Below are 52907 nucleotides of genomic sequence, written 5' to 3'. Positions count from 1 at the left end.
TAATTTTCCTAACATAATTCGCAGGGTTTTATTCTGTAAAGATACAAATTCCTGCAAATATATGCAACTGTTTTCAATATTATTTTGTTGAATCACAAAATATTAAGCAAATATTAAGGAGCGACTATATAATATTTTTGAACAAAAAAGTATTGATATCGATTTGCTCTGTATAATTTCCGAAGTCCTTGATTACAACTTTTTGGAAGAAATCTATGTAAAAAAGAAAACACTTTTGCCCGAGCATATATTTATCTATGGATACGGTATCCCCATTGATCCCCGGTATATTCCGGAAGAAATACGGAAAAAATTTCTTCAATATGAAGAATTCAGGATAAAAAGTAAGGAATAAACGGTAATACTATATTCAAGATAACGATTGGCTATCAAAAACTATTCTTCCCATACAACATATGCTGAAATCAGCCAGTGATTAAGTTTTTCGCCATGTGATGCTTGTGCCTGTGGAATACTGAATCGTATAATATGGGTTCCGCTGTCCATGTTTAGAGGAATCTCTATCGGTGAAACCAGGCTGCCCGGACACCAGTTCGAGCGCGACAAATCAGATGAAGCTAATGACTCTTCTATTTCTTTTTCTTCATATCCTTTTTCCCCAATATATGAGGCCATACGCTTAACCAACCATACACCGGCAGATGGATTATAGCGACGAAACGAAGCGCAATCGTTTCGCCATGGGATAAACCGAAAAACCTCTGAATTGTCGACATAAATACTATGTTCCGTCGGTTTAAATTCATCTCCCCCCGAATGTCCTCCATGCCCCGTTGCGATATATTTGATCCGTACGTTTTTGGCCTTCGGAGGGATATGGAAACTCGCTTCAAGGTCCTTGCGACAAAAGATATCCGGATATGATTGTCCCATATAGTAAACCGTGTTGATAATGGGATTTACCGATATTTCTTTTGTTTTTTTACCAAAGACTTCTATATCAATATCGAGATTGACCAGAAACCCTTCTTTCGTCCAAGTGTCAATATAAATCCCTACGTATACACTGTCTTTAAATATTGAGTAAAGATGAGTGATATCCTCACTCCATTCCACGTTTTCCGCCCAACGGTCGATATAAACGGGCTTTCGTTTACTCTCCGAAGAGTCATTCTTACTGTAATAACCGACTCCAAACGGCGTCATGAAACGCATCAATTCAATCACCGGTTGATATTTTTCACTTGCGACGATACCTTTCAGATTCTCGTATTTCATACTGTCGACAAGTGGATATTGCTTCTCTCCTTTGGCAATGTTAATCATATGAATTTCAGAATTATGTGGAATAATAAAACACGAGCCGGTCTTATCCCATGGGTCTCCATCAGAAGAAAGAGTGATGTGAGCTGTCAGCTTCATCTGCAAATTCTGTTCATGGAAAGGTAAGGCGATCTTTTTTAATATGATACGTCCATTTGTGAGGTGAATGATCTTATTGGAATCGGTATAGATGTAATTTTTTTGATATAAATTCGGGTCAAAACAAATTCGTTCATTATCGAAAACTCGAACAGTCTGCCCCGAAACCAACAGGCAACCGGAAGTCCATAGCAGAATACACCAATAGAATGTTTTCATGATCTTCGTTATTTTATTTTTTTAAAGAGACAAATGTAGACACAAAAATAAAACGCACAAACTAACGTGCAAATAAAAAACATTATCGTGCATTTTTTTATACAATCTAAAAAAGTAATTCCTGCTTAGTTGAAATATTTTTGCAAAAAAAATCAATGAAGGCATGTTCACCAATTTTTGGTATGAAATATATGAATCCTTAAAAAGAAAGCCCACAAGAGCGATTCTGACGGGTATCGGCATTGCTTGGGGCATTTTTATTCTAATTTTATTAGTGGGAATTGGTTCGGCGTTTGAAAGAGGTGTATTCAAGATATTCAGTGGTTTCTCAAAAAGTATGACTTATGTTTATGCATCCGAAACGTCCTTGGGATATAAAGAAAGCCAAGCAGGTAGACGGGTCGCATTTACGGAAGAAGACTTACGGATGTTGAAAGCAGGAATACCGGAAATAACTCATATCTCTCCTGAATCCAGTCGATGGAGTACGGTTTATGCTGATGAAAAAAACGGAAGGTTTGAAATTAAAGGTGTCTATCCGGATTACTTCGAGATAAAACGACTAGAAACAGATAGCGGACGCATATTGAATATATTGGATATGCAGGAGGGCCGTAAGGTTGTTTTAATCGGGGCAAATGTCGCGGAGGTGCTGTTCAAAGATAAACACGCAACAGGGCGATATATACGTATCAATCACGAAATATACCGGATTTCAGGCACAATTAAAAACACGATATTGAGTGCTTATGAAGCTCGAACGATTTATATGCCCTATTCTACATATATACAGTCTTATGCTGATGCCAGAAACTCTCCGACGATGGTATATGCCTTGAAAGACAAGGCTGATGTGGCACAAACTAAGCATCGCGTGCGAAACTTGATGGCACGTAAATACCGATTTGATCCGAGAGATGACAATGTGTTTTATTTCAATAGTATGGAAGAGCAAGTTAAAGCATTCACAAGTTTATTCTCTATGCTGAAAAAATTTTTGTGGTTCATGGGAATAAGCACATTAGTAAGCGGGGTGATTGGGGTCGGAAACATCATGTATGCAGCAGCCAAAGAACGTACTCGTGAAGTCGGAATACGAAAGTCAGTCGGCGCAAGTGCTGGTATGATAAAGGCCATGTTTTTATGGGAAGCTGTAGCATTAACCTCTATTGCTGGTTATATCGGGATTGCAGCCGGATGGGGAGGATTGAAGATTATCGGATTGTTTATTTCGGAAGATACCGTAATGATGGAAAAGCCCGGTGTGGACCTGCCGACAACAATTGCAGCCGTATTTATTTTGATGATTTCCGGAATTCTGGCCGGATTGAAACCTGCGATATATGCCGCAGAATTAAATCCCGTCGAAGCTCTTAAAGAAGAAATTTGAATCATGAAAATAGTTAAAGCAGTAATTATCATCATGCTCTTGGGATGTCTCGGTTTTGTTCTTTACCGTGCATTGGGCAACAATAGTCAAACACAGAATTCTGACATTGTCTCAGCCGGATACCGCAATATTGAATCTAGATTGAGAATCTCCGGTATTATTCTACCGCATAAAGAAATCGAAATAAAATCTACCATATCAGGGGTCTTGGAAAAATTGTTGATACATATAGGTGATGAGGTAGATTTGGGACAGCCTATCGCACGAGTACAATATGTAAAAGACCCGATGGAACATAAGCAGCTACAAAGTCAATTAGAAGTAGCGAAAGAAAAGCTTGATCATGCGGAGGCTATTTTCAGGCGTACAGAAGATTTGTATCGAAAAGGTGTTATTACACTGGAAGAGTATGAAAATGAAAAAAGCAATTTAAGCATTCTTCATTCGAACTATCAGTCGGTTTTGACGGAAATAGGCATGCTAAAAGGTATATATGGGGAAGGGAGTATCTCCAATATTATCACAGCAACAAACAGTGGAACAATCTTAGAATTACCGATTAAAGAAGGGGGCTCTGTGATGGCTAGAGGTACATTGAGCGAGGGGACGACCATTGCAAAGATAGCAGATCTGAAGTTGTTGATTTTCAGAGGAAGTGTTCTCGAATCCGATATGGTGAACCTGCATGTCGGAATGCCGGCGACCTTTACCCTGATGGCGGCAAAAGGCATTAATCTCTATGGGACATTGAACATGATTGCACCGAAAGGGACCATTCAGGAAGGCGTTTCACGTTTTGAAGTAACTGCTAATATAGAGATTCCCGATTCATGTCGCTCATACATCAAAGCCGGATGTACGGTCAATGCCGAAATCGTTATCGACAGAAAGAAACATGTATTGGCATTAGAAGAAAAATATTTTCAGTTCAGTTATGATTCGGTCTATGTGGAAATACAAAAAGAAAACGGCGATTATGAAAAGCGTTTCTTGAAAACCGGCATATCCGACGGTACATATACGGAAATCGTTTCGGGACTGGACAGTTTGGATAGGATAAAAGTAACTGAAAACAAATAAAAAATGAGAGGAATAAATAGACTTTTATTGTTGACAATCGGTGCCTTATGTATGTATCAGTTGTATGGGAAAATTTCCATCCCTATAGCTCGACAATCGTGCAAATATTCGATCGATATCCCTGACGGTTGGGATACGATTCCCCAAAATGTCTTTCTGCAAAAATTGGGAAAATTTCCTTTGGATATCGGATTATATCCTGTCTGCCAAAAGGACTATTTTGACGGAAATTATATTTTTATAAGCTTTTTGCCAACGATGAAAACATTAAATGGTTTTAAATTCGACGCGATAGTTGAAGAAGTGCTTGCAATGAACAGGAAAAATATGCCTGCTAATGACTCATTAAAAATATTGAATAGTAAATCTGAAATCGTAAACGGTAAATATTGTATTCAAACGGAATTTTCTGCATTAAAAGACAGTATTTCAATAGCATGTTTTCAGAGTTTGTATCTTACCAAATTCGGATATATATCCGTGACGGGTTACAAAAAGCCGAATGGTACATATCAGATAAAAGACGTTTCGAAATCAGTACTTAATGGAATAAATGTAGAGAGTGATTATCAATATCAAGAGCCACAAGGGGGGGCTCGTTTTTCGGTGAAGCAGATTCTAATGGCTATAGGTATAGGTTTCGTTGTATATCTTATGTTGGCATATGTGCCGGGATTGCTAAAAAAGAAATGAAATCGTTGCTTTACATATTTCTGTTTTTGTTGCTTATTTCGTTGCATTTGAATATAGGTGGATGGTTTGTTGAATCGCAAGGTTTGTTTTATATTGCGTCATTAGGCGTACTGTTGTTGTCGGCAATTTTGATGCGTAAAGGATTTTGTATCGGCAAAGGAGAATGTCTTATTTCAATTTTGTGTACATACATACTGATTCAAATGGTAGTCAGAGGCCATGAATACGGTTCATATTGGATTTTCTCCGTGGCAATTTTATGGCTGTTGTTTTTTGCTTTCAAAAACTTGTTTCACCAAAACAGGCTTTTTGTAAAATATACTTTTTGGTTTGTTGTGGCAGGTGCCGGCTTGGAAATTCTGTACGGATTTGGTCAACTGTTCGGTTTTATTGGCAACGGAGAGAGTCATTTTATATTGGGTGGTTCATTAAATAATCCGGGTGCTTATGCCGGTTATTTAAGTGCTGTTTTTCCTCTGATACTTTCTGTTTGGCTCATATATGATAAACGCCATAAAAAGGCTGAAAATATTTCTTATGTTTTGGCTTCTTGTCTGATTTTGATGTTTTATCTCATCATTATTTCTCAATCGCGAGGTGCTTGGATTGCATGTTCGGTTGGGAGTCTTGTGGTTTTAAACAATAAGTTTCTGTTCTATAATAAAATCGTTATTTTTTTGAATACAGCGGCAAGAAAATTCGTAGCCGTTGTTTGTTCTGTTTTGCTAATAGCCATTGCCGCATACGCTTTATACCAGTATAAGGCAGATTCTGCATTCGGAAGGCTATTGGTGTGGAAAGTAGCATTGCAAAAGCCTTATCAAAATTTGATTGTGGGAGATGGAATCGGCGCTTTCGAGGCGAATTATGGGCATTGGCAATCTGATTATTTTGCAAGGGGGAGCAGTTCTGATGCTGAAAAAAAAGTGGCGGATTATGTAACTTGTGCTTATAATGAACCGTTGCAAATTTTTATTGAGCAGGGTTTATTAGGAGTGTTTTTGTGGGCAGGCATTTTTGTCGCGGCATTTCGCAGAAAAAAATCTCCATATTCGCCGTTTATTCTCGGTGCAAAAGCCTCGCTTTGTGCCATAGCAGTGTTGTCATTCGTTTCTTATCCGTTTCAGACAGCATTGATATATTTACATTTTATCATCTGCTTGGCAATAATCTTCCATAAAAAGCATACTTCGGATTTTGCCGTATTTCCTAAACTTCAATGGATATGTACGGTTGCAGGAACGATTACCCTTGCCTTAGGGTTTATCAATCTGCATGGATATAAGTTGCAGCGAGAAGGGCTAAAATCCGTATTCGAGGGACGGATAGATGCCGGTATTGAAAAATATAAAGAGGCTTACCCTATCTTGAAAGACAACGGAATATTTTTGTTCTACTATGGATCAGCGCTTGCCTTAAAAGAACAATATGATGAAAGTTCTGAACTATTGGAGCAATCTATTCGTAAAACATCAAATCCGAATGGGTATATTTTGCTTGGCAACAATTACCGGAAGCAAGGAAAATACAACGAAGCGGAAAGTGCATATAAAAATGTAATTTATCAAATTCCGTCTAAACTGTATTCCAAATATCGATTGGTACAATTGCTGTTGGAACAAGGGCGTGAATCGGAAGCTCGCCGATGGGCGAACGAAATTCTTGCAACCAAAGAGAAAGTGCCTACTACAGCAGCTAAAGAAATAAAAGAAGAAATGAGAAAATTGTTGCAATATGAATCTGTTGATAAATAATTGAATGACAGTAATTCGTGAGAGATGTAAAAGCAAAGTGCAAACAGGAGTACATAAATGTGCGAATTTCTGCATATGATAAGTAAATCAATTCAATTTTTACTTCTTATTTTTGCAATCAATATAAAACATGGATCTTCCTGATATGGATTTGAAGTGATGATTATGTAGAACTTAAAAAAAAGAATGTGCCTATGGGGACGGTATGACAAAAAAGAGATTTTATTCGGTGTATAACCGGAGCAAAGATGATGCGCCTGACAAATTTTATAAAGTGTTTTTACACAGTCGAATTTGTCAAAACTCAGAAAGCTTATTTTGAGTAAATCTTAGTGTTTGTCGAATTTTCGACGAATGTATTTAGTAAGTAATTGATTAAAAAAAACAATTTAAATTTAAGACGTGATGAAAACAAATAAAAAAGCGATTTTTGGAATGCTGGTGGCTATGGTTATGTCACTGGGAATGATGGGTGGTATTAATAGCAAAACCAATGATGTTTCTACGCAGCAATGGGCTGCTATTAGCTACTATTGCGGAAATAATTCAGAAGGTACTGCCGGTCAAGTGGTCGGAAAAGCTTTGGGAGGGTGCTTTAGTGGCGCTGCAGCAGGTATTGTAATGGCTGGTATTGCTACTGGTGGTGTTGGTTTAGTTGCTGGTTTAGCTTGGGGAGGTGTTGTTGCATCTTAACTGCAATTATAAAATTATAGATATGAATAATATGAAGAAGATAATATTGTTATTCAGTATAATTCTTGCAATAGCTGGAGGAAGTGCACTGAAAAATAAACAGATTCAAGATGTCTCAGTAAATCAAATAGGAGCCGCTGCCATATATCATGGAGTCACTAGTGAATCTGGAACATGGAGTGATATTGGAGGAGCCATTTGTAGTGCCGGAGGTGGAGCATTAGTTAATGCTGGTGGTTTGGCTACTGGAGCTGCTTGGGCAATAGGTTCAAATCCTGTCGGCTGGGCTATTGGGGGAGCCGCATTGGTTTTGTAAACTATACAATTGCATAAAGTTGCATATAAAAATGCAACTTTATGTGTTTTTCAAAGATTAAAATTACACTATGGACAAAATAGTCTTAATCTATGATATAATATATATATTCGAAGATCGGTATGAATTTAAAGGTATGAGAAGAAAGCCCATTCTAAAGATATTGTATGATTGTTTTTTTTCATCTATGAGTTGGGCATTCTTATTTGTACCTTTATATACTTTACTTTTATTTTTGATAAAAGTGCCTGTTACTTTAGGTATGATTTTAAGCATCGTATCTATATTATGTCTTTTTATGTCAGGTATATATTATGAGCGTCATCGTAATGTTTTTATTGCCAAAGACAGCATAACAAGATCTTATCTTAATAATAAGAAGCGTACTTTAATAATAGAGTATTCTGATGGGAAACGTTATAGAGTTAAAATTTGTGATTTCCCTTCTTGCGAAACTGACAAAAACAGACTTATTTGGAAACTGAAAGAAAAGGGCATACTTGAACAAAAGGATAATATATTACTCCCATTTGACAGTTCGAAAAAAAATCATAAAATGAGTCTCTGTTTTAGTGGTATAGGATTTATTCTCTCTCTCCTTGCCTTAATGACAGTAAGAGTATTTCCACACAACTATATTATTATCATAGTAGGTGTTGTGGGATTATTACTATGTGCTATGATTGGCTTCTATAGCTTTTATAAAATATTTAGGAGATAAGCTGTATGTTTCCATGTAGTTAGTGTTAGAAAACGTACTAACTGTTGAATGATACATCCTTTTAAAATGCATAAAATATTTATGAAGGAAAATAAACATTTTATTATCAGTGTTGTCATAGCAATAACCGTATCGCTTATTACATCATTGTTTTTCTATTTAGGGAAGCTCTTCGATTTTATTCCATACGGAACACATAAAGGTGGTCTCATTTCTGCTGCTGGTGTCGGAATAATAGCACTTGTTTGTTTCACGGTTATATATTGTTGGTATAGATACCAAAAGAAGAAGACCAATTAAACATCTTTTATTGGAGATATGAAAGGCAAATCTTTTTTTATAGCTATAATGATATCTTTTCTAATATGGCTGCTTCCTTTCATAGGCAGGATTTTCTTTATAGAAATGCCGATAATAGAATCTTCGGATACCGCTCAATATGATTCGGTCATATCTGAAATAACGGAGTCATTGGATAAGGACAATCATTTTGAAGCATTTCTTTTGATTTTTAAAAACAATATTTTGGGGTGTGCTATAAACATTGCCGGTGGTGTTTTTTTAGGTCTTGGAACAATCATAAATTTATTTATAAACGGATTTGCTTCTGCAGATATATTTAAAAATGTATACGATTCAGGTTTCGGACTGCATAATATTTTAAAAACAACACTGCCCCACAGTTTTGAGCTAATAGGCTTTTGGCTATCCGGTGCTATTGGTTTAAGTATTGCTTGGGAGTTGATTTTGTTTATGAGAAATCAAGATATTTTTAGTGTGAAATTTTGTAAATGGTTGGTTTTGTGGTTAACTGTTGTATTCATAATTATTCTGATTGCTGCTTTTGTAGAAGCTTATATTTCCGTAACGATGCTCTGATGGACCATTTTTTTGAAAGACTTATCCAAATTCCTAAATTATACGGAACTATTGTAGTTCTGGTATATAGTATTCTTGTGTCGGAATATATATCTTCGATCAATAAGTTGTTTATGACACGTGGTATAGAGATTACAAGCATATTAAAAACATTTATGCAATTGAATTTTGTTATGACAATTCTTTCCGGTATTGTTGTTTGGATTGTCTTATGCTTGTTATTTCATTTGACAGCTTTGCTTTTTAATGGAAAAGCGATTTTCGGAAGATTCCTTATCGCGGCATCTTATCCTTATGTTATTCCGGCAATAGTTGTATTTATCGCTATCTTGATGTTGGAAAATGTGGAAGTTCCAGATACGGATGATATTGTCCAAATACTTAAACAAAATAACAGGTTTCAATTTATCGTCAATATGGTAAACTATTCATTTATTCCGTATTACTTAATTGTTTCTTGGATAATCCATCATTTATACAGACTGAAATATCCATATGCGATGCTATCCGTAGCCGTTCCGATATGTACAATATGGGGAGTAACAGAACTTTTCAAACTGATATAGAAAGATACATGAAATATCTTGTCATTTTCATTCCCATAATTTTTTTATCTTCTTGCTACCATATTTCTGATGATATTCCAGACGATACGGCAAAAGTTTTACGTATGGCAGGCAATAACCGTTCTGAGTTGGAACGTGTATTGGAATATTACAGAGGCGACTCGTTGAAATTCAGAGCCGCATGTTTTCTGATAGCAAATATGGCCGATGAATATGCCATTGTTCCCACTGATACTTCGGATATCTATATTCGTTCTTTTCCCGAACTTAAAATGATACATGAAGAACAAGCTTGGGAGCCATCTATATCTAAAATCGGCGCGTATTTAGATTCGATAAGGTCGATAAAAAAGCCTCAAATGACAATCATTCGGGATATCAACGTCATAACTGCGGATTTTCTGATTGAAAATATCGACTTGGCATTTACTGCCTGGGAAAAATTTAATGGATCGGATGCTTATGCTTTTGAGGCGTTTTGTGAATATGTGCTCCCTTATCGTCTTGAGCACGAACCATTGAATCATTGGCGTAAAACAGCTTATGAACGTTTTGGACATTTATTGGATTCCGTAACAGGGGGTTATGATATAGCCAAAAGAGTGGTAAAAAGTAATATGATATGGTATAATGCAGGAATGTCCAAATTTCCTTATCCGCTAACACTCGATTCTCTTTTAAATCTTCACTGGGGAGATTGTGATCAGATGGCATATTGCCTGACTGCTGTATTGCGTGCCATTGGGATACCGTCGGCAATCGACTTCACACCTGTTTGGGCTAATCGTAGTGGAGGACATAAATGGAATATCGTCATAGATCGTAAAGGTCATACGGTCGATATGGGTTTCGGCCATGATGCCTCTAACGAATTTGCATATAAAATTTCCAAAATCTATCGCTTATCTTTTGCCGATCAACAATATATAAATGTAGGAAAAAACAATACAGCGTTTTCGTTTTTTTATCATCCGGATTGGAAAGACGTCACTTCGGAGTATAAAGACATGGCAATTTCAGATATACGTATAAAAACAAACAAGAAAGAAAGCGAAGGATACCTCTGCACATTCGACAATTCTATGTGGATACCCGTAGCAAAAAGTTATTTATCAGGAGATGTTTTGATTTTTAACACTGTCGGTAGAGGTGATTTCAGAAAAGAACAGATGCGTTCATACAGAAATTCGGGAGATGGCATTGTATATCTTCCGGTGGGTATACAAAACAATCGGATAACACCGTTAGCACCTCCATTGATCTTGCGGGAGAACGGATTGCAGACAATTTTGAAAGCAGAACTGAAAAAAAAACAAACGATTCATATCAATCGAAAGTATCCTAAATATGGACATATTATTCAATATGAGCGTATGATGTTAGGAGGACGATTTGAGGCATCGAACCGTTCCGATTTTTACTCGAAAATACTATTATGCGATATTAAATATATACCCGATCAACCAGTTAAGGATACATGTATTAACATGCCAAGGTCTTATCGCTATGTTCGTTATGTTGCTCCGGAACATTCGTGGGCAAATGTTGGAGATATAGCTTTTTATTCGGATACAAGAAAATTACATGGCATTCCTTTCTCTTCATCGACACATGGTGGTGGGCAAGATGTGAATCGTGCTTTCGATGGAAACATAGACACGTATTTTCATACGAATAATGAGAATGGAGCTTTCGTCGGATTGGATTTTGGGCATCCCGAACGAATTACTCGTATTCTATATTCTCCCCGTACGGATAATAATGACGTTATTCCCGGAGACGAATATGAACTGTTTTATTGGGGCAATGAATGGTGTTCCCTAGGTAAATGTATCGCGAACGGTTTTGAATTAGTATACGATAATGCACCATCAAATGCACTCTTTCTCCTTCATAACCATACGCGAGGCAAAGAAGAACGCCCCTTTACTTATGAACATGGTAAACAGATTTGGTGGTAATGAAGGTTGAAATTTTTCAAAACAAAAGAGGCGGATATATGCAATAGTGTCCTAAAAGTTTTTCCTCAGGGTAGACGAGTCCGTAGTCTGGAAGCAGATCGGCTCCTATACGAGCTTTTTTTGATTTTAGGGGTATCCCCCCCTCCTGTTGAAAGAGCTGATTTTCGGTTTCCGGCGGAGGGGTAAACGGTTCATTGATTCATTGTATCAGATCATTAGTGTCCCGTAAAAATTGGGACGGTTAACTATTAATCAAATAGCCCCGGAATAAGGGGGTCAATCTGTTCTTTGACATCATTGGAATCAGTCTTGCTGAAGAGGCCTTGGAGAGGGGGCTTGTCCGTCAATGAGATGCTGAGGATCTGCAACACCTCGTAGGTTGAGCGTTCTAACTTCATGTCATGCTGTACAATCGCCACCAAACAGTAAGTTATGATGGCCACGTTTATCTGGATGCGAGCCGCATTCTCTGTCGTACCCCAGAACTTCCTGATTTTGAGATGCTGCTTCATCCACTTGTGGAAGAGTTCGATCTGCCATTTGTTTTTGTACAAGCCAAGGCGACCTCAAGAGCTGTCAGGTGGAAGACGTTGGTAAGGAAGGCGAAGTCGCGGTCCTACTCGTCATCATGGTATCTGACAAGCCTGAGTTCTTCGGGGTACTTCTCAAAGGAAGTCTCCTCCGTCAGGATAATCTCTGAATCAGTGAGCACGTTTTCCGGAAGTCGCCGCCATCTGACGCACTTGTACCGGAGGTTTTTCTTGGCCCTCACGATGAAGAAGGAATCCCTCTTGTGAATCTTGAAGAGTTCCTTGAAGGCGTTGTAGCCACGGTCGAACACATAATACGAACCTGACTCGTAGGGAATCTCGCACATCACCTTGGAATCGTGAACCGAGGCCTTCGTGATGTGGAAGAACGCCGGCACGAAAGTTTCCAAATCGTAAAGGAAATGAACCTTCACGCCCGCCTTTCCTTTTTCGGAACTTAGCCCACCAGAAGACCGCCAGGCACAGCGGTATCGTTGTAAAGTCGAACGCATAGACGTTCCCGTTCAGATTGAAGATATCCACCACACATTTGCTCCGGGCCTGGGCCATCATGTAGAAGGCGAAGTCTTCGAAAATCCGATAGTCCCTGTCTTGATTGACCCTTGCCAGTGTCGTCTTGGTGACAGGCTTGTAGCCCGTGCTCATGTGGTAGCACTTCGGTTGATGGGCTTCCAGTGCGACAATCAGGTCGCGCAGGCTTTCACGGTTACTGAGTTGGCCAAATATCATGACAAGCAGCTGGTTCCAGCAGGTGAAGTGCTTGACATAATGGCCCCCCTTGTACTTGCGAACAAAGTCGTTGAACAGGCTTCTGTTCAGAAAAGAAGTGAGTTGAGAGAAAACATACTTTGAAACGTACATGCGTCATCCAAATCTTACAGATGGTAAATTTGCGAAATCAAATCCGTTTCACTTTAAAATCACTCGTAAAAAAACTAATTTCCAATCATTTCAAAGAACGTTTGACCCGTTTTAACGGGACAGCAATGAAGAGAACCATATAAAATAGCCGCATGAAGCAAAGGTAAAGAGATATAAAAAGAAGAAGAGGATGTACCATAAAGAATGATTTTTGATACACCCTCTTTTCATGAAAATGCAGATTTTCTCACTCAGAAAGAGTAAACCCTTCGGGGATCGTAAATTTCTCGGCCGGAATCTCTGTATTTTCCTGAATGTCAATCGCTTCCTCGATTACGGTCATTCCGCCGACCTGCGCCTCCGTCTTTAACGGAATGCCTTTCCAGAGCCACAACGTACTCAGAAATGTCTGCCCCATCTCTGTCAGTTCCAATGAAATTTTTTTGCATGGACGATCCAAGAAGTCTTCTTCACCCAACTCCTGATATTTATATTTTTCTTTTTGCTCGTCCGTCAGAGTCAAAAAGTTATTCAGTTTGTCAGGCTTCTCTATCCGTTGAACGGTCTTTGCGTCCAAATCGATACTGGCAATCGAATTACCCTCATCAAGCGTACGCATATGCTTCTCCGTACCGGCGGCGTTAACGGTCGTTTCCACCGCTTCCATCTTCCCATAGTCATCGAAATACAATGTACTTTCGACTTTCTGCCCCATCACAGTCGACACTTTTTTAACGATGCCCGACTTGATTTCATACTTGGCTTCCTGCGCCATTCCCATTCCCGCTGTCATCATCAGCAGCATCACAAACCATGTTTTCTTCATGTTCTTTCGGTTTTTAGTGTTAATAACTCATTTTGTTTTTCACATCCTCCGCTGCACGTGCCCAACGGATTCCGTGTTTTCTATGAAACAATCCGAGTGATGAGATAGTTTTGAAAAAAGTTTTTTGGGACTGCAAATCCCCGTATGTTACAAGAAAAGTCGACGATTTAATATGTTCAATTTTTTGTCTACTTTTAATCCGCCGGATTAAGTTGCTTTTGTCTTTACCGGAATGGGTTCAGAAGTTTAAAGAGCCAAGAACAGACATCAAGAGAGTTGGCGGTCACTTTTACAAGTACCCAATGGAATACTGCTATAACAAGCAGAAGAAGCGGACAGATAACATTAATCTGAGCATCTCTGTTATCCTTTTGCAAATATTTGGGCCCATTGCAAATCGACGGGCGTAGTGATTTTGATGTTTCTGCGGTTACCATCGACTAAATAAATGGGATATCCTGCAGTCTCGACGAGTGACGCGTCGTCGGTAAATTGCGGTTGGTAAGGTTGTTCGTAGGCATGGCGCAACCAGTCGGCTCGAAAGACTTGTGGTGTCTGCACGATGCGCAATCGTTCCCGGTCGAACGGACGGTTTTTCGTCCCGTCGACTTCGCGCACGGAGTCGATCATGGGAAGGACGGGGACAGCAGCTCCAAACTGTTCGGCTACGGTGAAGCACGCATTGATCACGGCTTGTGAAACGAAAGGACGTACGCCGTCGTGCACGGCAATCAGCCTGTCACCATCGGTACTTTGCAACCCGTTACGCACCGAGTGGAAACGTGTCTCTCCTCCATGCACTACACGGTGCGGTATCGTGCAATTTAATTCACGGCAGAGCATCTGCCAATAAGCTTGATGTTCTTCGGGCAGGACGAGGATCTGTTCGGCCTTTGCATCCCAACGAAAAAAAACTTCCATGGTGTGCATCAGAACCGGGCGACCGTGCAGTGGAATGAACTGTTTCGGCAGTTCGCCGCCCATACGCAAGCCTTTGCCGCCTGCCACAAGAATGACCGTGCGTCTCATGTATTATATATTATACCTGATCCAACGTATCGAGAATCTTCTTCACCTCTTCGTCGGCTTTGAAGAGTTTTTCTCTGCACAGCTTAATCAGCCGGCTGGCTTCTTTCACCTTTTCCGAAAGCACGTCTACATCCAGTTCACCGCTTTCGATATCGTGAATGATGCCCCGAAGTTTCTCAATCGCCTTATTGTATGACTCCTTTTTTTCTGCCATGGTTGTTCTATCTGTTTATGTTAAAATTTTTCCTTTTCGTTCGCCGTCGGTAAACCGGACGGATATTTCGTCGCCTGCTGATAAGTCGGCCGCATGTTTGACAATTTTTCCATTCTTAAGCGTCAACGTATAGCCTCGCTTCAGGATATGATCCGGCGATGCCAGCTTGATATGCTGTTCGCTGAGTGCAAGCTCATAGGTGTGGCGGGTCAGCATGGCATCGGCTGCCTTTCGGATATGCACGGGGACGAGTTCGAGCTGTTCCGTATGCTTCTCAAGGAGTTGTGGCACGGACGACAGACGGGCTGTCAGCGTGTGTAAGTCTGCCCGATGACGCTCAAGATGTCCGGTGACGAACACCGGAAAACGTGTGGCCAATATCTGCCATGTCGTTTTCTTTACTGTCAGCTGGTTGCGTGTCGCTTCGCAGACGGTTCTCCGCAGCTCGTCGAGCAGGGCAAGCTGCTCTGCCATGCGACCGATGAGAAACGTGGCCACGGCCGTCGGCGTTTTCATACGCGTATGCGCTACGTTATCGACGACCGAATCGTCGCGTTCGTGCCCGATACCGGTAATGATCGGCAAGGGGAATTGCGCACAGTTGGCGGCCAGCGTATATGAGTCGAAGCTGCTTAAATCGGCTGCCGAGCCTCCGCCGCGAATCAGTACGACAACATCGAACAGTTCGCGATGAGCGTAAATCCGGTCTAATGCGGCGATTACGCTTTCCTCCGTTTTCTCACCCTGCATCAGTGCCGGGAAAAGTTTGACGTAGAATGGAAAGCCGTAGTCGTTATGGATTAGCTGATTGACGAAGTCTTCGTAGCCGGCTGCCGTCGGTGAGGAGATAACTGCGATGCGTTGGGGCAGTATGGCTAATGTAAGTTCCTTATTCAGGTCGAATACGCCTTCTTCCTGTAAACGGCGGATCACCTCCATACGCTTCCGGGCCATGTCGCCAAGCGTATAGGACGGATCGATATCGTGAACGGTCAGCGAGAGCCCGTACAGTTCGTGATATCCGACGGATACATTAACCAGTACTTTCAGGCCGGAGATGAAGGTTTGCTTCGTTTCCTGCTCGAAATACGTTCTCAATACCGCGAAATTACGCGCCCAGATCGTGCCGCGCGACTTGGCGACGAGTTGTCCTGTTGTCTCGTCTTTTTCCACAAATTCGAGATAGCAGTGTCCGGAGGTTGCATTGACACGCACCTCACTCGTTTCGGCACGTACCCAATACGTACCGGGTAGTGCCTCGTCGAGAGCAGTTTTCACCAACCGGTTCAGCTGCGTCAGCGACAGGGCGTCCGGCCGTTCGCTTCGGATGTCGTTAAAGGAGTTCATTCATCTCCTTTCTGTATGCTTTATACATGTCCGGCACGCCATATCCCAGTTCCGCGTCCGGATGTTTCGATCGGGAAGCCGTTTGCCGGATCAAGTCAATCAGTTCTTTATTTTTCAGCCACGAGAGCGACTGCCAGAGGCATGCGCAAAGCCCTGCCAGTGTGGGGGTGGAAAAAGACGTGCCGTCGACCCATTGAAGCCGGCCGGCCGCGTTGATCACGCAGACGTTCGTACCCAGTGCAACCACATCGGGTTTCACCCGATAGTCGGCCGTCAATCCGGTAGAGCTGAAAGCGCTCTTCGTTTTTTCGGTGGTTACGGCGCCTACGGTGAGTATGTTGGGCGCATCGGCCGGGAAGGTGATCTTCTGCCATTCGTTTTTCCCCTCGTTCCCTGCGCTGCAAATAATCAGCATGCCTTTTCCTGCCGCTTCTTCGGCTACGCGTGTGATAAACGCTGTCTTTCCGTCCAAATCAGCATGAGTATAAACCGGTTCCGTATCGAACTGGAAATAGCCCAGCGAGCAGGTGACGAGATCAACCCCGACACTGTCGGCATATTCCAGCGCCGCTGCATAGAAATCTTCTTCGATCGGATACTCGCCTCTTGTATCTTCGCTTTTGATGAGCAGATAAGACGCGTCGGGCGCTGTGCCGACCATCACGCCGGGCAGGTTGGCTGCCATACACGATAAGACTTTCGTTCCGTGATCATCTTCGCAAAAGACGCTGTTCCCGGGAAAAGACATGTTGCGTGTTCCGATAATATCGGTCGAAGTAAACGCTGCAATCTTGTCTACGTGCAGGAAGCCGGCATCGATAACGGCAATGCGCATCCCCTTCCCTTGTCGACCGGCCTCGTGCAGCCGCACTCCGTTCAGTATCTCGATCTGTGTCGTGGCATGTCCGTAATATGCCTGTGATACCGTGTCGTACGATTCGAATACGCCTGTATCGTCCGGACAATCGACTTGCTGCAACCGGTTCCAGCCGTGCCATACGCACCGGACGGAATCGACGATCGGCAAGGCTTTCAGCCGGTCGGCAATCAGGCTGTCGGTATGTTCGATCACGACGGTGTTCATCCATTTACTTTGCGTAATTATTTGTCCGCCCGTAGCGCCGACCGTGCGAATATACCCGGGTGAAATCGGGATGTCGGAAACCGACAGCTCAACCCCACGCTTTGTTCGCCTTTCGACCGACTCGGCCGAAAGGTAAAGCCTCGCATCCGTCCGGCCCGGAGCTTTTACTCCCTTATCTTTCAAATACACCCGAAAGCAGTAGCTTTTGCCGTCTGCGGCCGAGAGACTTTCCGGCATGCACGTGCACAAATACAGTCCTGTCAGCATGCCGAGATATTTCCATCGTTTGCTTGTCTTCACCTCGTTTTGTATTTTCGCACAAAAGTAATATAAAACGGTATGCACTCCCATTTGATCCTTCTTGCCTTTTGTTATTTTAACATTGATGTCGGAGTAGGGGAGTATCTTTTCAAAAAAACGTACTTTTGGCTTGCCGTATTTCCGGAAGGAATACTACTTTTGTCGGGCGTTAGCGTTTTTTGATCGTTGTTACACGGGGATGAGAACGACATAAAGTCTCCCGGATAAGAAATTACAAAACAAAGCAATAGTAAGATGAAACTGTACATTCCGGCCGATTATCGGCCGACTTTGGCTTCGGAGGATATGGAAGAGGCTATCAAAATGTTGAAACGGGTTTTTCAGGAAGAACTGGCGGCCACATTGAAACTGCGGCGGGTAACCGCTCCGCTCTTCGTTTTTTCAGGCACCGGGATGAATGACGACCTGAACGGGGTGGAGCGTGCCGTATCGTTTCCCATTAAAGATATGAACGACCGTCGCGCCGAAGTGGTGCACTCGCTGGCTAAATGGAAACGGATGAAGCTCGGCTTTTACAATATCCCGCCCGGCGAAGGGCTTTATACTGATATGAACGCGATCCGCGCCGATGAGGAATTGGACAATATTCATTCGATCTACGTTGATCAGTGGGACTGGGAGCGTACGATCCGTGCCGAAGACCGTCATCTCGATTTTCTGCGTATGATCGTCGATCAAATTTATGGCGTTCTCAAGACGGTGGAAGAAAAGACGTACCGTTCTTTTCCGCATATTACCCCGTTTCTGCCGGAGAAGATCACGTATCTGCATGCCGAAGAGTTGCTGGCTGCCTGTCCGGACATGTCGCCTAAAGACCGGGAGTATGAGGCGGCGAAGAAATACGGTGCGATTTTCATCATCGGAATCGGAGCAACCCTCTCGAACGGCGAGAAACATGACGGCCGCGCTCCGGATTACGACGACTGGTCGACCCCGACGGTTGACGGGCATCGGGGACTGAACGGCGACATTATCCTGTGGAACCCGGTCCTCGACGCACCGCTCGAAATATCGTCGATGGGGATTCGTGTCGACAGGGAAGCGATGCTTCGTCAGCTCGAACTTGAAAATTGCATGGAACGCCGGTCGCTGGCGTTTCACAGGGCGTTGCTGAACGGTGAGATTCCGCTTTCGATAGGGGGAGGCATCGGGCAGTCGCGCTTGTGCATGTATTTCCTCCGCTGCGCGCATATCGGCGAGGTGCAGGCGTCGTTATGGTCAGACGAGATGATTGAACAATGTAGAGCAAATCATATTATTTTGAAATAAAAACGAATCCCGGTAGTCGTTATGAGTACGTTACGATTTAAAGCAGTAGAAGAGGCTTTCAAGAAGAAAGCGCTGGATGTGCAGGCGCCGGAAGGGCCGATGTCCGGGTTTTACGGAAAATATGTTTTTACGTATTCCGTCATGAAAAAATATCTGTCGAAAGACACGATCAGCGTCATCAAGGATGCTGTGGAAAAAGGACAGACGTTAGACCGCGGCATTGCCGACCATGTAGCCGCAGGCATGAAGATGTGGGCGATGGAGCTGGGCGCCACGCACTACACGCACTGGTTTCAGCCGTTGACCGATGGGACGGCGCAGAAGCACGACTCGTTCATCGATTACGTAGATGGGCCGGGCGAAAGCATTACCGAAGAATTTTCCGGCAAATTGCTGGCGCAGCAGGAGCCGGACGCGTCGAGCTTTCCGAGCGGAGGCATCCGCAGCACGTTCGAGGCGCGCGGATATACGGCTTGGGACCCTTCGTCGCCGGCATTTGTCATGGATGACACATTGTGCATCCCCACCATTTTCATCTCTTATACCGGTGAAGCGCTCGACCTGAAAGCTCCGCTGTTGAAAGCCGTCAATGCCATCAACAGGGCTGCGACAGACGTGTGTCATTATTTCGACCCGAACGTGAAAAAAGTGTCGTCTTATCTGGGATGGGAGCAGGAATATTTTCTTGTGGACGAAGGGTTTTACGCTACACGCCCCGACTTGTTGATGACCGGGCGGACACTGCTCGGGCATGAGTCGGCCAAGAACCAGCAACTCGAAGATCACTATTTCGGTTCGATCCCGACGCGTGTCACGGCGTATATGAAAGACCTCGAATTTGAAGCCTGCAAATACGGTATTCCGCTCAAAACACGCCACAACGAAGTGGCGCCGAACCAGTTTGAACTGGCACCGATCTACAACGAAACGAACCTTTCCATCGATCAGAACCAGTTGATCATGTTGCTGATGAAAAAGGTAGCCCGTCGTCACGGCTTTCGCGTGTTGCTGCATGAAAAACCGTTTGCCGGCGTGAACGGCTCCGGCAAGCACTGCAACTGGTCGATCGGTACGGACACAGGCGTGGGACTGCTTACCCCGGGCAAGACGCCGGAAGAGAATCTGCGCTTTATCACTTTTCTCGTCAATACGCTGATGGCTGTTTATAAACACAACGGCTTGCTCAAGGCATCCATCAGCTCGGCTACGAACGTGCACCGTCTGGGAGCACACGAAGCGCCGCCGGCCATCATCTCCGCCTTCCTCGGCACCCACATGAACGATATCCTCAATAAAATGGAGCAAAGTACGACGGAAAAGGTGATCATCCTCGATAAAAAGAAAAAGCTGCGGCTCGGCATAGCCCATATCCCGGAAGTGCTGCTTGACAATACCGACCGTAACCGTACATCGCCCTTTGCTTTTACGGGTAACCGCTTTGAGTTTCGCGCTGTCGGATCGTCGGCCAACTGCTCCTCGGCCATGACGGCGCTCAATGCCGCGGTGGCGGCGCAACTGATGGAGTTCAAGGCGTCGGTCGATGCGAAGATCGCACAGGGCGAAACGAAGGAACGAGCTATCTTTGAAGTGCTCAAAGAGTATATCCGCATCTCGAAACCGATTCGCTTCGAGGGCAACGGATACAGCGAGGAGTGGCGGCAAGAAGCCAAGAAGCGAGGACTGAACTGCGAAACGAGTGTGCCCGAAATTTTCCGCATGTACACAAGTCGCGAGAGTGTGGAGATGTTTGCCCTGACGGGGGTGATGAGCCGTAAAGAACTTGAGGCACGCAACGAGGTGAAATGGGAGATATACACGAAAAAGATTCAGATCGAGGCGCGTGTGCTGGGCGATCTGGCTGTCAACCATGTCATCCCGATTGCTACGCGTTACCAGTCGCTGCTGCTCGACAATGTGTACAAAATCAAGGCCGTTTATCCTCCCAAGCGGGCGAAAGAGCTTGCGTCGATGGATGCTGCGCTGATCGAAGAAATTGCCGGACATGTAAGCGCCATTAAGCGTAATGTGGATGCGATGATCGAGGCGCGTAAGGTAGCAAACAAAATCACCGGCGAATATGCGAAAGCGGTCGCATACCATGATAAGGTGTGGCCGTATTTCGACGTGATCCGTTACCATGCCGACAAGCTGGAACTGATTGTAGACGACGAGATGTGGTCGTTGCCGAAATACCGCGAGTTGCTCTTTATCCGGTAAGCCCGACGGCGGTGTGTCATAACGGGCGAACTGCTTCGTTGCTTGCGGAATGCGAGCGAGGGAGCATACTAACGTATGTGACCGAGCTCGCATCCTTAGCGCCTTGCATTTCACCCATTCTGACACACCTGAAAAGGGTGGTCTCAAACATTGTGTTTTATACACCCTCGAAGTGTTCGGACTTTTACTAATTTTGCCGAAAAAAAACGATACGATGATGAAATACGGATATGTGAAAGTAGCGGCCGGTGTGCCGCCGGTACGGGTGGCCGACTGCCATTACAATACGGCGCAGATCGAACAGATGATTCGCCGGGCGGAAGAGCAGGGCGTACAGTGGATCGTGTTCCCCGAACTGTCTGTGACCGGATATACGTGCATGGATTTGTTTATGCAGGAATGCCTGCTGCGCGAAGCCGAACAGGCGCTGCTGGAACTCGTGCAACGTACGAAAGCCGTTGATGTCGTATGTGTTGTGGGGATGCCGCTGGCGGTTGAGAATCGCTTGCTCAATGCGGCTGTCGTTTTTCATCGCGGCGAAATCCTCGGAGCCGTACCGAAAACATACTTGCCCGACTGCGGGGAGTTTCAGGAGACGCGGTGGTTCACCTCGGGCGAAGACGTAACGACGCGAACCGCTCGCATCGGCGCGACGACCTGCCCGATGGCGCCGCGTTTGCTCTTTACCTCCGGCTCCGTAGCCGTAGGGATCGAGATCGGCGAAGATATCCGGATGCCTGTCCCGCCCAGCTCGGTGATGGCCTTGCAGGGAGCGAACATTATCCTTAATCTCTCGGCCGGCAGTGAACAGACGGGAAAGAACGATGATTTGAAGATGCTGATCCGGCAACAGTCGGCACGCTGCGCGGCGGGCTATGTGTATGCCTCGGCGGGGTTCGGCGAGTCGACGACCGACCTTGTCTATGCCGGAAAGGCTTTTATCGCCGAGAACGGGACGATGCTGGGCGAGTCGGATCGTTTCTCGTTGAACGAGAAACTGCTCATCAGCGAGATTGATGTCGCAGCGCTGTGTCACGATCGGCTCGTGAAGACGAACTTTTCAAAAGGCGCTTCCGTATTACGCTGTGGTGAACCGCTGTGCGTTCCCTTACGCTTGCCCGAAAGAAAAGAAACTGCCCTGACACGTTTCATCGATCCGCATCCGTTCGTTCCCTCGACCGGTGCCGAATATGACGAACGTTGCAACGAAATATTCCGCATCCAAACGAATGCGTTGGCCAAGAGGCTAGTGCACACGCAGATCAAGCATGCCGTCATCGGCGTATCCGGCGGGTTGGACTCCACGCTGGCGCTGATGGCCACGGTGATGACCTTCGACGCCCTCAATCTGCCGCGCAAACAGATTCACGGCGTCACCATGCCGGGCTTCGGTACGACCGGGCGGACCTACCGCAACGCCGTCGCCCTGATGGAAGCATTGGGCATCACGCTGCACGAGATATCAATCAAGGCCGCTTGTCAACAGCACTTCAAAGACATCGGTCATGACGGCGTGACACAGAATGTGACCTACGAAAACGTGCAGGCGCGTGAGCGCACACAAATCCTGATGGATCTGGCCAACCTCAAGAACGGACTTGTTATCGGTACCGGCGATTTGTCCGAACTTGCACTCGGCTGGACAACGTATAACGGCGATCACATGTCGATGTATGCCCTTAACGCCGGCATCCCTAAAACGCTCGTACACTCTCTGGTCAAGTGGATCGCCACTCATCGTGCAGGGGAGGTTACCCGCGAAACGCTTCTTGACATTGCCGATACGCCCGTTAGCCCCGAACTCTTATTGGCGGGTACCGACGATACGAATCACCAGAAGACGGAAGACCTTATCGGACCCTATGAATTACACGACTTCTTCATCTATCACTTGATACGCTTCGGCGCATCGCCGGCCAAGATATTTTTTTTAGCCCGCCAGGCTTTCGGGAAAAACTATGCGCCCGAAGAAATCAAGCGGTGGCTGCAAATCTTCGTGCGCCGTTTCTTCACACAGCAGTTTAAACGAAACTGCATGCCCGACGGCCCGAAAGTGGGTACCGTCAGCCTTTCGCCTCGTGGCGACTGGCGCATGCCCAGTGATGCCTCAGCAGCGCTCTGGCTCGAAGAAGTCGAAAATCTGTAGAGTATAATAGAATGATGAAACGTCTGAAAATACTTTGCCTTTTGTGGATGACATTTTGCCTGCCCGAACTCAAGGCGCAGACCGTAGGACTTGTTTTGAGTGGTGGCGGAGCGAAAGGTGCTGCCCATCTGGGGGTGATCAAAGCGCTCGAAGAAAATAACATCCCGATCGATTATGTGGCGGGAACCTCCATCGGGGCGATTGTGGGTAGCCTCTATGCTATGGGCTATACAGCCGACGAGATGCTGGAATTGATGCTCTCGGACGAGTTCGGCTACTGGCAGAAAGGAACTGTCGAAGACGAGTATGTCTACTACTTTAAGAAACCTGACGATACACCGGATTTCATGCACTTCTCCATCGATTTCTCCGATTCCATGCAGATCCGTACCAATCTCCTTCCGCAAAGTATCATCAATCCCATCCAAATGAATCAGGCTTTCATGGCTCTATACGCACAGTCTACGGCCAAGTCGGGATGGAATTTCGACCATCTCTTCGTTCCGTTTCGCTGCATCAGCTCCGATGTGTATAATAAAAAGGCCATCATCTGGCGGAATGGCGATTTGTGCGAAGCCGTGCGTTCGTCCATGACGTTTCCGTTCTTCTTCAAACCTGTCTGGAAAGATGGTGTCCCCCTTTTCGACGGAGGGATTTATGATAATTTCCCGGTCGATGTCATGAAGTCGGATTTCGACCCTGATTTTATTTTCGGATCATCTGTGGCCGGAGCTGCCAAACCATCGACCGATCCGATGAAACAGATCGAAACGATGGTCATGCAAGCCACCGATTATCATGTGGACGAAGAAGACGGCATGATGTTACAGTTCAACTTTCCGAATGTCTCACTGCTCGATTTTCAACGTGCGAAAGAGCTGATGGACATCGGCTATCGACGTACACTCGAAATGATCGACTCCATCAGACAGCGTGTACTTAGAGAAGTGCCGCAAAGCGAACTTAACACACGTCGTAAGGCATATAAAGAAAGTCTCCCCCCCCTCAAATTCGGAAATATTTACATCACGGGTGTGACCGAAGCCCAGCGTCGCTATGTGCGTGAACAACTGCATCGCGATATCAACGGCGAATTCTCAATGGAGGAATTCAAACAAGCTTATTTCAAGATGCTTTCGGATTCGAAAATCAAAGAAATCATTCCTCATGCCGTATATAACCGTAAAAATCAGAACTTCGATCTGTACCTCGATATTAAAATCGGAGAAGAACTAAACGTCAGTATTGGTGGAAATATCTCTTCTCATCAGGCAAACCAGCTGTTTCTCGGCTTAGATTATCAGAGTCTCGGCGAACAGGCCGTCGACCTCAATGCAAATGTGCAGATGGGAAACTCATTCAGTGGAGTCTCCCTGAACGGACGTGCTTATCTACAAACTTCCATTCCGATGTATCTGCATCTTCAAGCCGTTTTCTCGTACCGCAAATACATGCAAAATCAGTCGTTGTTCTATGAAGACCTTCTTCCCGCCTTTATTAAAAAACGCGAGAAATTTGTCAAACTTAAACTTGGACTTCCTTTTATGACGAAAGCTAAAGCGGAATTCGGATTGGGATACGGACGATTGAGCGATGATTATTATCAGCGAAGTGACATTTCGTTCGCCGAGTCGAAGTTCGACAAAAGCTGGTATGATCTTTTTCGCACTTCCGTACGGATTGAGAGTAACTCGCTCAATGCAAAACAATATCCCACCGGAGGGAAGCAGTACTTTCTCACAGCACAATACGTGACCGGGAAAGAGACTTATCGCCCCTCGGGCGGAGAGCGCACTAAACAGCCCGTGCAAAGCTGGCTTCAAGTGAAAGGACGACTCGAAAACTATTCCATGATAAGTCGTCGTTTCCGGTTCGGAGTTATGGCAGAAGCGCTTCTTTCAAGTAAGAATCTGATGAGTAACTATACGGCTTCCATATTGCAGGCGCCGGCATTTGCTCCTACGCCGCACAGTAAAATTACCTTCAACGAAGGTTTTCGTTCCAATCAGTACGTTGCTGCCGGTATCATACCTGTCTTTACCTTCAACGAAATGCTGCATCTGCGTATCGAAGGATACGGGTTTCTGCCTCTTTATCCGATCGAAAAAGAGCAGTTTATACCGGAACCTTATACCGATATTCCTCGCTACGGAAAGATGATCCAAACCTTCCGGTATATGGGCGAAGCGGCTCTGGTTCTGAATCTGCCTTTTGTCTCTGTCAGTCTGTTTGCCAATGGATACAGCTATCCGAAAAATGATTTTAATGTGGGATTGAATATCGGATTTCTCATTTTTAATCCGAGATTTTTGGAATAAAATCATTTTTTTGTTTGGCGGTTTAAAAAAAAGCCTTACCTTTGCCGTCGAAATAATATTGAAAGAGTAATTGGCCGCGTAGCTCAACTGAATAGAGTAGCTGACTACGGATCAGCCGGTTACAGGTTTGAATCCTGTCGCGGTCACTCTTTTTGTTTACTTTCTCTCTTTATTTATCCTTTCCTTTTTTATGTTGGCATAACGTCTGGAAACAGATGGGACCTTGTCTTTTATAGCTATAGACGCGACTTCGTGATTTTTATGCTTGCCTTGCTTGGAAATACCCCTATTTTTCCCTATTTTTGCCAACTTAATTAAAACATTTGACATTTTGCCGACGAAAATGAAACAATCGAATCCTGCCATTTTCATTCCCGAAGGAACGGATAAGGTGCTGTTGCATGCATGTTGCGCACCGTGTTCGGGTGCCATTATCGAATGGATGGCGGAACAGAAGCTTCATCCGACCTTGTTTTTCTGTAATCCGAATATTTTTCCACACGAAGAGTATATGAAGCGTAAAGAGGAACTGATGCGCCATGCCGATCGGATGGGGGTACCCTTTGTCGATGCTGATGATGACCATGCGGCATGGCTTTTGCGTATACGGGGGCTGGAGCGCGAGCCGGAGCGCGGCGCACGATGTCGTCAATGTTTCGTCGTACGCCTTCAAGCAACGGCAAAATATGCACACGAACATGGGTTTGGAGTCTTTACGACGACACTTGCCTCGTCGCGCTGGAAGGATATTGGGCAAATTACCGAAGCCGGTCAAACGAGTGCCGCAGCATATCCGAATCTGATATTCTGGGCGCAGAATTGGCGCAAAGGCGGACTAAGCGAACGACGAAACGCCCTGATTAAGTTCTATGATTTTTATAACCAAACGTATTGTGGCTGTGAATTTAGCCTTTCCTCGGCGCGAAAGAATCAGGAAAGTCGTAGGGCAAACAATCTATCTTATTGTAACCAATGAATCGAACTGTTTTTCCTGCCGAATGGGAGCCACAAAGTGCCGTACAATTGACTTGGCCGCATGAGCGAACCGACTGGGCGCCGATCCTTCATGAGGTAACGCCTTGCTTCGTTGCCATCGCCCGCGAGATCGTGAAACGTGAAAACCTGCTGATCGTATGCCGGAACGCTACCGAAGTATGCTGCCAACTTGGTGAGATCGACGAACGGCGTATCATGTTCCGTGAGATGGAAACGAACGATACATGGGCACGCGATCACGGAGGAATCACTGTCTTTACCGAAGGGCAACCAGTTGTCTACGACTTCGTCTTTAACGGCTGGGGCATGAAATATGCGGCGTATCATGATAACCTGATTACACGCACACTTGCTGCTGCCGAAACGTTTGCCGACGGGGTTCGCGTGGTGAACATGCAACCTTTCGTACTCGAAGGAGGAAGCCTTGAGTCCGATGGCAAAGGGACGCTGTTGACAACATCCGAATGCCTGGAATCACTCAATCGGAATGAATATCTGAACCGCGAACAACTTGAAATCCATTTGAAAGATATCTTTGGCCTCGACCGTGTCCTTTGGCTCGAAAACGGCTATCTTTCGGGCGACGATACGGACAGTCATATTGATACGTTGGCGCGTTTCTGTGATCCGGAGACAATCGCTTATGTGCAATGCACCGATGAGACGGACGAACATTTCACAGAATTGCAAATGATGGAAGAAGAACTGAAAGGGTTCCGTACCGTCGACGGAAAACCTTACCGTCTTCTTCCACTTCCTATGGCTGACCGCATCGTTGAGGAAGGAAAACGACTACCGGCTACGTATGCGAATTTTTTGATTATCAACGGCGCCGTGCTCGTCCCTTTTTATCGAAGCGAAAAAGATGAAATTGCACGGAAAACGTTGCAAATCGCTTTTCCCGACCGTGAAATCATAGGTATTGACTGTCGGCCGCTCATCAAACAACACGGATCGCTGCATTGCGTGACGATGCAGTACCCCCTGTCGGTAATTCACAACCCCATATAAAAGCAATGAAAATAGGTATCATACAACAGCAAAATACCGTTTGTACAGAGACAAATATCGCGAACCTGTCACGAAAAATACGCGAATGTGCTCAGCAGGATGCGGAACTGATCGTGTTGCAGGAGTTGCATAACAGCCTCTACTTCTGTCAGACAGAAAATACAGACTTCTTCGATCTGGCCGAAACGATTCCCGGCCCTTCGACCGAACACTTTGGAGCGTTAGCTCGTGAACAGCACGTTGTAATTGTACTCTCGCTCTTCGAGAAACGGGCGGCCGGCTTGTATCATAATACGGCTGTCGTTATCGAAAAAGACGGAACGATTGCCGGAAAGTATCGAAAGATGCATATCCCCGATGATCCGGCTTATTACGAAAAATTTTATTTTACTCCCGGAGATATGGGGTTTGTTCCTGTTCATACCTCTATCGGGCGGCTCGGTGTGCTTGTTTGCTGGGATCAGTGGTATCCGGAGGCGGCACGTCTGATGGCACTTCAAGGCGCCGAACTGCTGATTTACCCGACGGCTATCGGTTGGGAAAGTAACGATACGGTCGATGAACAGCAACGACAGCTTGATGCATGGCGCATCGTGCAGCGAGGCCATGCCGTTGCAAACGGATTGCCTGTTGTCACCGTCAATCGTACGGGGCACGAGGCGGATCCGTCAGGACAAACCAATGGCATTCGTTTCTGGGGAAACAGCTTCGTCTGCGGGCCGCAAGGCGAACTGATTCATGAACTTCCCAACAGCAGTGAAGCGACTTGTGTGGTTGAGGTCGACTTGAAACGCAGTGAGCAGGTACGCCGCTGGTGGCCGTTCTTGCGCGACCGCCGGATCGAAGATTTTGCTCTGCTCACATGCCGCTATATTGACGAATGACAAATACGCCCCTCCGAATGTATCCATGAAACAGACGCACACGATCGTAGATGAAGAGGTGATTCGACGTATCAATCGAGGAGATACGAACGCCTTTGGTGAATTGTATAAAGCCTATTATGTCTATCTGTGTACAGTGGCAACAAAGTACGTTTTTGATCCGGAGGCCGCGCAGGAAATCGTCAATGATGTGTTTCTGAATATTTGGCATCACCGACTCACTCTTTCTACTCCCGTAACAGCCTACCTCATTCGTGCCGTACAAAATAGGAGTCTGAATCATCTTCAGCGGAAACGAATGAAGGAACTTCCGCTTTCCGACGTGCAGGAACAACTGATGGCCATTTGTGAACAAGCAATTACTGCCGAAGAACATCCATTAGCTTATATAGAGAACCTTGAACTCGAAAAACATATAGCAGATGCTGTAGAAACACTTCCTGAAAAGTGTAGAATCATCTTCAAGCAATATATTTACCAAAATCATACGTATGACGAAATAGCCCGCCTTAACGGTATTACATCAAGTACGGTGAGGGGACAGATCAGAATAGCCTTATCGAAAATTGCCGAATCGATCAGAAAATATTACATCATCATATTTTGGTGAGTGAATAAGATGATGCCCGCAAAATAATTTATTTCAATTGCTTATTCCTTTTGCGACAAAAACAGATATTTTTTTGATAAGTGAAAAAATATTTTCATCTTTGCAGAAAATAAAGAATAAGTAAAAATTGCCATGAGATTTCGGTTAATACTTACAGTAGACCGCCGTTCATTCGGCGACTTACTTCCCATTAACTATCAATATGAACAGTCAGCTGTGATCTATCGTATTCTTTCGAAAGCCAGTGAAGAATATGCGGATTGGCTGCATCACAATGGTTTTCAGCTTGAATCGGGACGGCGGTTTAAACTCTTTACTTTCTCGCGTTTGAAAATAGAAAAACGACAAGTGTTGCCGCAGAATGAACGAATACGTATCTTGTCCGACTCGGTCGAGTGGCAAATCTCTTTTCTGCCCGAGAAAAGTACGGAAAAATTTATTCAGGGACTCTTCTCAAATCAGGCGTTTGAAATCGGAGACCGCCAATCGACCGTCCGTTTTATGGTGAAAAACATAGAAGTAATCCCTCCCCCGGCCTATACCCATGAGATGGATTTTATAACTATGTCGCCGATCTGTCTGAGAATGAAATGTGAGAACGGAGGATCAGACTATCTTTCGCCTGTTTCTCCTCATGCAAGCAGTGCGATATTAACCGGTTTGTCAAGGCGCTATGAAGTATTCTACGGAAAACCTTATTCCGGAGAGGAGGCCTTTGATTTCAGCGTGCTTAACGAACCTAAGTCTGTGTTGGTAAAAATCAAATCCGATACTCCGGAGCAAACGAAAGTGCGCGGTTATATGTGCCGGTTCAGGATGAAAGCCCCGCTTGAATTAATGAAAATCATGTACGAAAGTGGCATCGGAGAAGAGTGCAGTCAAGGCTTCGGCTGTGTGAAAGAGACAGATATAAAAAGAGTAATAGAACGATAAAATAGAATTTTAATAGATTAGTTCCAATGGCATTCGTATTTAAAATCAAAATCGACGGCAGTGCAAAACCTCCGATATGGAGAAAAGTGAAAGTAAACGAATCGATGACATTCGGCGACTTTCATTTAGTTATTCAAATCCTTTTCGGATGGACCGATTCGCATCTGTTTGAATTTACTCCTAAAGGGTGGGGGAGTTGTCCGAGAATAACCTTCAGCTTCGACGAAGAATATGAGCCGGATGAAAGTTTTTCCGAACCGGAGACATTTCCTTATGGCGAACTTTACCGTGCCGACGAAATCCGACTAAACGATTATTTTAAGAAAGTCAAGCAAAAGATCGTCTATATCTACGATTTTGGTGACGATTGGAGACATATCGTTGAATTGGTGGATATTGCCGACGATGCGGTTCTTCTTCCGGTTTGTCTTGCAGGGAAAGGATCCCACCTGGAAGAGGATTGTGGGGGCATTGGCGGCTTTTATAATATGGTTGAAGCCGTAAACAATCCCAAACATCCGGAACATAACGAATACCGCGAATGGCTCGGTATGAAGCGGGGTGAAAAATGGGACCTAAACTTCTTCGATCTCGAAGAAACAAATGAGGTGTTAAGGGAAATATGGAAGTTGAAAGAGAGAGAAAAGTGAAATAATTTTTGGGTAGATAGAAGTTGTCGAAAATAGGATATTAATTTGTAGAAATAAAAAATAGACTATGTATACGTCAAAAATTGATTTAGCAGTTTTACAAAAGATACCGCATAAAATAGTTAAAAATAAGCTTGTTGTAGAACCTTTAGCTCCATTATCTATGGTGTCTGAGATGCCCGGCTCATTTTATAAAACGCTTAATGTTCCAAGCAAAAAAATGATCTGTGGACTAATAGAAAATGTTCTAGGGTGGCATATTGATTGGAAAGATAGAAGGGCAATACAAAAAGACATAGAGAAGTTGAGGAAAAAACAAAAGGTAACCCATTCAAGTAACACAAAAGGTTCAACATATATTCCACTTTTGATGGAATACTTTGATGTTATTGATCAGCCGACCATAGATTTTTCAGAAGTATGCTTTTTCAATGATCTGTGGAAAAGATGCTATCGTCGCGCTGATGCAGTTGTTCACCCAAACGGAACCGAGAACATGGACTATAGATATATTTCAAATAAATGGAAATTAAAACGAGATGAAAAAAATCGAGATAAGATAGATAATCATGCATTAGAGGTTTTCTTTAAAGAAAACATTGATTTTTTTCCGATGTACTATGCAACGCCAACTGTCCGAGAGTATATTCATTTGCATGGTAGATACATTATCCCGATGCTTATGGACGAAAGATTGTTTGTAATGTTGTATGACATCCTTGATACGAATAATATCGGGTATTTGGGCAATAATGAGGGTTGGGTGAATTTAAAACTATCGAAAAATGAATGAACATCCTTATATTAGATATGCACAGGCATTATTGATGGTGGAAAACAACTTATCCTCCATCAATGAAATAACATTGGAACATATTAAGAATGAAATAGAAAAGGGATTAAATTCTTTCCGTGTACGTCCGTCGGGGTCTATTGCAGGTAAGTCAAAAGTACAATATGTTTTTGACAGAATAGAAAAAGGAGATACAAAAAAAGGAGTTTTTCTTTCTCCCAATACGATTTCAAGTGATAAGCAAGCAAGGAATCTTTGGGGGGGAGCTGCAAAATTTTTACAGAGAATGGATAATGACAAATGTGGTGATTTATCAAAAAATACAGAAATAGGGATGTCGGAAGTTCCGATTTCAGGGGAATACCTTTCTTTTTCCGATAAGGGCAATATAGGAAGAGGAAAACCTAGGTCATCTATTAAAGAACAAGGTTTTGGAATCATCTCGACATTAACGCCTTTAAAGCCTTGTTTTCAATATAAAATCGGGAAAAAAGGTCAGCCGGAAATGTTCAACGTCTGTATTATTCCTGACTTGCCAATTGTTGAAATGGTAAATTTTATTCGTGTTTTTAAGCAAATGCGAATACAAAAGCTGAACGGAGATCTATTGACAGGTGATGTTGTTACTCAAACAGATAAACAAGGAAAAATTAAAGATATCTCACCTAAAAGGCCTCTGATTTATAATGGAAATTTTCCAAACCCTCCGAAAAGCAGTGCATTGGGAAGTGTTTCATTACTGGGAGCTATTGGTGAATTTGCAAAACAGGCAGAAGTGTCTGATAGAGCATTGGGAGTATTGGAAAGCCTTAAAAAGGCGACCATGTATATGGTTAAGTATGGTAATGCTACCACTTTTACATACAACCACTATATTGTAGATATGGCTAAAAAAGCCAAACTGAGAACAGTTATCGATAGCCTTTATTACTCAAAACTGTTTAATCAAGATAGACGATCGAGTATTAATACGGAATATCAAAAATTCGATTTATTTACAAGTCGTTTTTTACAGTTATTTACACAGCCTGCATTTAAAGATTTTCTGTCTTTTCGTGCAGAATATCCTGAACAAGTACAATTATTATTAAACATATATTTTGTAAAAATGGAAAGAATAGATGCTGAAATTGTAACGTCAGCCAGACAATTGGGCAAATGGCTGAACCTAGTTGCCTATTTTGCAGCCAAATCCGAAGTGAGAGAGGGTGCAAACAACTATTGGGAAGAAATTCGAAAAGTAAAGTCAAAAGTTCTTGTAGAATTGGAAAGTTCTACTTTTGCAGCCAAGTCAGGGGATGCTTTGGTTGCCCAGGTAATAACCCGTGCAGGGCGTTTATCAGGCATGGATGCCCCGGAGTCTGCTTCGTTGTTTATGGAAAAAACGATGAGCGGCGATTTGCCTCTTGATTGTGCAAAGAATTTACTGATTGCATTTTCAAGACTGAGAAATAAGAAACAGGCAGAAGAACAACCTCAAAATATTGCTGCCGAGATGGGAGAAGACGATTTTGAAGATTTAAGTGAAGAATAACAACATAAAATATATCAATATGGAAATCAAAGGAATTTTAGTAACAGCACTTGCGCCGTTTGAAAATCACATAGCAAATGGCGGTGAAAAATTATTAGGAAATGCATCATCTATTAAAAAGAGACCGGATGGTCGGGTTTATGTTTCCGGACAAATGCAACGTCATGTTCTGTTTTCTGCGATAGATCGTCTCAATCTTGCAGATCCCAATCATGGAGATACGTTTGTCTCAAATGGCGATGGGGTAAGTAATCAAATTGAGCGTGATTTACGGGCTGATATGGGCGGATTTATGCATCCGTCAAAAGGAGATTATTCCGGGCGAAGAACAGCTCCTCTTTCTGTAACACCTGCCGTTGCTATGAAAGAAAGTGAAATTGGGCGAGACTTATTGGTCCGCTTGAAAATGGATACGACGGAATCCTCTCAAGATCAGGCTTTGGCTACAAAAGAATTTAGTGAATACGATCTAATGCATATGAATTTTTTCTTGGATGTAAGTGCGCTAAGTATTTCGAAAGCATTTACCTATAAAGGAGGCTTCAATTTAGGTACGCAATATTTTAAACATGCAAACGAAGAAGAACGTACACGTCGTGCTCGTTTGTACTTGGAAGCTACTAAATCGATGAATGATTACGCCAACCAGGCTCGTAATGCGGTAAGCGGAGAACCTCAACAAGTCCTTATTGTGTTTGATACCGTATTAAGTCGCAAGGCGAGTAGATTCTTTACGGCGAACGAACAAGAACAAAAGAATATTCTGGCAGAACTTGATGCAAGAGGGGCAGTGTATTTCATTGGTAATGACAAATCCGGAAAGAGCATTGCCGACGCATATCAAGAGGCATTGGCCTTTTTAGAAAGAAATACGCTTTTTGATCCTTCAAATAATGCCGAAGTAAAAACATTCCAAGAAGTATTTGCCAATGCCTAACTTCAAGATTCCAATATTAGCAAAGCCTTCAGGTGTTACATTGGAGCAGCATAAGCTTAATGTAGTGTCTGAAGGTATGCTATTGTTGGAGCATAGACCGTTTGTCGCCGAAAAATATGAGCAACGGGTCGGAAGGAGTTTGTCGCGAAGGCTAAAACTTGTTTGCCAATACCATGATGACGGTAAAATGAATGAGAAATGGCAAAATGCTTGCCGAAAGGATTATGAGGCATTTTTGGAATGGCAAAAAAGACACAAGGGAACATTTAGGGATTATTCTAAACAGGATATTGATAAGGCTGGTAAAAATATTAGACTGGCCGGTGTGCGACATGAATGGCAATCTTTGCTATTGAATGTAAATAAAAAAATGCCGATAGTCCTTCAAGCTGCCATTGCCGCCCATCATGGCAAATTAGGTTTTAACTTTGAACAGCGATGGATAAAGGAAGGGATGGGCGATTTTTGGAAAGCTTTTCAAAAAGAATCGAATAGTAAAAGTGAAACGTTAGATCTAATGCAACTTGCTAACGTTCAGTATGAGTTCTCGGGAATAAGAGGCTTGTTACAATTGGCGGATCATAGAGCAAGTGCAAAGGAAGACAATGATTTTGTGCTAGACCATACAACTTTTAATTATCAATTCCCGTTCCCTTCAAAAAGAGGAGTTCAAGAATTGGTGGAAAAGCATTGGAAAGAAGAACTTCTTTTAGTACGAGCACCAACAGGGGCAGGGAAAACAGATGCTTCGTTATTGTGGGCATCATTGCAAATCACTAACAAACGTGCAGATAGGCTTATTATTGCCATGCCCACAAGATTTACATCCAATGCTTTATCTATTAGCGTTGCGGAAAATCTTTCAGATACGGGATTATATCATTCAAGCGCATGGTTCAATAGATTTCAAAATAAAATTGAAAAAGGGGAAGTTACGCGGCAAAAAGCTGAAAGAATACATGAGTTTGCACGCTTGCTCGAAACGCCGGTAACTGTTTGTACAATTGACCATTTATTGATGGCCCTAACATTGACAAGAGAAGAGCACCATCTGATAACATTTAATATGGCTCATTCCTGCTTGGTTATTGATGAGGCTGATTTTTATGATGAATTTACGCAGGCGAATATTTTAGTTTTGCTTAAAATCCTTAAAGCCTGGAATGTTCCGGTATTGTTGATGAGCGCTTCTTTACCGGAAGCGGTCTTGATAGAATATAAAAGCATCGGATATTCCGTAAATGAGATCATGGAGGATGATTCTGATAATGCCCGACCTCGTTTTATAATCAAAGATATTCGTAAATACGAAGAGCCTGATGATATTTCCGACTTATTGATCTTGATGGCGGAAAAAAGGAATGGAGTCATTTATGCCAATACTGTAGATAAAGCCATTTCATATTATAAATGGTATCAAGAATATAATAACAATGTCATAGAAAAGATCGAGATATGCCTCTATCATAGCCGATTTACAGAGCCGGATAAAGAGAGAAAAGAAAAGGAAATTATCGACATGCTCGGACGTAAAGCCTGGGAAAAAAATAAAGCTCACGGCATTGCAATTATGACACAAATCGGAGAGATGAGCATTAATATCAGTGCGGATATGATGATTTCAGACATTTGTCCGATTGATAGGTTAACACAACGTGCCGGCAGAATGTGTCGTTTTGACAAATCAAAAATAGGAAAACTATATGTAGTGGTACCCCAAAAAGATGATTGTCTATATCCGGCACCTTATGGCTCCTTTGATTTGCATGCGAAATCTTGGTCGTCATGCGTATCTTTATCAAAGACAATTCAATTATTGAAAAAAAAGAGCTATTGTGCGGGAGAATTAGTGGATTTACTTAACGCAGTATATGAGCAAAGAATAAATTATTCCCCAAAATCCATAGAAAATGCGAATAATCTAAAAAGTTATTTTATGATGAATTGGCTTATTAATCCGCAACAAAAAAGTGCAGAAGACGATGATTCTGTGAATTTTTGGAGAAGCCGGGACATTATGCCTCAAGATACTGTTTTTGTCCAAAAACCGGATTCGAGATTCTTTTCAAATTATTTGGAATTTCAGAATTGGAAAATCTATAATTCCGTTGAATTGCCTATTTACATCATTAATAATGCAAAAAAACAACATAAGATAGATGACATTAATATTAAAGTTAAAGATGAAGAAACAAGTATTTTTGTAATCAGGGAAGGCTTCTATAATTATGAAACGGGAGCAACATTCGTAGAAGATGGTGTCTTCCTGTAGTTATATATATATAAATCTTTAAAATATTACATATGTCCAAATTCAGTCTCAAAAAACACCTTCAATCTCTCACGAAAGAACAAATCGTCGAGGTGGTGTTAGATGCTTACAATAACAGTAAAGCCGTCCAAGAGTATTTTGATTTTTATCTTCAACCGAATGAGAAAGAAAAGATAAAGAAGTACAAAGCCATTATTGAAAAAGAATTTGATATAAGAAATCCGATGAAATCCGGATTGAAGTATTCTGTTGCCAAAAAAGCCATTTCGGAATTTGCATCACTCAAACCCTCTCCCGAAGCGTTGGCAGATGTGATGCTGACCTTGCCTGAGGCAGCTTGCCTGTTTACCTACGAATTTGGCGATATGGACGAGCCTTTTTATAATGCTGCATATAATAATTTCAAACGGGCTGTGTCGTTTATTGATAAGCACGGGTTGCTCGATAAATTCAAGAAACGATGCAACGACTGTGTCATGTACGCTTCGCCTTGCGGATACGGTTTTGCGGATGATATTGCAGCGGTGTTTTACGAATACTACGGGGAGTATGCGGAGTTCGTAAATAAATACGGAGAACAATCCTGATAGATAATTTCTTAAAGTGAGTATGCCAACCCCTCCATTCACCATATCGCCCCAAGCCATTAATCTGATAGCCGATATTTCGGCTATGATAGAGCGGTATGCCATCCGGTTGGAACAAAAGGACGGCTTGCTGTTGCGCAGGGCGAATAGAATAAAGACCATTCATAGTTCTTTAGCTATTGAAGGCAATAATCTGTCCGAAGACGAAGTGCGTGATATTATCAACGGGAAAACTGTCGTGGCACCCTTGCGCGAAATACAGGAGGTGAAGAATGCGATTCGAACGTATGATTTGTATTCGTCATTAAATCCGTTTGACGTTAAGGACTTGCTAAAAGCCCATGCGGTGATGATGGAGGCGTTGACTGACGATACCGGTAAATTCCGCCGTTCAGGAGTGGGCGTTTTTTCCGACAAGGCCGTTGTTCATGTGGCGCCGCCTGCTAAACGTGTCCCAATATTAATAGATGAACTTTTTGAATGGTTGCAAGATGCCAAAGACCATTTGTTGGTGAAAAGTTGCGTGTTTCACTATGAATTTGAGTTTATTCATCCGTTTTCCGATGGGAATGGTAGAATGGGACGATTGTGGCAATCGCTAATACTCGGAAAACTAAACCCTATTTTTGAGTATTTGCCGGTGGAGAATATGGTCTTTGCCAATCAGGAGGAGTATTATGAGGTGATTTCTCAAAGTACCAAGGCGGGGAATAGCGCTCCTTTTATAGATTTTATGTTACAGGAGATTGGCAATGCTCTAAAAAGTCATCAAGAAGAGATGATTACTGCAAACAATGTCGGAATAAATGTCGGAATAAATGTCGGAATAAAATCCGAACAATTTGATAAGATTTTGTCGCTGATTCGACAAAATCCACGAGTTTCGGTCAGAAAAATGGCATTGGTGCTTGAAATCAGTTCACGACAATGCGAACGCTTGATTTCGGAAATGAAGGCTCAAGGTTTGATAAAACGTGAAGGTGCCAATAAAAACGGTTATTGGCTTGTTTTAAAACAATAATTTATCAAAACAAGTTTAAATTTGAATAGCAGTATGACAAACAAGGCAGGCCGTATTATGCTATACCAAACCGCTGATGGTATCACCAAGGTTGAAGTAACGTTTTGTGATGATACCGTGTGGTTAACTCTTGACCAAATGGCGGAATTGTTACAAGGGAATAATTCAGTTATTGCAAAATTTGCAACAACTACTTTTGGCAACAAGACCTATCAAGTGGATTACTACAACCTTGGTATAATTATCAGTATACTTAAATCAAATTCATAATAATATGAATATCAACGGAATATACTTCAACTACTATCAGGTATGCAAGCGCAAGCTTTGGCTCTTTGCCAACGGCATCAATATGGAACACACTTCCGACACGGTGTACGACGGGAAATTGTTACACGAAACCTCTTATCCGCAGCGTGCCGAACGCTACGAAGAGATGCTTATTTCTGCCGAATATGAAGGCATTACGTTAATCGGACAAATCGATTATTTCGATGCGCGGAATAAGGTTATTCACGAAATCAAGCGTAGCGATAAGGTGGAAGAGGCACATGTTCGGCAAGTAAAATTCTACCTCTGGCTTTTGGAGCTTAATGGGGTCGATGGAGCGACGGGGATTTTGGAATATCCCAAACTGCGTAAAACGGACGAAGTCCTATTCTCGGACGAAGATCGGCAGGGATTGCAGAAATCGGTTTCTAAAATTCAATCACTCATTGAAAGCGAATCTTGTCCGCCAACGATCAATGCGAAAATTTGCAAGAATTGCAGCTATTTTGATTTTTGTTACTCAAGAGAAGAATAAAGTCGTATATTTGTGTAACTTATTATAAAAATAATCGGAAATCTCAATGGAAAAAGAACAAAGGAAATATTTATTAAAAGCTGATATTTCAGGGATACAAAATTACATCTTTGACACAACGTCAAAAAAAGCTGCTCAGAATTTAAAAGCCCGTTCGTTTTATGTTTATGTACTCACTCATATCATTGAAGCGTATTTAAAACGAGAGTTTGAAGTAGAGGAGGTGATTTATAATGGAGGAGGAAATTTACTGTTGTGTCTGAAGGCTGAAGAAAGTGCCATTTCTATTAAAACGAGAGAATTGCAACACAACTTTCTCACAAGAGATATTTATACTCATTTTGCCTGGGTGCTGTATGAAGATGAAAATTTCAAGGAAAAAAATAAGGCCGTAAATCAACTTTTGGCAAAAAACAAAATGTCAAAAAGTATATATCCTGCTTCATTTCAGGTGACTGATGTGGAGATGGTGTGTGAAAATATTGTCAAACAATTGATAAATGCAAATGGTTTCGGTATTATTCCTGATGAAAAATCCCAAGACATCTCTTTGGCCGGTTTTTCCGTATCGTTTTCAAACAGTCAAAAAAGTTTTAAAAACAATATACTCAACAAATTACCTAAGAAAGACAATGATACTCTCATCGACTTCGATTCTATTGCGGATAGGGCATTGATTAGAAATGCCGACAATAAATTGGCTGCCATAAAGTTGGATGTTGATAATTTAGGAACTGTTTTTATGAATAAAGAGAAAACGGACTATAAAAAACTTTCCGGTGGATTTGACATTTTCTTCAGTAAGACACTTTATGAGAAAATCTTAAAGCAATATATCGATAGTGGAGATATCTATCCCGTTTTTGCCGGTGGCGACGATTGCTTTTTAATCGGCGCATGGGACGTAATCTTTGATGTTGCCGGAGAAATACAGCAACTATTTACTAAATTTCAAGTGGAAATAAGAAGCGCCCTTTCCCAAACAGAGGAAAACGATATTACAATTTCAGCAGGTATAGTGGTTGTAAATACCAAGTTCCCGATGATACGTTTGGCAGAAGAGGCTGAGAATGCACTGTATTTAGCCAAGGCAAGTGGAAAAAACCGGATTACTGTTTTTGGCGAACCGCTTACTTGGAGCGAATTCTTTTCGGCAAAAAGTATTGCGTATCAATTGGCCGAACTTGTGCGGAAGGGCGAGAGCCGGGCACTTATTCAAAGAGTGAAGTCTTCCGACTTGGGTTATAAAAGCCTGCAGAACAATGCCGTGAAAAGAAGTAAAATTGAATTGCCGAAAGTGCATCGTTTGAAATATTATTTACGAAATATAAAAAAGGAGGAAAATTTACCATTAATAGAGGAAATTTTTGATGATTACAAAAACAGTCTTTTACAAGACTTCATGAGCCCGAACGCCACAAACAACGCATTAAAATATCCTGTTGCCGCGCGATGGGCGGAATTATTGACTAAAAATTATAAAAACTAAATATATATGGCAGAAAAATTTAGACAACAACCCCAATCTTACAGTCAAAACAAACGAGAGGAAAGCTCCCTTCAAGATTTTGCTCAAAAAGTGAAACAACAATATTTTGAAGGCGCTCTTTTTGAGCAACTTTTGAAGTTGAACGCTTCTGATGTCGGGCTGCAAAAAGAACTTCCCGTTGATACAATCATCAACGCAGTAGAAAAATTTGTGAAAGACTATGCCAATGTAATTACGCCCACGCAGTTACGGAATATTTATTCCAAGATAAAAGGGGTGAATTCTTCGTTGGAATTGAAACTTTTGCGGCCTAATTTGGCCTATGTAGCGGCAAGACAAGGAAAAAAAGACGCAAAAGAAATGATTGCTTTCATAGACCTTCTTATTCAGAAAATGAACGACAAGAGTTTGGACTCCTTCAAAAAACTAATGGAAATTATCATTGCTTACCACAAATTTTATCACACAAAAAAATAATCAGAACAAATGAAACTCATAGAAAAAAACATAATTACCGGAACCATATTGTTGAAAACCGGGCTTCACATTGGTGGGTCTAAAAGCAGTTTGGATATTGGCGGATTAGACAGCCCTGTAATAAAAACCCCACTGGGAGTACCTTACATTCCCGGAAGCTCGCTGAAAGGGAAAATCCGCACCCTGCTCGGCTTATCGTACGGAGCTTTTAAATTGGAAGAGGATAAAGAGATTATCAAAAAAATGTTTGGTTCAGCTGAAAAAGATTGGACGGAACCCACGCGACTTATTTTTCGAGACGCAGTGTTGGATGTAGAAAAATTTATGGAGGTTTTTACCAATAAAAACGCATCGCTCGAAACAGATTTTTCAGAAGAAAAGTATGAAAATACTATTGATAGAAAATCCGGAAAAACTACAGGTGGAGGTTTACGCAACATTGAGCGTGTACCTGCCGGAGCGGTATTCTCTTTTGAAATCGTGATAAACGTTTTTGATAAAGACAATAAAAACGAAATGCTTAAAGAATTGGAAAAAGGACTTAATCTTTTACAGGACGATTATCTCGGCGGCAGTGGCACACGAGGATACGGTAAAGTAGTAATAACGTGCAATATTAAAAATCCCATCTCAAAAACATACGAGTAATGCGCAAAGCTATTATCTTAAAATGCAGGCAGGGGAGCCGTTTTCATTTTGGCGAATTTGCAAGGGAACAGTCTACTGCGCTGTTTCATACTGCCGATTACATACATTCCGATGTCATTTTTGCGGCTTTTATCAGTTCATTGGCACAGATATGTCCGGAAAAAACGGATGTTTTCAGAGAATATTTTCAACAAGGAAATATCCGTCTTTCTTCCGGTTTTTACGCCATAGAATACAATAAGCAAACGATATTCTTACTGCCTAAACCCACCGTATTAAATATTTCTCCGACCGATAATCCAAAGAAATTCAAAAAGATACAGTTTATGTCCAAAGGAGTGTGGGAAAAAGGAGTGGCACCGGATAAATGGTTTTCGGATGACAGTCCTTGTATAAGCCCTAATGAAAAGACTATCTTTTTGAAAGAGGAAATTGGTTCCGATGCTTTATTCCCTCTCTCTCAAAAGGTAGATATGCAAAAGGTGAAGGCTCGAGGTGCTGAAGATAAAGACAATCTCTACGTACAAACCGATTTGATTTTACAAGGCAATGAAAATTATGCCGTGCATTGGTATTTTTTGGCGGAAACCAACTTGAATGATGAAGACGAAAGACTGTTTTACCGGACTATCGGATTGTTGGCGGCAAACGGTATCGGCGGCGAACGCTCAACCGGTTGCGGAAATATAGAAAGCGTAGAATTTCACGATTTTGAATTTCAAACAAATCAGCCGTCAGATGATCAAGTGGCCTTATCCTTGGTTTTTCCCAAAGAAAAAGACATGAACGTATGCAAATACTACCAAACCAAATTTCGGGGAGGAATGTATTTTAGAGCGGACAAAAGGCTGCCAGTAGCGACTGCGTTGCTTGAAGGAGCCGTGATGAGCGAAAAAGTAAAGCCGGATGTACTGGGTTTTTCGCAAAACGAAAAAAAGTACTGGAAATACAGCGGAGATTTTTTTCTGCCGCTACCACTATCGTTTAATCCTTAATACTTTTGCTTTATGAACGAATCCGCATACAAAATAACAACTCTTACACCTGTTTCTATTGGCGATGGAAATACGCTGTCGGCATTTGCCGACTATGTGCTGGAAAAAGGAAAAATCCACTACATCAACCAGCAGGCAATAAGAGATAAAATGGGCAAAAGTCCCGAACTTATTGATTTTTATGTAGAGGGAATGATTCGGGGCAAATCCAATATGACCAACACGTTTGACCTGAAAAATTTTATTTTCAACAGGCTCAAATTAACATTGCAACAAGCCGCTTTGTACAGTATAGAAGCCAAGAATGTAAGTGGGAAAAAAGAATTTTATACGGTTGTGAAAAATGCGGGACAATCACCTTATATCCCGGGCAGCACACTCAAAGGCGCCATAAAAACCACATTGCTATATGATTGGTTAATTGACGCTGAGAATGATTGGTGCGAAAATTATCTTGAAAATCTGAATAACAAAGAAGAAAGAGGACGATTAGAAGCACAATTAATGGCTGAATTTGATAAATTTGAATTGGGAGTGAGCGATAGCTCTTTATTGGAGTTTGATACGTTGCAGGCGATTGACATCAAACGGTTGCATATTAAAAATGGCAGTCTGGATATTCCGCAAACACGAGAGGCGATAAAAGAAAACATCACTTGTGAGTGTGAAATAAGAAACGTGAGGAAACTTATTGGAGAAAAAGCCGACGGAACGAATGTGTATAAAAACTATTCGTGGGAAGAATTGTGTAAAATTATCAATACATTTAGCCGTCATTCATCTGATGTCGAGTGGACAATGTTATCCGGCATTGGCAAAAAGATAGATGATGACATCTATTTCTCGCTGGAAGATTTTTATGAGAATGTTGAGAAAAAAACCGAAAGTTCTACAACCGCTTATTTGCGTTTGGGTACCGGCAAAGGTTTTTATTTTAATTCTATAGCATTGGCTTTGTACGATTGTGAAAGAACCGAGAATAAAGGTCAATTTCTTAAATTCTTAAAAACATGCGGTTACGGGAAGGTATATAATACTAAAGAGCGACGAGTAGAAGAGTATGACTTAAATCCCAACGAATTTCCCATTACCCGTTTTGTAGAAATAACCGAAACAAAACCTTTGGATTGGATACAATTAGAATGCTTAAATAAAGAATAAAATGGGCAGAAAAGTTTTTATTACATTTTTAGGGACGGGAAAGTACAAGGAGTGCATATATACATATTCAAATAAAGAAAGTGAAGTGGTAACTTACGTGCAAACTGCTACAATAAAACTTTTTGCACCCGATTTTGATAAGTATTTTGTTTTCTGCACAGAATTAGCATCCTCAACACATTTTGAAAACTTAAATAGAGAAGTTGGTGGAAAATTCAGTAAAATTGATATTCCGGAAGGAGTAAGCGAAGAAGAGATATGGAAAATTTTTCAACTTGTTTTTGACGTTTTAGAAGAAAATGATGAGGTTGTTTTTGATGTCACCCATAGCTTTCGTTCTATTCCTATGTTAGGAATTACGCTTTTACAATATGCAAAGTTTATCAAAGATATTCAAGTAATGGGGATCTATTACGGCGCATTTGAAAAACTCGGAAGACCCGGTGAAATTGAAGAAAAATATCCAAATCCCGAAAGTCGCAAAGTACCCCTTTTGAATTTGACCAGTTTTTCTGTTTTGCAAGATTGGGCTAATTCCGGCAGTCAGTTTATAACTACCGGTAATGCAACAAAATTGCTACAAGTTACCGGAGAATCTATCAAGCCAATTCTTATAGCAAGTTGCGGAAAAGACAAAGAAGCAGTAGAAATAAGGGAAATCAACAGTTTGTTGGAAAAAATCAGCGAAGATTTCAGTACAAACAGAGGAAAAAACTTTCTGAAAGCAAGTTCTATCCTTAAAGTTATAGACAAAATAACACATTTGGAGGTCCGTTTGCTGCCAGCGTTTAAACCAATTTTAGAGAAACTAAAAAGAGAACTCGACAATTATCGGGTTAATGATAAGACAAATCTCTTGCGGGCTGTCCAATGGTGTATTGATAAGGAGTTAATTCAACAAGGGATTACACAGTTGCAGGAAGCTACAATAACCATTTTATGCGAGAAATTAAATCATGAATATTCTAATAAAGAAAAAAGAAACATTATATCATCTTATTTAGGTTTCGGTATCAATCAACCGGGAGAAAAATGGAAGGAGCCTTTAACTTCGAAGGATGCAAAATGTGTCATTTCAGAATTAAAAGGTATAGATAACATAGAAGACATAGCAAAAGCATTCCAAGCACTGAGCGAGAAAAGAAACGACATAAATCATGGAGGATATTTATGCAAAAGTGTGGAGTCTAAGAAATTCAAACAAGCTTTGGAAGAAAATTATCAAAAATTGAAAGGATTATTATAATTATGCTCATTAATTTATCTAATCACCCTTTTCCGGAATGGAGCGAAAGGCAGAAGAAGGAAGCGTGGAGGCTTTTTGGAGAGGTTGAGGATTGGCATTTTCCTCCTATTGATCCGGAAAGCACAGCATCCGAAATTGAAAAGTTGGCTGAGGATTACTTTCAAAAGTTGGCAGTGCGAATCGCCTCAATTCCAGATGTTGCTATTCATCTGATGGGAGAAATGACTTTTAGTTTTGCGCTACTTAAAAAACTTCAGGAGTCGAAGATCGATTGCTATGCTTCTACAGCAAATCGTAATGTGAACATCTTAGCGTCTGGAGAAAAAGTAGTTGGGTTTGATTTTGTGAAATTTAGAAAATACGGCTAATTCCCTTATAAGGTAAATAAAATCATGAAAAAAACCTACTATCTTTTCAATCCCGGTCGTCTGTCCCGCAAGGATAACACCTTGAAATTCCTGCCGATGGAGGATGACGGAAACGGTATCGAACGCGAAGGACAACCGAGGTATATTCCGGTCGAAACGGTTGACCAATTCTATGTTTTCGGCTCGCTCGATGCCAATAGCGCTTTGTATAATTTTCTCGGAAAAAATGATATTGCCCTGCACTTCTTCGATTATTACGAGAATTATACCGGGTCGTTTATGCCGCGGGATACGTTACTTTCGGGGCGGATGATTTTGGCACAGACCAAAGCCTTTCAGGATAAAAAACGGCGCATGGCAATCGCCCGGCAGTTTATTCACGGAGCGGCCTATAACATGCAAAAAAACCTGCAGTATTACAACCGGCGGGGAAAAGATATGGAACCATTATTGGAACAGATAAAAATCTATGCCGATGGTATTGAGCAAGCATCCGCCCCCGACGAACTGATGGGCATCGAGGGAAACATCCGTCAGGTTTATTACGATGCATTTGATCTTATACTCAACGATTTTGAGATGGGAGGTCGTACTAAACAACCACCCCGGAACGAAGTGAATGCCTTGATCTCATTCGGAAATATGATGTGCTATTCACAGTGCCTACGTGCCATTCATCAAACGCAACTCAATCCTACGGTCAGCTATCTGCATACACCCGGCGAGCGGCGCTATTCTCTGGCATTGGATATCTCCGAAATTTTTAAACCGATTCTTGTCGACAGGGTTATTTTCAAACTTCTTAATAAGAAAGAGATACAGGAACGTCATTTCAACAAGCGATTGAACAGTTGTCTGTTGAATCCTTCGGGGAAGAAGATTTTTGTAAAAGCGATGGAGGAACGTTTCAATGAGACGATTAAGCATCGGTCGCTTAACCGCAACGTAAGTTACAAACACCTTATCAAGCTCGAATGCTATAAGTTGGCAAAACATCTGCTTGGGATGGAAGACTATAAACCGTTTAAAATGTACTGGTAATGTATGTGATTCTGGTCTATGACTGCGGCGAGAAACGGGTTGGGAAAATGCTCAAGCTCTGTCGGAAATATCTGAATTGGATACAAAATTCGGTTTTTGAAGGCGAAATTACAGAAGTTAAATTAAAAGAGTTAACTTTGAAGGCTGAGAAAATAATGAACAGCGATGAAGACTCTCTGATTGTTTTTTCAAGTCGACAAGAAAAATGGTTGGATAAGCAAATCTTTGGTAAAGAGCGGAGTAGTATCGATAACTTCTTGTAATAAGTTGTCGGTGAGTATGAATTTCCATAATAGAAATCGAGGCATCGCTATTATGCGTTCTTTGACACATTGAAAATCAAAAGATAAAATTAGTTGTCGAAGTGCGGGGTTTTTCTTACCTTTGTGCTTCGACAACTTTGTTTGTTAATTTGTTGATATAATTGAAGGATAGATTATTGAGAATCAGTAATGTTTTTTGTCGTTTCGAACGGCTTTTAATCGGACTATCATAGAATTGAAACTCTTTTAAAGTATCTAAAAACTTATAATTAAAATTTGCACTTTTAATCGGACTATCATAGAATTGAAACCCCATTCCTGCATACGTTCTTCTACGTATGATTTTCTTTTAATCGGACTATCATAGAATTGAAACTGATAATAAACTCTACACAAGAAAGAATAAAATAAACTTTTAATCGGACTATCATAGAATTGAAACCCCATTCCTGCATACGTTCTTCTACGTATGATTTTCTTTTAATCGGACTATCATAGAATTGAAACACTTCTGTCATATAAAACGAGAAAATTCTATAATCAGACTTTTAATCGGACTATCATAGAATTGAAACTATTCGTAAATAGCAGCCCTAAGACGACCTTCCAACCTTTTAATCGGACTATCATAGAATTGAAACCTGTTAAAACACAGAAAGGATAAAAGTAACGTGTACTTTTAATCGGACTATCATAGAATTGAAACGTTGTACGTCCTGTATTTCCGAGAAAACCAATAATTTCTTTTAATCGGACTATCATAGAATTGAAACCTTTTATCGCACCATTCTTAAACGAGCCTCCTTCAAACCTTTTAATCGGACTATCATAGAATTGAAACATGAGTTTATTGAAACCTTTCTCGAAGAGGAGGGTCTTTTAATCGGACTATCATAGAATTGAAACTTAAAAAATGAGCCTTGCGCACTTCCCCGAAGGCGCGCTTTTAATCGGACTATCATAGAATTGAAACCAATTCGTCTACGCATAGTAAAGCATAGTCTGATTGCTTTTAATCGGACTATCATAGAATTGAAACGCCACCACCGCCCTTGCGTGGGCGGTTTGGTGTGCGCACTTTTAATCGGACTATCATAGAATTGAAACGGGCGTAGGGATTTATACGTCCCTGGAATATTATCTTTTAATCGGACTATCATAGAATTGAAACCATTTTTCGCGAAGCATGCTGTTTACTGTATTTATACTTTTAATCGGACTATCATAGAATTGAAACTAAGGGGCAGGCTTCACCCCCGTGAAGGGTTCGGATGCTTTTAATCGGACTATCATAGAATTGAAACGGACGTAAGGATTTATACGTCCCTGGAGTGTTAGTACGCTTTTAATCGGACTATCATAGAATTGAAACTCCTTCAAGGGGCATGGAGGTGAGCGCAACGGAAGCTTTTAATCGGACTATCATAGAATTGAAACCAGTTTTTTTTGCGCTGTTGTCTCGCACATACGCGTCTTTTAATCGGACTATCATAGAATTGAAACTCACCATGGGTATATCTAATTAATTGTCTCGCTGCTTTTAATCGGACTATCATAGAATTGAAACCCTCGGCATCCGCGTACTCTTTACGGTTTGTGATGTCGCACTTTTAATCGGACTATCATAGAATTGAAACAATATATTTCCGCTTGAATGCCATATGACACGGATCTTTTAATCGGACTATCATAGAATTGAAACATATTTTTTTAAAAAAAACATGCACGGGAAAAACTACTTTTAATCGGACTATCATAGAATTGAAACACGACAGGGGAGGGAGATACGAGACGGAGGACTATACTTTTAATCGGACTATCATAGAATTGAAACACATTAGAATGCAACAAGGAATTAATGAAAAGAAGCCTTTTAATCGGACTATCATAGAATTGAAACGAAATTGAATTGATTCATTTTGAGCTTTCCTTTTTGAACTTTTAATCGGACTATCATAGAATTGAAACTGCACAGGGGAGGGAAAATGAAACAAACTAAAAAAGCCTTTTAATCGGACTATCATAGAATTGAAACTCTAAACCGTACCATCGTGGCTGTCCACCGCGGTGGACCTTTTAATCGGACTATCATAGAATTGAAACATTCGGACGTTTCAGACACGCGGGCTACACCCGCGCTCTTTTAATCGGACTATCATAGAATTGAAACGCTTGATCGGTTTTTCGGTATGGGGGGGCTGCATTCTTTTAATCGGACTATCATAGAATTGAAACCCACGAAAGCGGTTTTATACTTTTCCATATCCGGCTTTTAATCGGACTATCATAGAATTGAAACCAAAAAAAGGGGGAACGCTTTCGCGAACCCCCTGAACTTTTAATCGGACTATCATAGAATTGAAACCTCTCAGTTCGACGGTTCGGCCAGCGACGGGGGAGGCTTTTAATCGGACTATCATAGAATTGAAACGCTAAAAAAGCGCGCTGCTGCTTTTGAATCGGACCTTTTAATCGGACTATCATAGAATTGAAACCATCTTTATGTAGTGTTCGAGGGTGGGAGTCATTGCCTTTTAATCGGACTATCATAGAATTGAAACTTCGTGAAAGTTGTTGCATGGTTACGCAGTTTTTTACGCTTTTAATCGGACTATCATAGAATTGAAACGCGTTGGCGGTGCAAGTGTTAACGTACGCCAACCGCTTTTAATCGGACTATCATAGAATTGAAACGAACGTGGTGCGGAATACGGGTATTTCCCCATACGGGCTTTTAATCGGACTATCATAGAATTGAAACCCACCTGCCCCGCGTTGGGGCTTTGTTGTGCGCACTTTTAATCGGACTATCATAGAATTGAAACTCTCTCGTGTAATTGTAACACACTACGGAATCATACCTTTTAATCGGACTATCATAGAATTGAAACTCCGGACGAGGAGGACGATGACAACGAACCCGACCCTTTTAATCGGACTATCATAGAATTGAAACACCCGAACCTTTTCCCAGAACCTCGCCAGTTAGAGCACTTTTAATCGGACTATCATAGAATTGAAACTCATGTGCGACAGAATAAGGCCGAGCTTCTGATGATTCTTTTAATCGGACTATCATAGAATTGAAACTGTTCTCGAATTGGTATTTATCAACAAACAAATTCAACCTTTTAATCGGACTATCATAGAATTGAAACATCTTTATAGAAAAGATGTTATGCTCCGACAAACACTTTTAATCGGACTATCATAGAATTGAAACTTACGGGTATAGACCACCATTCTATTATTAACGCAACTTTTAATCGGACTATCATAGAATTGAAACATTTTCTACATCCTTTACGCCTGAGCACACCAAAAACCTTTTAATCGGACTATCATAGAATTGAAACCATAAACGGCCGCGAGGTTGCCTTTGTTCTGCTTTCTTTTAATCGGACTATCATAGAATTGAAACCACCCAATCTACGAGAATGTTTGCGACCGATTGGCACCTTTTAATCGGACTATCATAGAATTGAAACTGTATTTGCCGCTGCGCCGTCCCCCTTGTTATTCCGACTTTTAATCGGACTATCATAGAATTGAAACGCGATTGCGGCTACAGTCGCAGGAAGGGTAAGGACACTTTTAATCGGACTATCATAGAATTGAAACTCCCACCCCTCCGGCCCGGTCGTTTTTTCTGTATGGCTTTTAATCGGACTATCATAGAATTGAAACTGCGGATGTTGATGATATCCCAGTTTCCGAGCGGTTCTTTTAATCGGACTATCATAGAATTGAAACGTGGGCGCAGTGATCACGGCTATCTCCGTCGCACTGCAGCTTTTAATCGGACTATCATAGAATTGAAACCACCCAATCTACGAGAATGTTTGCGACCGATTGGCACCTTTTAATCGGACTATCATAGAATTGAAACTGTATTTGCCGCTGCGCCGTCCCCCTTGTTATTCCGACTTTTAATCGGACTATCATAGAATTGAAACGCGATTGCGGCTACAGTCGCAGGAAGGGTAAGGACACTTTTAATCGGACTATCATAGAATTGAAACTCCCACCCCTCCGGCCCGGTCGTTTTTTCTGTATGGCTTTTAATCGGACTATCATAGAATTGAAACTGCGGATGTTGATGATATCCCAGTTTCCGAGCGGTTCTTTTAATCGGACTATCATAGAATTGAAACGTGGGCGCAGTGATCACGGCTATCTCCGTCGCACTGCAGCTTTTAATCGGACTATCATAGAATTGAAACCACCCAATCTACGAGAATGTTTGCGACCGATTGGCACCTTTTAATCGGACTATCATAGAATTGAAACTGTATTTGCCGCTGCGCCGTCCCCCTTGTTATTCCGACTTTTAATCGGACTATCATAGAATTGAAACGCGATTGCGGCTACAGTCGCAGGAAGGGTAAGGACACTTTTAATCGGACTATCATAGAATTGAAACGCGATTGCGGCTACAGTCGCAGGAAGGGTAAGGACACTTTTAATCGGACTATCATAGAATTGAAACTCGCGAAACGTACAAGTATAGCACGTCCGTGTACGCTTTTAATCGGACTATCATAGAATTGAAACCGTTGTAGAAATCGTCTTCGTTGATAACAAGTGTTACTTTTAATCTGACTATCATAGAATTGAAATTGTCGTTTCAACTACTGAATGCAACTTTATGTTTCAAATTTAAGAAAAAGATTTCTTCTGGAGAATAGAAATTGAGTTTGTATTTTGGTCTTTCGTTGATTCTGTATTGCATCTGTTTGGTTATATTGTTACTAAATTCATTGCAATTTGATTTTTTAGGGATGTACTGCCTGATCAGTTTGTTTGTATTCTCAATCAATCCTTTTTCCCATGAAGAATAGGGATGAGTGAAATATATCTGTGTATGTAACTTCTTGGCTAATGATTAATGATCTGCAAACTCGCTACCATTATTTACGGTGATGGAGTGTATATGCTCTTTTTGTATGGCAGCAGTATATCGTAAACGATTTTTGAATGCTCTTTTGCATTTTTCCCTTTGGGCAGTTTTTGCATCATGCAAAAAAACATAGTTCTTTCCACTAAGGTCAGGATATCCCCTTTGCCGTTTTTTCCGACAATAGTGTCCATCTCCCAATTTCCAAAGCGTTGTTTGAGATCGACAACAGGAGGCCTTTGCTCTATTCCGACACGATTCTTATCTTAATGGATACAGACTTGGGCTACTTCCTTTTTCTATGTTTCATCTTGTGCCGGATATGCAGGCAGAGCTTTTCGCCTGCGGTTTTATCGGCTCGGATGATTTTATAAATGGTTTCGTGCGAAACGTAAGGTTCTCCGCGGAGCTTGAGCCTTCCTTCAATCTGCTGAGGTGACCACTGTTGCTATAGCAGGAGAAGAATTTGCTTTTTTAGTCCGGGCTTTAGTTTCCGGGTCTGCTGACTGCGCTCTTTACGAATCTCAGCCATATCCTGAGCATAAGAAAACGTGTACTTTCCTTGTCATATTCTTACAATGTTATTACATTTTGGGCGATAAGCAGCCTCAGCTCATCGAGAAGTACACCACCACGAATGCCGGCATCGATGAGTCCAATGTCATCAAGCCCCTCACCTGAGAAAAAAGGCAAGAAACAGCCTCTATACCCTGATGCAGGCTATGGGTCAAAGGACGATGTAGTCAAGGAATGTGGTATGATTCCTGTTATCTGTGAGAAAGACTATCGAAATCATCTTCTTACCGACGATCAGAAGTTGAACAACCACCCAAAGTCCAAGACAAGATGTCGTGTGGAGCACATCTTCGGTTTCATCGAGGGTTTCATGAACGGTTCGTTTGTCTGCAGCATCGTAATCGTCCGTGCCAAGACTGTAACGGCTCTCATCTGTCTCATATACAACAAATTCAAATATGTACAGATCAATAAATACCAGCTGTAGCTTATTGCCTCTAAGGGGTAACTGTGTCTTAACGTCAATAAATCAAATCAAATGAGAGGATAAACGAACACTATCGTGAGTCTGAGATGCCCTTTGAGGAGCTGAATCCAACTGAACTGACTCAGAAGGAACGGCTTCCACTTACAAAAATTCTTTTTTAGAACTTATCTAAAATAATCAGCAGTTTAATCTTATTCTTTTTGTATGGAATTATATTCTACAAAATTCTGAATTTTAATAATTTAATTGATTCTTTTGCCAAAGTATTGATAGAATGTATAAGATAAAAAATGTTTAATGAATATCCGTATATTTACCCAGAAATAATTATCTTTGCAAAAAAAATAAGGCAATGACACTGATCGATTTTTTATCTCACTTTCCAGACGAAGAAAGCTGCAAGCAAAAGTTTAAGGCATATCGCGACCAAGTAGGAGTTGTTTGTTCC

The 52907-nt window shown here is 42.0% G+C and carries 45 protein-coding genes, 1 tRNA gene, 3 pseudogenes and 1 CRISPR repeat array; of the genes and pseudogenes, 40 read left to right on the top strand and 9 right to left on the bottom strand.

The features are described from left to right. Positions 1-396: 396 nt before the first annotated feature. Positions 397-1602, bottom strand: coding sequence for a PNGase F N-terminal domain-containing protein (locus Tanf_RS05270; RefSeq protein ID WP_052449014.1), 1206 nt, complete (start codon positions 1600-1602; stop codon positions 397-399). A 163-nt stretch (positions 1603-1765) separates the two neighbouring features. Between Tanf_RS05270 and Tanf_RS05265 the strand changes: the two genes are divergently transcribed. The 10 genes from Tanf_RS05265 to Tanf_RS05215 all read left to right on the top strand — a co-directional run bounded on the left by Tanf_RS05265 (position 1766) and on the right by Tanf_RS05215 (position 11655). Beyond that, positions 1766-2992, top strand: coding sequence for an ABC transporter permease (locus Tanf_RS05265; protein ID WP_046825151.1), 1227 nt, complete (start codon positions 1766-1768; stop codon positions 2990-2992). A 3-nt stretch (positions 2993-2995) separates the two neighbouring features. After that, positions 2996-4072, top strand: a complete 1077-nt coding sequence (locus tag Tanf_RS05260; protein WP_046825150.1) for an efflux RND transporter periplasmic adaptor subunit — start codon at positions 2996-2998, stop codon at positions 4070-4072. A gap of 3 nt (positions 4073-4075) precedes the next feature. After that, positions 4076-4765 carry a hypothetical protein gene (locus Tanf_RS05255; RefSeq protein ID WP_140230665.1) on the top strand — a complete coding sequence of 230 codons (690 nt, stop codon included), beginning with the start codon at positions 4076-4078 and terminating at the stop codon, positions 4763-4765. Next, the gene (locus tag Tanf_RS05250) at positions 4762-6519 is read left to right on the top strand and encodes an O-antigen ligase family protein (RefSeq protein ID WP_046825148.1); all 1758 of its coding nucleotides are present in this window, start codon (positions 4762-4764) and stop codon (positions 6517-6519) included. The genes Tanf_RS05255 and Tanf_RS05250 overlap by 4 nt, the downstream gene beginning before the upstream one ends. A 405-nt stretch (positions 6520-6924) precedes the next feature. After that, entirely contained in the window at positions 6925-7212 is a 288-nt protein-coding gene (locus tag Tanf_RS15250) for a hypothetical protein (protein WP_041590860.1), read from the top strand. Positions 7213-7234: 22 nt separating this feature from the next. Continuing rightward, on the top strand, positions 7235-7528 hold the full coding sequence (locus Tanf_RS05240) for a hypothetical protein (protein ID WP_041590861.1): 294 nt from the start codon (positions 7235-7237) through the stop codon (positions 7526-7528). Between the two features lie 70 nt (positions 7529-7598). After that, complete coding sequence (locus Tanf_RS05235; protein ID WP_046825147.1) at positions 7599-8249, top strand: hypothetical protein; 651 nt, start codon at positions 7599-7601, stop codon at positions 8247-8249. Between the two features lie 318 nt (positions 8250-8567). Next, complete coding sequence (locus Tanf_RS05225; protein ID WP_046825146.1) at positions 8568-9128, top strand: stage II sporulation protein M; 561 nt, start codon at positions 8568-8570, stop codon at positions 9126-9128. A 113-nt stretch (positions 9129-9241) separates the two neighbouring features. Continuing rightward, positions 9242-9694, top strand: coding sequence for a hypothetical protein (locus Tanf_RS05220; protein ID WP_140230666.1), 453 nt, complete (start codon positions 9242-9244; stop codon positions 9692-9694). Positions 9695-9702: 8 nt separating this feature from the next. After that, positions 9703-11655: a discoidin domain-containing protein gene (locus Tanf_RS05215; RefSeq protein WP_052449013.1), complete on the top strand. Its 1953-nt coding sequence runs from the start codon at positions 9703-9705 to the stop codon at positions 11653-11655. A 248-nt stretch (positions 11656-11903) separates the two neighbouring features. Here the strand turns inward: Tanf_RS05215 and Tanf_RS16360 are convergent, their stop codons facing one another. The 8 genes and pseudogenes from Tanf_RS16360 to Tanf_RS05185 form a co-directional block, all read right to left on the bottom strand. Continuing rightward, positions 11904-12209 (bottom strand): transposase, encoded by a 306-nt coding sequence (locus Tanf_RS16360; RefSeq protein WP_231964089.1) that lies wholly within the window; start codon positions 12207-12209, stop codon positions 11904-11906. A gap of 62 nt (positions 12210-12271) precedes the next feature. Continuing rightward, positions 12272-12619 carry a transposase gene (locus Tanf_RS16355; RefSeq protein ID WP_231964090.1) on the bottom strand — a complete coding sequence of 116 codons (348 nt, stop codon included), beginning with the start codon at positions 12617-12619 and terminating at the stop codon, positions 12272-12274. A 241-nt stretch (positions 12620-12860) separates the two neighbouring features. Next, positions 12861-13067, bottom strand: a pseudogene (locus Tanf_RS16350) (DUF4372 domain-containing protein); the annotation flags it as partial. A 247-nt stretch (positions 13068-13314) separates the two neighbouring features. After that, positions 13315-13893: a hypothetical protein gene (locus Tanf_RS05205; RefSeq protein ID WP_014225605.1), complete on the bottom strand. Its 579-nt coding sequence runs from the start codon at positions 13891-13893 to the stop codon at positions 13315-13317. A 363-nt stretch (positions 13894-14256) separates the two neighbouring features. Beyond that, entirely contained in the window at positions 14257-14922 is a 666-nt protein-coding gene (locus tag Tanf_RS05200) for a 2-C-methyl-D-erythritol 4-phosphate cytidylyltransferase (RefSeq protein ID WP_046825145.1), read from the bottom strand. 10 nt (positions 14923-14932) lie between these two features. Further along, complete coding sequence (gene xseB / locus Tanf_RS05195) at positions 14933-15136, bottom strand: exodeoxyribonuclease VII small subunit (protein ID WP_014225608.1); 204 nt, start codon at positions 15134-15136, stop codon at positions 14933-14935. A 15-nt stretch (positions 15137-15151) separates the two neighbouring features. Next, entirely contained in the window at positions 15152-16483 is a 1332-nt protein-coding gene (gene xseA / locus Tanf_RS05190) for an exodeoxyribonuclease VII large subunit (protein ID WP_046825144.1), read from the bottom strand. Beyond that, the gene (locus Tanf_RS05185) at positions 16470-17867 is read right to left on the bottom strand and encodes a S8 family peptidase (protein ID WP_236684390.1); all 1398 of its coding nucleotides are present in this window, start codon (positions 17865-17867) and stop codon (positions 16470-16472) included. The genes xseA and Tanf_RS05185 overlap by 14 nt, the downstream gene beginning before the upstream one ends. Before the next feature lie 255 nt (positions 17868-18122). Here Tanf_RS05185 and asnA point away from each other — a divergent pair, with 255 nt between their 5' ends. From asnA to Tanf_RS14750, 30 genes and pseudogenes are all read left to right on the top strand, one after another. Beyond that, a complete protein-coding gene (asnA, locus tag Tanf_RS05180) occupies positions 18123-19157 on the top strand; it encodes an aspartate--ammonia ligase (protein ID WP_046825143.1) in 1035 nt (344 codons plus the stop codon). Between the two features lie 21 nt (positions 19158-19178). Next, positions 19179-21374 carry a glutamine synthetase III family protein gene (locus Tanf_RS05175; RefSeq protein WP_046825142.1) on the top strand — a complete coding sequence of 732 codons (2196 nt, stop codon included), beginning with the start codon at positions 19179-19181 and terminating at the stop codon, positions 21372-21374. 217 nt (positions 21375-21591) lie between these two features. Continuing rightward, positions 21592-23520, top strand: coding sequence for an NAD(+) synthase (locus tag Tanf_RS05170; RefSeq protein ID WP_046825154.1), 1929 nt, complete (start codon positions 21592-21594; stop codon positions 23518-23520). 14 nt (positions 23521-23534) lie between these two features. Beyond that, positions 23535-25838 (top strand): patatin-like phospholipase family protein, encoded by a 2304-nt coding sequence (locus Tanf_RS05165; RefSeq protein WP_014225615.1) that lies wholly within the window; start codon positions 23535-23537, stop codon positions 25836-25838. A 72-nt stretch (positions 25839-25910) separates the two neighbouring features. Further along, a tRNA-Arg gene (locus Tanf_RS05160) sits at positions 25911-25984 on the top strand. A 197-nt stretch (positions 25985-26181) separates the two neighbouring features. Beyond that, complete coding sequence (locus Tanf_RS05155) at positions 26182-26814, top strand: epoxyqueuosine reductase QueH (protein WP_041591292.1); 633 nt, start codon at positions 26182-26184, stop codon at positions 26812-26814. Further along, complete coding sequence (locus Tanf_RS05150) at positions 26811-27845, top strand: agmatine deiminase family protein (protein WP_046825141.1); 1035 nt, start codon at positions 26811-26813, stop codon at positions 27843-27845. The genes Tanf_RS05155 and Tanf_RS05150 overlap by 4 nt, the downstream gene beginning before the upstream one ends. A gap of 5 nt (positions 27846-27850) precedes the next feature. Next, positions 27851-28729 (top strand): carbon-nitrogen hydrolase, encoded by an 879-nt coding sequence (locus Tanf_RS05145; RefSeq protein ID WP_014225618.1) that lies wholly within the window; start codon positions 27851-27853, stop codon positions 28727-28729. A 25-nt stretch (positions 28730-28754) separates the two neighbouring features. After that, the gene (locus Tanf_RS05140) at positions 28755-29339 is read left to right on the top strand and encodes an RNA polymerase sigma-70 factor (RefSeq protein ID WP_014225619.1); all 585 of its coding nucleotides are present in this window, start codon (positions 28755-28757) and stop codon (positions 29337-29339) included. Between the two features lie 132 nt (positions 29340-29471). Further along, positions 29472-30272, top strand: coding sequence for a CRISPR-associated endoribonuclease Cas6 (gene cas6, locus Tanf_RS05135; protein WP_046825140.1), 801 nt, complete (start codon positions 29472-29474; stop codon positions 30270-30272). A 26-nt stretch (positions 30273-30298) separates the two neighbouring features. Beyond that, complete coding sequence (locus Tanf_RS05130; RefSeq protein ID WP_014225622.1) at positions 30299-30922, top strand: plasmid pRiA4b ORF-3 family protein; 624 nt, start codon at positions 30299-30301, stop codon at positions 30920-30922. A 67-nt stretch (positions 30923-30989) separates the two neighbouring features. Beyond that, the gene (cas5p, locus tag Tanf_RS05125) at positions 30990-31715 is read left to right on the top strand and encodes a type I-PGING CRISPR-associated protein Cas5p (protein ID WP_046825139.1); all 726 of its coding nucleotides are present in this window, start codon (positions 30990-30992) and stop codon (positions 31713-31715) included. After that, complete coding sequence (cas8c, locus tag Tanf_RS05120; protein ID WP_046825138.1) at positions 31708-33249, top strand: type I-PGING CRISPR-associated protein Cas8c/Csp2; 1542 nt, start codon at positions 31708-31710, stop codon at positions 33247-33249. Before cas5p ends, cas8c begins: the two co-directional genes overlap by 8 nt. 19 nt (positions 33250-33268) lie before the next feature. Beyond that, complete coding sequence (cas7p, locus tag Tanf_RS05115) at positions 33269-34186, top strand: type I-PGING CRISPR-associated protein Cas7/Csp1 (protein ID WP_046825153.1); 918 nt, start codon at positions 33269-33271, stop codon at positions 34184-34186. Then, positions 34179-36458: a CRISPR-associated helicase Cas3' gene (gene cas3 / locus Tanf_RS05110; RefSeq protein ID WP_046825137.1), complete on the top strand. Its 2280-nt coding sequence runs from the start codon at positions 34179-34181 to the stop codon at positions 36456-36458. The genes cas7p and cas3 overlap by 8 nt, the downstream gene beginning before the upstream one ends. 32 nt (positions 36459-36490) lie before the next feature. Further along, entirely contained in the window at positions 36491-37045 is a 555-nt protein-coding gene (locus Tanf_RS05105; protein WP_014225627.1) for a DUF6155 family protein, read from the top strand. A gap of 22 nt (positions 37046-37067) precedes the next feature. Beyond that, positions 37068-38066: a Fic family protein gene (locus tag Tanf_RS05100; protein ID WP_046825136.1), complete on the top strand. Its 999-nt coding sequence runs from the start codon at positions 37068-37070 to the stop codon at positions 38064-38066. A 33-nt stretch (positions 38067-38099) separates the two neighbouring features. Then, positions 38100-38336: a virulence RhuM family protein gene (locus tag Tanf_RS05095; protein ID WP_052299275.1), complete on the top strand. Its 237-nt coding sequence runs from the start codon at positions 38100-38102 to the stop codon at positions 38334-38336. A 4-nt stretch (positions 38337-38340) separates the two neighbouring features. Then, a complete protein-coding gene (gene cas4 / locus Tanf_RS05090; protein ID WP_046825135.1) occupies positions 38341-38871 on the top strand; it encodes a CRISPR-associated protein Cas4 in 531 nt (176 codons plus the stop codon). 46 nt (positions 38872-38917) lie between these two features. Beyond that, positions 38918-40360: a Cas10/Cmr2 second palm domain-containing protein gene (locus Tanf_RS05085; RefSeq protein WP_046825134.1), complete on the top strand. Its 1443-nt coding sequence runs from the start codon at positions 38918-38920 to the stop codon at positions 40358-40360. A gap of 6 nt (positions 40361-40366) precedes the next feature. Continuing rightward, complete coding sequence (gene csm2 / locus Tanf_RS05080) at positions 40367-40837, top strand: type III-A CRISPR-associated protein Csm2 (protein WP_046825133.1); 471 nt, start codon at positions 40367-40369, stop codon at positions 40835-40837. 9 nt (positions 40838-40846) lie between these two features. Then, positions 40847-41485: a type III-A CRISPR-associated RAMP protein Csm3 gene (csm3, locus tag Tanf_RS05075; protein ID WP_014225632.1), complete on the top strand. Its 639-nt coding sequence runs from the start codon at positions 40847-40849 to the stop codon at positions 41483-41485. Beyond that, on the top strand, positions 41485-42480 hold the full coding sequence (gene csm4, locus Tanf_RS05070; protein ID WP_046825132.1) for a type III-A CRISPR-associated RAMP protein Csm4: 996 nt from the start codon (positions 41485-41487) through the stop codon (positions 42478-42480). Before csm3 ends, csm4 begins: the two co-directional genes overlap by 1 nt. Before the next feature lie 12 nt (positions 42481-42492). Then, positions 42493-43641, top strand: coding sequence for a type III-A CRISPR-associated RAMP protein Csm5 (gene csm5, locus Tanf_RS05065; protein ID WP_046825131.1), 1149 nt, complete (start codon positions 42493-42495; stop codon positions 43639-43641). Between the two features lies 1 nt (position 43642). Continuing rightward, on the top strand, positions 43643-44887 hold the full coding sequence (gene csx2, locus Tanf_RS05060; protein WP_046825130.1) for a TIGR02221 family CRISPR-associated protein: 1245 nt from the start codon (positions 43643-43645) through the stop codon (positions 44885-44887). A gap of 2 nt (positions 44888-44889) precedes the next feature. Further along, positions 44890-45255 (top strand): hypothetical protein, encoded by a 366-nt coding sequence (locus Tanf_RS05055; protein ID WP_046825129.1) that lies wholly within the window; start codon positions 44890-44892, stop codon positions 45253-45255. 24 nt (positions 45256-45279) lie between these two features. Then, entirely contained in the window at positions 45280-46296 is a 1017-nt protein-coding gene (gene cas1b / locus Tanf_RS05050; RefSeq protein WP_046825128.1) for a type I-B CRISPR-associated endonuclease Cas1b, read from the top strand. Further along, positions 46296-46559, top strand: a complete 264-nt coding sequence (gene cas2, locus Tanf_RS05045; protein ID WP_046825127.1) for a CRISPR-associated endonuclease Cas2 — start codon at positions 46296-46298, stop codon at positions 46557-46559. Before cas1b ends, cas2 begins: the two co-directional genes overlap by 1 nt. Positions 46560-46771: 212 nt before the next feature. Beyond that, positions 46772-51179: direct repeats of the CRISPR family, unit length 30 nt; unit sequence CTTTTAATCGGACTATCATAGAATTGAAAC. An 874-nt stretch (positions 51180-52053) separates the two neighbouring features. After that, positions 52054-52459 (top strand): annotated as a pseudogene (locus tag Tanf_RS13790) (transposase); the annotation flags it as partial. A gap of 352 nt (positions 52460-52811) precedes the next feature. Then, a pseudogene (locus Tanf_RS14750) lies at positions 52812-52907 on the top strand (IS1595 family transposase); the annotation flags it as partial.

The sequence above is a fragment of the Tannerella forsythia genome (genome assembly GCF_001006485.1).
GTDB classification, from domain to species: Bacteria; Bacteroidota; Bacteroidia; order Bacteroidales; family Tannerellaceae; genus Tannerella; species Tannerella forsythia.
This window is presented reverse-complemented; position numbering and strand designations above follow the sequence as displayed.

Bases quoted from the DNA above. Each gene is read 5' to 3' on its own strand.
- csx2 (WP_046825130.1), top strand. From the start codon at position 43,643: ATGGGCAGAAAAGTTTTTATTACATTTTTAGGGACGGGAAAGTACAAG.
- Tanf_RS05240 (WP_041590861.1), top strand. From the start codon at position 7,235: ATGAATAATATGAAGAAGATAATATTGTTATTCAGTATAATTCTTGCA.
- csm2 (WP_046825133.1), top strand. From the start codon at position 40,367: ATGGCAGAAAAATTTAGACAACAACCCCAATCTTACAGTCAAAACAAA.
- cas8c (WP_046825138.1), top strand. From the start codon at position 31,708: ATGAATGAACATCCTTATATTAGATATGCACAGGCATTATTGATGGTG.
- Tanf_RS05165 (WP_014225615.1), top strand. From the start codon at position 23,535: ATGAAACGTCTGAAAATACTTTGCCTTTTGTGGATGACATTTTGCCTG.
- cas7p (WP_046825153.1), top strand. From the start codon at position 33,269: ATGGAAATCAAAGGAATTTTAGTAACAGCACTTGCGCCGTTTGAAAAT.
- csm5 (WP_046825131.1), top strand. From the start codon at position 42,493: ATGAACGAATCCGCATACAAAATAACAACTCTTACACCTGTTTCTATT.
- cas3 (WP_046825137.1), top strand. From the start codon at position 34,179: ATGCCTAACTTCAAGATTCCAATATTAGCAAAGCCTTCAGGTGTTACA.
- Tanf_RS05145 (WP_014225618.1), top strand. From the start codon at position 27,851: ATGAAAATAGGTATCATACAACAGCAAAATACCGTTTGTACAGAGACA.
- Tanf_RS05220 (WP_140230666.1), top strand. From the start codon at position 9,242: ATGACACGTGGTATAGAGATTACAAGCATATTAAAAACATTTATGCAA.
- xseA (WP_046825144.1), bottom strand. From the start codon at position 16,483: ATGAACTCCTTTAACGACATCCGAAGCGAACGGCCGGACGCCCTGTCG.
- Tanf_RS05175 (WP_046825142.1), top strand. From the start codon at position 19,179: ATGAGTACGTTACGATTTAAAGCAGTAGAAGAGGCTTTCAAGAAGAAA.
- csm4 (WP_046825132.1), top strand. From the start codon at position 41,485: ATGCGCAAAGCTATTATCTTAAAATGCAGGCAGGGGAGCCGTTTTCAT.
- Tanf_RS05150 (WP_046825141.1), top strand. From the start codon at position 26,811: ATGAATCGAACTGTTTTTCCTGCCGAATGGGAGCCACAAAGTGCCGTA.
- Tanf_RS05130 (WP_014225622.1), top strand. From the start codon at position 30,299: ATGGCATTCGTATTTAAAATCAAAATCGACGGCAGTGCAAAACCTCCG.
- Tanf_RS05250 (WP_046825148.1), top strand. From the start codon at position 4,762: ATGAAATCGTTGCTTTACATATTTCTGTTTTTGTTGCTTATTTCGTTG.
- Tanf_RS05235 (WP_046825147.1), top strand. From the start codon at position 7,599: ATGGACAAAATAGTCTTAATCTATGATATAATATATATATTCGAAGAT.
- xseB (WP_014225608.1), bottom strand. From the start codon at position 15,136: ATGGCAGAAAAAAAGGAGTCATACAATAAGGCGATTGAGAAACTTCGG.
- asnA (WP_046825143.1), top strand. From the start codon at position 18,123: ATGAAACTGTACATTCCGGCCGATTATCGGCCGACTTTGGCTTCGGAG.
- Tanf_RS05200 (WP_046825145.1), bottom strand. From the start codon at position 14,922: ATGAGACGCACGGTCATTCTTGTGGCAGGCGGCAAAGGCTTGCGTATG.
- Tanf_RS05260 (WP_046825150.1), top strand. From the start codon at position 2,996: ATGAAAATAGTTAAAGCAGTAATTATCATCATGCTCTTGGGATGTCTC.
- Tanf_RS05095 (WP_052299275.1), top strand. From the start codon at position 38,100: ATGACAAACAAGGCAGGCCGTATTATGCTATACCAAACCGCTGATGGT.
- cas2 (WP_046825127.1), top strand. From the start codon at position 46,296: ATGTATGTGATTCTGGTCTATGACTGCGGCGAGAAACGGGTTGGGAAA.
- Tanf_RS05215 (WP_052449013.1), top strand. From the start codon at position 9,703: ATGAAATATCTTGTCATTTTCATTCCCATAATTTTTTTATCTTCTTGC.
- Tanf_RS05055 (WP_046825129.1), top strand. From the start codon at position 44,890: ATGCTCATTAATTTATCTAATCACCCTTTTCCGGAATGGAGCGAAAGG.
- Tanf_RS05205 (WP_014225605.1), bottom strand. From the start codon at position 13,893: ATGAAGAAAACATGGTTTGTGATGCTGCTGATGATGACAGCGGGAATG.
- Tanf_RS05225 (WP_046825146.1), top strand. From the start codon at position 8,568: ATGAAAGGCAAATCTTTTTTTATAGCTATAATGATATCTTTTCTAATA.
- Tanf_RS05105 (WP_014225627.1), top strand. From the start codon at position 36,491: ATGTCCAAATTCAGTCTCAAAAAACACCTTCAATCTCTCACGAAAGAA.
- Tanf_RS05140 (WP_014225619.1), top strand. From the start codon at position 28,755: ATGAAACAGACGCACACGATCGTAGATGAAGAGGTGATTCGACGTATC.
- Tanf_RS05270 (WP_052449014.1), bottom strand. From the start codon at position 1,602: ATGAAAACATTCTATTGGTGTATTCTGCTATGGACTTCCGGTTGCCTG.
- cas4 (WP_046825135.1), top strand. From the start codon at position 38,341: ATGAATATCAACGGAATATACTTCAACTACTATCAGGTATGCAAGCGC.
- csm3 (WP_014225632.1), top strand. From the start codon at position 40,847: ATGAAACTCATAGAAAAAAACATAATTACCGGAACCATATTGTTGAAA.
- cas5p (WP_046825139.1), top strand. From the start codon at position 30,990: ATGTATACGTCAAAAATTGATTTAGCAGTTTTACAAAAGATACCGCAT.
- Tanf_RS05085 (WP_046825134.1), top strand. From the start codon at position 38,918: ATGGAAAAAGAACAAAGGAAATATTTATTAAAAGCTGATATTTCAGGG.
- Tanf_RS05100 (WP_046825136.1), top strand. From the start codon at position 37,068: ATGCCAACCCCTCCATTCACCATATCGCCCCAAGCCATTAATCTGATA.
- Tanf_RS05155 (WP_041591292.1), top strand. From the start codon at position 26,182: ATGAAACAATCGAATCCTGCCATTTTCATTCCCGAAGGAACGGATAAG.
- Tanf_RS05255 (WP_140230665.1), top strand. From the start codon at position 4,076: ATGAGAGGAATAAATAGACTTTTATTGTTGACAATCGGTGCCTTATGT.
- Tanf_RS05170 (WP_046825154.1), top strand. From the start codon at position 21,592: ATGAAATACGGATATGTGAAAGTAGCGGCCGGTGTGCCGCCGGTACGG.
- Tanf_RS05265 (WP_046825151.1), top strand. From the start codon at position 1,766: ATGTTCACCAATTTTTGGTATGAAATATATGAATCCTTAAAAAGAAAG.
- Tanf_RS15250 (WP_041590860.1), top strand. From the start codon at position 6,925: ATGAAAACAAATAAAAAAGCGATTTTTGGAATGCTGGTGGCTATGGTT.
- cas6 (WP_046825140.1), top strand. From the start codon at position 29,472: ATGAGATTTCGGTTAATACTTACAGTAGACCGCCGTTCATTCGGCGAC.
- cas1b (WP_046825128.1), top strand. From the start codon at position 45,280: ATGAAAAAAACCTACTATCTTTTCAATCCCGGTCGTCTGTCCCGCAAG.